This window comes from Pseudonocardia lutea (assembly GCF_042658055.1).
Lineage (GTDB): Bacteria > Actinomycetota > Actinomycetes > Mycobacteriales > Pseudonocardiaceae > Pseudonocardia > Pseudonocardia lutea.
Genome location: NZ_JBHSQK010000006.1, coordinates 57,404 through 103,443 on the forward strand (window position 1 = coordinate 57,404; position 46,040 = coordinate 103,443).

Consider the following 46,040-nt stretch of genomic DNA (forward strand, 5'->3'; position numbering starts at 1 on the left):
GGAGGGGGCGTGGCTGTTCCCGCTGGCCGCTACCCTGCAGAGGTGAGCGTGCCGCCCCGCCCGGAGATCAGGATCTCCGACGCCGACCGGGAACGTGCCGCGGCCCGTCTCCACACGGCGTTGGGCGAGGGCCGGATCACCGTGGCCGAGCTCGAGGAGCGCCTCGCCGTGGTCTACGCGGCGCGCTACGCCTCCGATCTGGTCCCGCCGCTCGCGGACCTCCCCGGCGAACCGCTGGACGTCATGCGGCCCACCGCGCTGTCGACGCCGGTCGGCCCGCCGATGGTGCTGCGGACCGGGATGGGGGCGCTGCGCCGCAGCGGCCGCTGGGTCGTCCCGGCGCGGCTGCGCGTGCACAGCACGATGGGCTCGGTGCTGCTCGACTTCACCGACGCCGAGCTGACCCACCCGGTGATCGAGATCGAGCTGGAGCTGGGGGCGGGATCGGCGCGCCTGCTGGTGCCGGACGAGGCCAGCGCGGACGTCGACGGCCTGGTCGCGGCCATGGGCACGGTCCGCAGCAAGGTCCCGGCGACGGCCCGCCCGGGCGCCCCGCACTTCCGGGTCTACGGCCGCGCGGGCATGGGTTCGGTGACCGTCCGCCGGCGCTACCGCCTGGGCGGCTACAGCTTCTGACCTGCGGCGGAGCAGGCTCAGCGGGCCCGGAAGACCACGGTCCGCAGCATCACGAAGTTGATCGCGGTGGCGGTGCCCTGCGAGATCACCCAGGCGATCGAGGCCTTGAACGCGACCTCGGGCAGCAGGTACAGCGCGAGGGCGTTCACCCCGACCGCGATGCCGAAGGTCGTGGCGTAGAGCAGCACGAACCCGGCCAGCCGACCGCGCCCGCCCGCGGCGTCGCCGAACGTGAACCGCTTGTTCAGCAGGTACGCCGTGGTGGTGCCGCAGACGAAGCTCACCGCGCGGGCGAGCCAGGTGGGCGCGTCGAGCGCCAGCAGCAGGTGGTAGATCCCGAAGTCGACGGCCGCGGACAGCACGCCGACCACGACGAACCGGACGAGCTGGCCGACGAGCCCGTGGCCGGCGGGTGCGGGGGTGGCCTCGGGCTCGATCGCGGTCACGAGTCGAGGGTAGCGACGCGAGCCACGGCCCGTGCTCAGGGGGCGCGGTGGAAGCGCTCGCCACGCCCCTGGTTGAGCAGCCGCAGCCAGTCCCGGAACCCGCGCGGGTCCTTCTTGGTGACGAGGAAGTACCAGGCGAACCGGGGCAGCTCCAGCAGCCCGATCCGGCGCATCCCCGGTTGGCTCATGAGGTAGCCGCGGTTGCGGTAGGTGTAGTACCGCTTGGTGGGGTCCTCCGGGTCCTGCGCGTGCAGGCGCCCGCCGAGCATCGGCTTGAACTCCTCGCCGCCCTGCGGGTGCAGGTAGGTGGCCTGCAGCGCGGTGCCGAACGGCAGGCCGGAGCGCAGCATCCGTCGGTGTGTCTCCACCTCGTCCCCGCGGACGAACAGGCGCAGGTCCGGCACCCCGACGACGTCGAACGTCGACGCCCGGAACAGGGCCCCGTTGAAGAACGAGGCGATGCCGGGCAACAGCTCCCGGTCGCCCCCGGGGTCGGCGGCGAGCAGCGCGGGCCGGGTGCGGTGCCAGGTCAGGCCGCGGCGCAGCGGGAAGGCGAGCCGGTCCGGGTCCGCCTTGTCCGCCACCACCGGCGAGACGGCGGCGAGGCCGCGCCGCTCGGCCAGGTCGAGGAGGGTGGCGAGGGCCGTGTCGTCGCCGGCGTGCCCGTCGTCGTCGCCCAGCCAGACCCAGTCCGCGCCCTTGGCGAGCGCGTGCAGGATGCCGAGCGCGAAGCCGCCGGCGCCCCCGAGGTTGTGCCAGGAGGGCAGCCACGTGGCCGGCAGCCCGCAGGCCTCGACGACCTCGCGCGCGGACCGGTCCGGCCCGTTGTCGACGACGACGAGGTGCGCGACCGGGTGGGTCTGCTTGGCCATCGCGGCCAGGGAGTCGACCAGCAGCTCGCTGCGGTGCCGGGTGACGACGACGGCGACGACGGACCCCGGCGGGAGCGGTCCGCTCACGAGACGACGTCCTCGTGGGGGGTGTCGCGGAGGTGGGCGTCGTGCAGGTGACCGTGTACCGGGTGCTCGGCCAGGACGTCCCGCCCCTTGTAGTGGTGCAGCACCTCGCGCAGCGGGCCGAACTCGCGGATCGTGCCGTGCTCCATCCAGATCGCCGTGTCGCAGAGGTCGGCGAGGAACTCGTCCGAGTGCGAGGCGAACACGAGGATGCCGGAGCGCTCGACCAGCTCGTTCAGCCGGTCGCGGGCCTTGGCGAGGAACTCGGCGTCGACGGCGCCGATGCCCTCGTCGAGCAGCAGGATCTCCGGATCGATGCTGGTCACGACGCCGAGCGCGAGCCGCACGCGCATGCCGGTCGAGTAGGTGCGCAGCGGCATCGACAGGTAGTCGCCGAGCTCGGTGAACTCGGCGATGTCGTCGACCCGGGCCTCCATCTCCTTGCGGGTCATCCCGAGGAAGAGCCCGCGGATGATGATGTTCTCCAGGCCGGAGATCTCCGGGTCCATCCCGACGGCGAGGTCGAAGATCGGCGCCACCTTGCCGCGCACGGCGGCCCGGCCCCGCGTGGGCTCGTAGATGCCCGACATCAGCCGCAGCAGCGTGGACTTGCCGGCGCCGTTGTGCCCGACGAGCGCGACCCGGTCGCCCTTGCGCAGCGCGATCGTGATGTCGCGGAGCGCCTCGATGATCGGCACCTTGGCCTCGGTGCCGATCCGGCCGCCGGCGCGGCCGAGGACGGACTTCTTCAGCGACCGCGTCTTGGCGTCGAAGATGGGGAAGTCGACGCAGGCGGCGTCGAGATCGATGCTCGGCTCGTTCATCTCACACCCAGTACGCCACGCGGGCCCGGTAGTTGCGCATGCAGACCAGGCCGACGGCCCAGCCCGCCACCGTGATCGCCAGGACCACGTACCAGTACCGCCACACGGTCTCCTGGCCCAGCAGCGGCCGGCGCAGGATCTCCAGGAAGTGGAAGACCGGGTTGAGCTCGACGAGCCGGGCGCGCTCCTGCACCGCCGGGTTGTTGCTGAGGAAGTCGACCGACCAGACGATCGGGGTGAGGTAGAAGACCAGCTGGACGACGCTGCCGATGATCGGCGGGATGTCCCGGAACCGGGTGGCCAGGATGCCCGACAGGATGGCGATCCACCCGCCGTTGACCGCCAGCAGTGCGAACGCGGGGATCGCGAGCAGCAGCGACCAGCCCAGCGGGTGCGGGAAGACGATCATCAGGATCGCCCAGATCACCAGGTTGTGCACGAAGAAGAGCGTCTGCCGCCACACCAGCCGGTACACGTGCAGGGACAGCGGCGCCGGGAGGAACTTGATCAGCCCCTCGTTGGCGATGAAGACCTCGCTGCCCTCGAGGATGCAGCCGGACACGAAGTTCCAGATCAGCAGCCCGACGGCCACGTGCGGCAGGAATTCCGCGAGCGGCACCTGGAACAGCAACGAGTAGAGCAGGCCCAGCCCGAGCGCGATGACGCCCATGCTGATGCTGATCCACAGCGGGCCGAGGACGGAACGCCGGTAGCGCTGCTTGATGTCCTGCCAGCCCAGGTGCCCCCACAGGGCCCGCTGCTGCCAGCCCTGGCGCAGGTCGGCGAAGGCGCGCGCCCAACTCCGCGAGCCGGGCGCGTCGGCGATCACCGGACGCGCCCGCCCGGCGGTGCTGTCGTCCACGGTCACGGCCACCCGACGAGCGTACCGACGGGTGCGTGACCGGCCGCGAGCGGTGGCCCACCGCCCGCGACCAGCACGGACACGGGTCTAGAGGTACTGGCCGGTGCCGCGCCCGCCGGACTCCGGGATCTGCCCCGGCACCTGCCCGCCGATCCCCGGCGGGAGCCCGCGGCGCATCTGCTCCAGCTGCGCCCGGGCGGCCATCTGCTGCGCGAACAACGCGGTCTGGATGCCGTGGAACAGGCCCTCCAGCCAGCCCACCAGCTGGGCCTGGGCGATGCGCAGCTCACCCTCGCTCGGGGTGGCGTCGTCCGTGAAGGGCAGCGACAGCCGGTGCAGCTCCTCGCGCAGCTCCGGGGCGAGGCCCTCCTCGAGCTCCTTGATGGAGTTCTCGTGGATCTCGCGGAGGCGGGCCCGCGAGGCCTCGTCGAGCGGCGCGGCGCGGACCTCCTCGAGCAGCTGCTTGATCATCGTGCCGATCCGCATCACCTTGGCCGGCTGCTCGACCATGCTGCCGACGCCGCCCTGCTCGCCGTCCTCGCCGTCGGCCTGGCGGATCTCCGACTGCGGCACGCGGGCCATGCCGACCGGGCGCCCGTCGGGGCCGATCACCATGACCTGCTGCTGACCGTCGTTGTCCTCTGGTGCCGTCATGACCCCATCATGCCCGCCTACTCGGCGACCAGCAGCAGCTTGCCCACCACACCGCCGGCCTCCAGCGTGCGGTGCGCCTCCGCCGCCTGCGACAGGGGGAACCGGGCGTGCACGACCGGCTTCACCCGGCCGTCGCCGATGAGCGGCCAGATCTGCTCGCGCACGCCGCGGACGACCGCGCCCTTGCCGTGCGGGCCCTCGACCGGCCGGCCGCGCAGGCCCATCGCGGACACGCTGCCCCGCTTGGCCAGCAGCGCCCCGATGTTCAGCTCGGCCTTCACCCCGCCCTGCATGCCGATGATCATCAGCCGGCCGTCGGACGCCAGCGCCGCCAGGTTGGCCTTGAGCCCCTTGGCGCCCATGTTGTCGAGGATGACGTCCGCGCCGTGGCCGTCCGTCGCCTTCTTGAGCTCCTCGGGCACGTCGCCGCCGTAGTCGAGCACGATGTCGGCACCGAGCTCGCGGCAGACGTCGAACCGCGCGGGGTTGGCCGTGGCGGCGACCCGGGCCCCGAGCGCCTTCGCGACCTGGATGGCGTGCGTGCCGATGCCGCTGCTGCCGCCCTGCACGAGGAAGGTCTCGCCCTCCGCCAGCGCGGCGTGCGACACGACGTTGGACCACACCGTGCAGGCCACCTCGGGCAGGCTGCCGGCCGTCTCCAGGTCCACCCGCTCGGGCTGCGGCAGGAGCTGGGCGGCCGGCACCACGACCTTCTGGGCGTACCCGCCGCCGGCCAGCAGGGCGCAGACCTCCTCGCCCACCGACCAGCCCGTCACGTCCTCGCCGAGGGCCGCCACCCGGCCGGAGCATTCCAGCCCGAGGATGTCCGACGCCCCGGGCGGCGGTGGGTAGTTCCCCTGACGCTGCAGCAGGTCGGCCCGGTTGACCGCCGTGGCGACGACGTCCAGCAGCACCTCGCCGGGACCCGGCTCCGGGTCCTCGACCTCGGTCCACCGCATGTTCTCCGGGCCGCCCGGCTCGGCCACCGTGATCGCGTACATGGGGACGGACGCTATTCCGTCGTGGCCGCGGACGCAGTCCGGCAGGCTGGTGGGCCATGGTGGACACGGCCCCGCACTGGCCGCAGCGCGACCTCGTCCTGCGCACCCCGCGGCTCGAGCTCCGGCCCGACGACGACGCGGGTCTGGCCGAGCTGGTCGAGGTCGCCTACGCGGGGGTCCACCCGCCGGACCGGATGCCCTTCCTCGTCCCGTGGACGGACGCGGACCCGCGGTACCTGGGCCGCGGCACGCTGCAGCACTTCTGGTCGGAACGGGCGCGGTTCGCCCCGGAGGCCTGGGCGCTGCACTTCCTGGTGCGCCGCGAGGGCCGGGTGATCGGCGTGCAGAGCCTGACCGCGACGCAGTTCGCCGCCCGCCGCGAGGTGGACTCCGGCTCGTGGCTGGGGCTGGCGCACCAGGGCCGCGGCTTCGGCACCGAGATGCGGGCGGCGATCCTCGGGTACGCCTTCGACCACCTCGGGGCCCGGTACGCCCGCTCCGACGCGTTCACCGACAACGCCGCCTCGCTGCGGGTGTCGGAGAAGCTCGGCTACGTGCGCGACGGGATCTCGATCGTCGCGCCGCGCGGCGAGCCGGTGGAGAACGTGCGGCTGCGGGTGACGGCCGACCGATTCGTGCGGCCCGGCTGGGAGCTGGTGGTCGAGGGGCACGGAGCGGAGCTTGCCGGACTGCTCGGCGCGGCCTGAGGAGTTGTCCACAGCCCCCCGATCCTGTGGACGACTCCGCCGCAGGGGCGGCCCGGGCCACCGGGAGCGTCGGTGCCGGGGCCCAGCGTCACGCCCGTGACCACCCACGACCGTGACCCGAACCCCGACCGGACCTCCGGCCCGGTCCCCACCTCCCGTCCCCGTCCGGTCTCCGCCTGGCAGCGCGTCCTCTGCGTGGTGCTGGGCCTGGGCGCCGACCACGTCGACGGGCTGCGCCGGCGGCTCGCGGCCTGCCTCGCGCTGCGCACCTGCGACGGGTCGCTGCGCGAGGTGCGGCGCTGGGCCCGCGCCCACCGCGTCCCGTGGGACCCGCTGGAGGGCGGCCTGCACGCGCTCGGCGCCCGGTGCGACTGCGAGGCGCTGGAGGTGGTCGAGCGGGGATGAGGCGCCGGCTCAGCCGAGGTTGTTGGTGCTGAACGTGTCGCAGCGGGCCGGGTCGCCGGTGCGGTAGCCGGTGGTGAACCACTTCTCCCGCTGCGCCGAGGAGCCGTGCGTGAACTGGCTCCGGTCGACGCGGCCGCCGCCCAGGTTGCTCTGGATGTAGTCGTCGCCGATCCGGGCCGCGGTGTCCAGGGCGGCGGCCACGTCCGCGTCGGTCACGTCCGTGATCAGCGGCCGGCCCGAGGCCGTCGGGGTCGTGGTGGCGTGGTTGCCCCACACCCCGGCGTAGCAGTCGGCCTGCAGCTCCAGCCGCACCGAGCCCGAGGTCGGGCCGCTGTCGCCGGAGCGGACCTGGCGGTTCGTGCCGAGCAGGTTCTGGATGTGGTGGCCGTACTCGTGCGCGATCACGTACGCGCGGGCGAACGGGCCGCCCTGGGCGCCGAACCGCTGCTCGAGCTCCTGGAAGAAGGTGAGGTCGATGTAGACCTCGGAGTCGCCCGGGCAGTAGAAGGGCCCGACGTCCGAGGTCGCGCTGCCGCACCCGCCGGTGCTGACCTGGCCGGAGAAGAAGTTGGTGCGGGGCGCGGTGTAGGTCTGGCCGGAGCGGGCGAACGCGTCCGACCAGTAGCCGTCGAGCGAGTTGACCACCGCGGTCACCTCGCAGTCGAGGTTGGAGTTGGCATCGGCGCCGGTGCGGCAGCTCTCCGCGATCTGGGTGTTGTCCGCCGACCGTCCCGCGGGCAGCGCGGAGAGCCCGCCCGGCAGCGCGAAGCCGCCCGAGCTGCCGCCGCCCCCGCCCAGGGAGGAGAGCACGAAGAAGAGGATCAGGCCGACGATCCCGAGCCCGCCGCCGCCGAGGGCGACCCGGCCGCCGACCCCGCCGCCACCGCCGCCGCCGCCGCGCAGGTCGTCGATGGTCGACGTGTCCAGGTCCGCGTTCTCGTCGAACCGCATCCGTGCTCCTCCTCCGACGCCCGGCGGGTGACCCGCGGACCGACGACGAGATCCCACCACACCGGGCCGGTCGGGTCGACACGACGCGAGCGCCCCCGCCGGCACCGTGCCACAGCACCCGCTGCACACCCGCGCGCGGCGCCGCACCCGCGACCACGGATCACGGGTAGAGCGCTCCGGGGCCCCCAGTAGGGTGCGGAACTGTGTCGGATCACGCGTCGGAAGAGCCGCGGGCGTCCTCCACCCCGTGGCTGGACGAGGGCGAGCAGCGGTTCTGGCGCGCCTGGATCCTCTCCTCCACGCTGCTGGAGAACCGGCTGAACCGCGACCTCCAGGAGGGCCACGGCCTCTCCCACGGCGACTACGGCGTGCTCGTCGTGCTGTCCGAGCAGGAGGGGCACCGGATGCGGATGAGCGCCCTCGCCGAGATGCTCGCGCTGTCGAAGTCGCGGCTGTCGCACCAGATCTCGCGGATGGAGAAGGCCGGGCTGGTCCGGCGGAACGGCGACGTGTCCGACGGCCGCGGGATCTTCGCCTGCCTCACCACGCACGGCTACGAGCGGCTCGTCGCCGCCGCGCCCACGCACGTCACCGGGGTGCGCAAGTACGTCGTCGACCTGCTCGACGCCGAGGAGCGGGCCCAGGCCGCCGTCTTCATGGAGCGCGTCGCCGCCGGCCTGCGCGAGGGCTCGTAGCGCGACCCCGCTCCACGAGCAGCCGCTAGGCTGCCCGACGGAAGCGTGGCAGAGCGGCCGAATGCACTCGCCTTGAAAGCGAGAGACACGAGAGTGTCCGGGGGTTCGAATCCCTCCGCTTCCGCTGGTGGCGGGTGGCGCGTCCGGACCTGGACCACCGTCGGGAGGCACGGCATCGTGGCGAGGTGCCACCGCGCCGTCCTCCCGTCGACCCTGCGTGTGCCTCGTCCTCGGCGGTTCCCGGGGGTGTGTCGCGGGTGCGCACCCGGGCCGCCGTGCTCGCGCTCGCGGTGGCGGTCGCCGTGCTGGTCTCGCCGATGCCGACGCACACCTGGCAGGCGACGGCCGTGACCGCAGTCATCGGCGTGATCGGGGCGGTCCTCGCCGCGCCCGGACGCCTCGGGCGAGCGGGCGGACGTAGGCGGGTCACGCTCCGATCGGCGGCACCGTGGGGCGCGCTGGTCCTCGCCGTGTCGGCGCTGGAGATCGGTGCGCTGCTCGACCGACGTTCGGCGAGCTCGTGTCCGCCATCGCGGCCACGGTCCCCGGCCGGATCGCGCTCTTCGCGTGCTGGTGGTGGGTGGGCCGGCTGGCACTTCCTGGCCAGGAGCAGCGCCCACCTGGCCGCCCCCGTCGTCGATCCGCACTGACCGACCTGCGCTGCCGCGGGGCTCCCGGCCCGGCACCCCGCCACCCGACCCGTCCGCATCCGGTGAGAACGCGAGGTCCCCGCCGCGGGGTCGCGGCGGGGACCGTCGGTGGGTGAAGGAGCGCTCAGTTCGTGGCGGAGCGCTGCGAGCCCTCGAGCTCGGCGAGGTGGCGGTCGATCGCGGACGTGCCGCGGGCCGACAGGGTGGTGCCCAGGATCCGCTCGGCCATCTGCGTCGAGAGCGCGCCCAGGTCGGCGTGCAGCGCCTGCGCGGCGACGGCCCGCTGGGAGGCGATCTCCTCGTCGGCGCGGGCCCGGATGCCCGCGGCCTCCTGCTCGGCCTCGGCCCGCAGCTCGGCCTTGACCTCGGCGCCCTCGGCACGGGCGGCGTCGCGGATGCGCGCGGCCTCGGCGCGGGCCTCGGCGAGCTGCTGCTCGTACTGCTGCTTGAGCTCCAGCGCCTCGGCGCGGGTCTCCTCGGCGCGGGCCAGACCGCCCTCGATCCGCTCCTCGCGCTCGGCGTAGAGCTTCTCGAACTGCGGGAAGACCAGCTTCGCCAGCAGGAAGTAGAGGGCCCCGAAGCAGACCAGCCCCACGATCACCTGGGTGGTGTTCGCCCCGAGCGGCGGCGCGAAGCCGGTCATCACCAACAGCAGCAGCGCGAGCAGCGCGACGGCCACGATGGCCGACACCACCGTCGCCACGGCCGTGTGCCGGCCCGAACCCTGCGATGACATGCGGCCCCCTGAGGTCGTGGATCCGGGTACGACGTTATGTTGCCCGACCGGGTCCGCGCCACTACGAACCGGGTCGGCCTCGCGCCGGGGCGGGCCCCCGCGGTGTGTTCTCCCGCTCACCCGGTGCGCGAGGATGACGGGCGATGCTCCTCGACAGGTCCGGCCGCCGCTACCCGCTCGACGAGCCGCGCTGGCGCGGCGACGACGGCTCCCCGCTGATGGTCGAGCCGCTGCCGGGCATCACCCGGGACCGGGTGGACGCGGCCGTCCGCTCGCAGTGGCGCTACGCCGCGGCCCTGCCGCTCCCGCTGGAGCCGGTGACCCTGGGCGAGGGGGCGACGCCGCTGCTGCCGTTCCGGGTGCAGGACCTGGACCTCGGCCTCAAGCTCGAGTGGTTCAACCCCACGGCGAGCTTCAAGGACCGCGGCAGCTCCGTGATGGTCTCGCTGCTGCGCGCCCAGGGCGTCGGCGCGCTCCTCGAGGACAGCAGCGGCAACGGCGGCTCGTCCGTCGCCGCCTACGCCGCCGCCGCCGGGATCGCGGCCACCATCCTCGCGCCGGAGTCCACGTCGCCCGCCAAGATCCAGCAGAGCCGGGCGCACGGGGCCGCCGTCGACCTGGTCCCGGGCTCCCGCCAGGCGACCGCCGACGAGGCGGTCCGCCGCTCGGCCGAGGTCTTCTACGCCAGCCACAACTGGCACCCCTTCTTCCTGCAGGGCACCAAGCTGCTGGCCTACGAGATATGGGAGGACCTGGACTTCACCGCTCCGGACGCCGTCGTGCTGCCGTGCGGCGCGGGCAGCCTGGTCCTGGGCTGCCACCTGGGCTTCTCCGAGCTGCTCGCCGCCGGCGCGATCGACCGCCGGCCACGGTTGCTGGTCGCGCAGCCGCGGCACTGCAGCCCGCTCGTCGCGGCGTTCGAGGCGGGGGAGGAGGTCGTCGCGCCCGCGGCCTGGCCGCACACGATCGCCGAGGGCACGGCGATCGCCCAGCCGGTGCGGGACCGCGAGGTGCTCGCGGCCGTCCGGGCCTCCGGCGGCGCGATGGTGGCCGTGCCGGAGGGGGAGATCGGGCCGGCGGCCCTCGCCCTCGCCCGCCGCGGCCTCTACGCCGAGCCGACGAGCGCGCAGGTGGTCCCGGCGATCCGCGCGTTCCGGAGCCGGGGCGTGCTGCAGCCCGGCGAGCGGGTGGTCGCCGTGCTGACCGGCTCGGCGCTCAAGGCCGCGGACGCCCTCCGGGAACTGCTTCAGGCGGGTTCGACCGAGCAGGCGGTGCCGTAGGCGCAGACCTCCGACCAGGTGTCGCCCATCTCCGTGGTGTCGAAGCGCATCGCGACCACGGCGTTCGCGCCGTGCGCCTCGGCGGCCCGGGTCAGCCGGTCGATCGCCTCCTGGCGGCTGGACTCGAGGTTCTTCGTCATGCCCTTGAGCTCACCCCCGGCGAGCGACTTGAAGGCCGCCCCGAGCTGCGAGCCGACGTTGCGCGAGCGCACCGTGAGCCCGAAGACCTCGCCGTGGACCTGCGTGATCCGGTGCCCCGGGACGTCGTTCATGGTCGTGATGAGCACGGTTCCCCCCTCGGATCGAGGTGCCACCGTAGCGCCCGCCTCCCCAATCCTGTGTACGCATATTTCCCACCTGGCCCGGCTTCCGTCCGAGGTTCATGCTGATCCGGCACGGCACGAGAGAGGACGGACGGGTGAACGGCACCGAGCGGATGTCCTTCACCGAGCAGCACGAGATCAGGACGGCGGCCGCACGCGCCCGCCGGCTGTTCCCGAACCGGGTGGGGGAGCTGGTCAGCCGCGAGCTGATGGCCTACGCCGACTTCGGCCACCGGTTCACGCGGGACGCCCTGATCCCGGACCTGGCCGCCTGGATCCTCGAGTCGGAGCAGACGGACCACCGCGTCAGGGGGAGCTGACGCGAATCCCGCCGCCCCCGGCGCCCCCACGGGTGCCGGGGGCGACGCACGTCAGGCCACCAGCGGGGGCCTGCGCTCGCCGACCCGCGTGGCCTGCTCGAAGGCGTGCGCGGCGTGCAGCAGCGCCGCCTCGCCGCGGTGGCTCCCCACCAGCTGCAGCCCGACCGGCAGCCCGTCGGGCGTGAAGCCGCCGGGCACGGAGATCGCCGGGTGACCGCAGGCCGAGATCAGGTAGGCCGAGCGCATCCAGTCCAGGTACGAGCCCTGCGTGACACCCGCGATCTCGGTCGGGTACTCCATCTCCACCGGGAACGGGGGAACCTGCGAGACCGGCAGCGCGAGCAGGTCGTAGCTCTCGTAGAACCGCCGCATCCGGTGGAAGAGGGCGGAGTGCAGGAGCTCGGCACGGGCGACGTCGGCGCCGGTCAGCCGCCGTCCCTCCTCGATGTTGCCGACGAGCGTCGGCTTCATCCGGTCGCGGTGCCGGTCCAGCAACGGCCCCATCGACACCGCGAAGACCCAGGCCCGCAGGGTGCGGAACACCTCGTCGGCCCCGCGCAGGTCCGGGTCGGCGCGCTCCACCGTCGCACCCAGCTCCTCGAGCACCCGGACCTGCGGTTCCAGCGCCGCCGTGACGGCCGCGTCGACCGGGATCGACCCGCCCAGGTCCGGGGACCACGCCACCCGCAGCCCGGCCAGGTCCCGGCCCAGCGGCACGTCGAACACCGACCCCTTCTCCTCGATCGCGATCGGGCTGCGCGGGTCCGGCCCGGCCATGACGGACAGCAGGAGCGCGACGTCCGCAACCGTGCGCGCCATCGGCCCCTGCACGTTGAGGGTGGAGTAGGCCAGCTCGACGGGGTGCGACGGCACACGGCCGGGCGCCGGACGCAACCCGACGACGTTGCAGAACGAGGCCGGGTTGCGCAGTGATCCGCCCGTGTCGCTGCCGTCGGCGAGCGGGTGCATGCCCGTGGCCAGCGCGGCGGCGGCGCCCCCGGAGCTCCCACCCGCGCTGCGGCCGAGGTCGTAGGGGTTGCGGGTGACGCCGAAGAGCGGATTGAACGTGTGCGAGCCGGCCGCGAACTCCGGCACGTTGGTCTTGCCCAGCGTGATGGCGCCGGCCGCCCGGATCCGCTCGATCACGAGCTCGTCCTCGGCCGGGACGTGGTCCGCCAGGATCGGCGAGCCCTTCGTGGTGCGGATCCCCGCGGTGGCGTGCGTGTCCTTGTGCGCCATCGGGATGCCGTGCAGCGGCCCGACCGGCTCGCCCGCCGCCAGCCGGTCGTCGGCCACCGCGGCCTCGGCCAGGGCCTTCTCCGCGACCAGCGTGACGACGGCGTTGACCGCCCCGTTGCACGACTCGATCCGGTCGAGGTGGGCCGCGACCAGCTCGCGCGCCGAGATCTCCTTGCGGCGCAGCGCCGCCGCCATGCCGCGGGCGGTCTCGAAGCAGACATCCGTCACGGTCACGGACCGTATCTCCGGCCGCCCGGTTCGCCCGGTCCCACCCCTGCTTCTAGCCCTGGGTCACGGCCGCCTCCACCGACCTCTCGTCCGGGAGCGTGCGGCGCGGCATCACCAGCAGCGCGATCATGGCGATCACGCAGCAGATCACGATGTACCAGGCGATCCCCGTACTGGACCCGGTGTTCTTGAGGATGTACGCGGCGATCAGCGGAGCGGGCCCGCCGGCGATCACCGACGCGAGCTGGTATCCCAGGCCGGCGCCGCTGTAGCGGATGTTGGTGCCGAAGCTCTCGGCGATCAGCGCGGCCTGCGGGCCGTACTGCATGTCGTGGAAGATCAGCGACAGCACGATCGCCAGCAGCACCAGCCCGGCGACCCGGGTGTTCAGCAGGCCGAAGTACGGGAAGGCGAACAGCGCGGTGCACACGATGCCGATGCCGTACATGGTGCGCCGGCCGATCCGGTCCGAGAGCCAGCCGAAGAACGGCACGCTGAACAGCCCGATCGCCGCGGCGACCAGCGTGTCGTTGAGCAGTGAACCCCGGTTCAGCTGCAGCTGCTGGGTGCCGTAGCTGAGCACGAACGTGATGAACAGGTAGAAGGGGGCCTGCTCGGACAGCCGCACGAAGGCCGAGCTGAGGATCTCCCGCCACTGGGTGCGGAAGGCGTCGACGATCGGCAGCTTCACCACGGTCTGCTTCGCCTTGACCGCGGCGAACTCCGGGCTCTCCAGGACCCGGAGCCGGACGTAGAGCCCGACGCCGACGAGCACCACGCTCACCAGGAACGGCACCCGCCAGCCCCAGGTGAGGAAGGCCGGGCCGGTGGTCGCGGACATGAGCTGCACCAGCCCGGTCGAGATCAGCAGGCCGACCGGGACGCCGAGCTGCGGCCAGCTGGCCATGAACCCGCGTTGCTTGGCGTGGCCCCACTCCATGGCGAGCAGCACCGACCCGCCCCACTCGCCGCCGACGGCGACGCCCTGCACGATCCGCAGGATCGTCAGCAGGATGGGCGCGGCGAGACCGATCGCCGCGTACGTCGGCAGCACGCCGATCAGCGCCGTGCCGATCCCCATCAGCAGCAGCGTGATGATCAGGGTGGACTTGCGGCCGATCCGGTCGCCGTAGTGCCCGAAGATCGCCGCGCCGATCGGCCGCGCCGCGAAACCGGCGAACTGGGTCCCGAAGGCCAGCAGGATCCCGACGTAGGGATCCTCACCGGGGAAGAACAGCTTCGGGAAGACGAGCGCGGCCGCCGTCCCGTAGAGGAAGAAGTCGTACCACTCGATCGTCGTGCCGACGGTCGAGGCGAACACCGCCCGCCGTCGCTGCGACCGCTGGATCGCCTCGGCGTCGCGAGGGCCGCTCACCGTACCGGTCATCGTCTGCTCCCCGTCGTCGCGGAATAGACGGGCCGACGGTGACGCGTGGTGCGTGCGGCGTCAAACGGAAGCGTGACAGGAGTCCATTGAGCCCGTTATGTCGGGTCCGTGAGGAAGGCGGCGCCCGCGGCGGCGAGGTGGCCGGGGTCGTCGACGCCGCACAGCTCGCGGGCCGAGTGCATCGACAGCACCGGGATGCCGACGTCGACGGTCCGGATCCCGAGCCGGGTCGCCACGATCGGCCCCACCGTCGTTCCGCAGGGCATGGTGTTCTTGCCGACGAAGAACTGCGTCGGGACGCCCGCGCGCTGGCAGGCGCGGTGCCAGGCGGCGGCACCGGGCGCGTCCGTCGCGTAGCGCTGGTTGGCGTTGACCTTGAGCGTCGGTCCGCCGTTGGGGATGCTCCGGTGGCCCGGGTCGTATCGCTCCAGGTAGTTGGGGTGCGCCGCGTGGGTGACGTCCGCCGAGAGGCAGCGCGACGCCGCGAAGGCCCGCGCCCGGACGTCGAACCCGCCCGCGAGCCGGGTCAGCAGGGTCTCCAGCAGCGGGCCCGCGGCGCCGGTCGCCGTGCCGCTGCCGATCTCCTCGTGGTCGAAGCCGACGAACACCGGGATCACCCCGGTGCTCGACCGGGACGCCGCGAACAGCGCGGCCAGCCCGGCGTGCACCGAGGCCAGGTTGTCCAGGCGAGGGCAGGCCAGCAGCTCACCATCGCGGCCGAGCCGGGCCGGCGGGGTGAGGTCGTGGACCACGAGGTCGTGCGCGGCGATCTGCCGCGGGTCGACCCCGGCCTCGGCGGCGAGGAACTCGAGGAGGTCGCCCTCCCGGACCTCGCCGACGCCCCAGATCGGAAGCAGGTGCTGCTGGGCGTCGAGGGTGAGGCCCTGGTTGACCTGCCGGTCCAGGTGGATCGCCAGCTGCGGCACGCGCAGCAGCGGCCGGTCGACGTTCACCGGCACCACGGTCCCGTCGAACAGCGCGAGCCGGCCGGCCAGCCCCAGGTCGCGGTCCAGCCACGAGTTCCACAGCGCGCCGCCGTAGACCTCCACGGCGACCTGCCGCCAGCCCGCCGCGCCGGTGTCCGGGCGCGGCTTGACCTTCAGCGTGGGCGAGTCCGTGTGCGCGGCGAAGATCCGCAACGGCGAGCCCGGCCGGGCGCCGTCGCCGACGTGCCAGGCCAGCAGGGTGCCGTCCCGCACCAGGTACCGCCCGCCCGGCGAGTCGTCCCACTCCTCGGTCTCGACCTGCTCGGTGAACCCCGACCCGCGCAACCGCCGGACCGCCTCGGCCACCGCGTGGTACGGGGTGGGGGAGGCGGAGACGAAGTCGGCGAGGTCGCGCGCGGCACTGCTGTCCCGGGGGCTCACGTGCGGCATCCTCGCACCGTGACCGACCCCGGATACGACGTGGTGGTGGTCGGTGCGGGCTCGGCCGGGTGCGCGCTGGCCGGCCGGCTGGCCGAGCGCGGCGACCGCTCGGTCTGCCTGGTCGAGGCGGGACCGGCCTCCCGGCTGCCGGACGTCACGAGCGCCGCGTCGCTCGCCGCCACCGCCCCCGGGCACCCGCTGAACTGGGAGTACGCCGCGCGGCTGGTGCGCGGCCGGATGGTCTCGGTGCCCCGCGGGCGGGTGGTGGGCGGCTCCTCGGCGATCAACGGGTCGTACTTCGTGCGCGCGGTGCCGCAGGACTTCGCGGACTGGGCGGTCCCCGGCTGGTCCTACGACGACGTCCTCCCGTACTACCGGCGCTCGGAAGCCGACCTCGACCTCGACGGGCCGGTGCACGGCGCCGCCGGGCCGCTGCGGGTTCGCCGGCCCGCCGGGCACCTGCTCGCCCCGGTCACGCCGGTGTTCCTCGGCGCCTGCGCCACGCTCGGCTATCCCGACGAGCCCGACAAGAACGCCGGCGGACCGCCCGGGGCGGGGCCCGTCCCGTCGAACGCCGCGGAGGGCGTGCGGATCAGCGCCGCGACGGCCTACCTCCCGCCGCCGTGGGGCGCGGCGCCGGAGACGCCCACGCTGACCGTGCGGCCGGAGGTCCGGGCGCTGCGGGTGCTGCTGGCGGGCGACCGCGCCCTCGGCGTCGAGACGACGGCGGGCACGATCCGGGCCGGGGAGGTGGTGCTGGCGGCCGGAGCCGTGGGATCGCCCCACCTGCTGCTGCACAGCGGGGTGGGACCCGAGCCGGTGCTCCGGCAGGTCGGCGTGCCGGTGCGGGTGGAGCTGCCGGTCGGGCAGGGATGGTCCGACCACCCGAGCGTCTACCTGCCCTTCCGGTGGCCCGGGCCGCCGCCGCACCCCGACGCCGTCGCCGGGCAGGCCGCGCTGAACCTGGACTCGGGCTCCGACCCGGCGGGCGACCTGGAGATCCTGCTGTTCGCGCGGCCCTTCAGCGAAGGCCGCGAGGTGCACCTGATGTGCGCGCTGCAGCGCCCCGAGAGCCACGGCGACCTCACCATCACCTCGGCCGACCCGCTCGCGCCGCCGCTGCTGGACTACCGCTACCTGCGCACCGAGGCCGATCGACGACGGCTGCGCGCCGCGATCCGGATCGCCGCGGACCTGCTGCGGGTCGCCGGCCTCGACCGCGCGGTACCCGAGGGTTGGGTGCTCGGCAACGACGTGCGGCTCGACGGCTGGATCCGGGAGGTCCTGACCACCTCCGTGCACCTCTGCGGCAGCGCCGCCCTCGGCCGGGTCGTGGGCCCGGACCTGCGGGTGCACGGGTTCGCCAACCTGCGGGTGGCGGACACCTCGGTGCTCCCGGCGGTCCCTCGGCGCGGCCCCGCCGCCACCGCCGTGATGATCGGCGAGCGGGCGGCGGAGCTGCTGGCCGGGCCAATATGGACAAGTACGTAGTTGCCACCTCGCGCTCCGGGGCGTGAGCCCGGTACGCGTCCCGCCGGCGTGCGGGGCCGACCCCGAGGAGGACACCGGTGTCGGAGACGGGCAGGACGAACATCGTCGTCACGTGGACGGTCGGTCCGGACGAGGTCGCGGAGGGCGACCGGATCTTCACCCAGCCACGCGAAGTGGATGACCGGCCATCCCCGGGAGGGCGAGGAGGCGCCGCTCTCCTACACGATCTCGAAGGGGCCGGAGCTCTCCGACCCGGTGGACCCGAACTCGGCGCCGACCGGGAACACGATCTTCGTGCTCAACGAGGTCCATCAGGGTCCCGCCGGCGTGCCCGAGCACTGGCGGCAGGCGATCGAGAGCTGGGAGGACCCGCCGGCGTTCATGGCGTGGAGCAGGCGGAACACGGTCTCCACCCTGCACGACGGCGTGGTGGTCCAGTCGCTCTGGTGAGCCGCCGGGTGACGCCGGGAGCCGGCCCGCGGACCCACGACACCCTCGAGCACACCCGGACCGGGCCCACCCGCTCCTGGGCGTACTGCCACCCCCGCTCGATTCGGCCACACCCTCTCCGAATAGGACACGCCGCTCCGCGTCGGGCTGCCGCACCCGCTCGCGTCGCTACATCCCTTCGGGTGGGACACACCGGTGCGGGTGGGGTTGCCGCCCCCGCGCGCGTCCGGCACACCCTTCCGAGTGGGACACACCGGTGCGGGTGGGCTGGCGCACCCGCTCGCGTCCGGCACACCCTGCAGGGCCCGGCGTCACAACCGGTCAGAGCGCGATACACCCCGTCGACAGGGTGTGTCGCGGCCGCCGGGGTGTGGCGTGGCCGCCGGGGTGTGGCGTGGCCGCCGAGGCATAGCGTGCTGCGCTCGCCGGGGCATGTCGCGCTGGCCGGGGCATGTCGCGCTGGCCGGGGCATGTCGCGCTGGCCGGGGCATGTCGCGCTGGCCGGGGCAGGTCGCGCTGGCCGGGGTGCCTCGTGCCCGCCCGGGTGTGACGCGCCCGGAGGGATGTGACAGCGGTCGGCGCCTGGCCGCGCCGCGCGACCGCGGACCCGCGGATGCCGGGGTGAGCGCGCCCGTGTCCGCAGGGCCGATCAGCTCGCACACCCCGGTAGGCCTCGCACACCCCGGTAGGCGTGGTACTGCCCGTCGACCGGGTGCGCCGCCGTCGTTGCGGGTGTGCCGGCGGGGCCGAGCGGGTGTGCCGGCCCGGCCCGCCCGAGCCCGACCCTCCGGCGCCGCGGCCCGGGCTAGCGTGGGGGGATGGCGAACCCCTTCCTCGCGCCGAGCGAGCTGCCCTACGGCCTGCCGGACTTCGCGGCGATCACCGACGAGGACTACCTGCCGGCGTTCGAGGCGGGGATGGCGGAGCAGCGGGCCGAGGTCGAGGCGATCCTGGGGTCCGGCCCGCCGACCTTCGCCAACACCATCGAGGCCCTCGAGCTCTCCGGCCGCACGCTCGACCGGGTGTCGCGGGTCTTCTTCAGCCGCGCCGGCGCGCACACCACCCCGCGGATCGAGGAGGTGCGCGCCGCCGTCGCCCCGATGCTCGCCGCGCACGCCGACGCGATCGCCCTGGACCCGCGGCTGTTCGCGCGGATCGCGGAGCTGCACGTCCAGCGCGACGAGCTGGGCCTCGACCCGGAGTCGCGGCGGCTGCTGGAGCGCCACCACCGCGACGCCGTCCGGGCCGGGGCCGAGCTGGACGAGGCCGACAAGGAGCGGCTCAGCGCGATCAACGCCGAGCTGTCCTCGCTGTCCACGACCTTCAGCGCCCGCCTGCTCGCCGGGGCGAACGCGGCGGCGGTGCACGTGCACGACGTCGCGAAGCTGGACGGGCTGTCCCCGGGCGCGATCTCGGCGGCGGCGGCCGCGGCGAAGGACCGCGGGCACGGCAGCGGCTTCCTGATCACGCTGGTGCTGCCGACCGGTCAGCCGGTGCTCGAGTCGCTCACCGACCGGGAGCTGCGGCGCGAGATCTTCGAGGCGTCGATCGGGCGCGGCGCGCAGGGCGACGAGAACGACACCCGGGAGGTCGTGCTGCGGCTCGTGGCGCTGCGCGCGGAGCGCGCCCGGCTCCTGGGCTTCCCGAGCCACGCCGCCTACGTGATCGACGACAACACGGCGGGCTCGGTCGACGCCGTCGCCGCGATGCTGGCCGACCTCGCGCCGGCCGCGATGCGCAACGCCGACGCCGAGGCCGGCGAGCTCGCCGCGGCCGCCGGGCACGCGCTCGAGCCGTGGGACTGGGCGTTCTGCGCCGAGCGGGTGCGCCGGGAGCGCTTCGAGGTCGACGCCGCGCTGCTGCGCCCCTACCTGGAGCTGGAGCGGGTGCTGGTGCACGGGGTGTTCCACGCGGCCGAGGAGCTCTACGGGATCCAGTTCCACGAGCGCCACGACCTGCCGACCTACCACCCCGACGTCCGGTACTGGGAGGTCTTCGACGCGGACGGCACCCCGCTCGGCCTCTACGGCGGCGACTACTACGCCCGCGAGTCCAAGCGCGGCGGCGCGTGGATGAACGCGCTCGTCCCGCAGTCCGGGCTGCTCGGCACGCGGCCCGTCGTGATGAACACGCTCAACATCGCCAAGCCGGCCGAGGGCGAGCCCACGCTGCTGACCATCGACGAGGTCCGTACCCTCTTCCACGAGTTCGGGCACGCCTTGCACGGGCTGTTCTCGGCCGTGCGGTACCCGACCTTCTCCGGGACGTCCGTGCCGCGGGACTTCGTCGAGTTCCCCTCCCAGGTCAACGAGATGTGGCTGGAGCGCCCGGAGATCCTCGGCCGGTACGCCCGCCACCACGGGACCGGCGAACCGCTGCCGCCCGAGCTGCTGGAGAAGCTGCTGGCCAGCCGGGCCTACGGCGAGGGCTACCGGACCACCGAGTACCTGGCGGCCTCGCTGCTGGACCAGGCCTGGCACACGCTCAGCGTCGACGACACCGTCGAGGACGTCCTGGCCTTCGAGGCCGAGGCGCTGCGCAAGGCCGGCATCGCGCACCCGCTCGTGCCGCCGCGCTACCGCAGCACCTACTTCAACCACGTCTTCGCGGGCGGGTACTCGGCCGGCTACTACTCCTACATCTGGTCCGAGGTCCTCGACGCGGACACCGTCGAGTGGTTCGAGGAGAACGGCGGGCTGCGCCGCGAGAACGGCGACCACTTCCGCCGCGAGCTGCTGTCGAAGGGCGGCAGCGTCGACGCGATGGAGGCCTATCGCGCCTTCCGCGGCCGCGACCCCCAGATCCGCCCGCTCCTGGAGCGCCGCAACCTGACCTGATCCCGCGAGTCGGCACTCTCACGCGACCGAACCGCACTTCTCGGGACCTTCCGGGATGTGCGACTCGGTCGCCGAATACCGCCGACTCGCGGGGCGTTGGGAGGTGTGTGCGTCTCTCGCTGCTGGATCGGTCGCGGACGAGGGCCGGGGAGCCGGACTCCGCGGCGCTGCGCCACACCGTCGAGCGGGCGCAGCGGGCCGAGGAGCTCGGCTACCACCGGTTCTGGGTGGCCGAGCACCACGCGGTCCCCGGCATCGCGAGCGGCAGCCCCGCCGTCCTCATGGCCGCGGTGGCCGCCGCGACGTCGCGCATCCGCGTCGGCTCCGGCGGGATCATGCTGCCCAACCACCAGCCGATGGTCGTGGCCGAGCAGGTCGGGGTGCTGGCCGCGCTGCATCCCGGCCGGATCGACGTCGGCGTCGGGCGCTCGCTCGGCTTCACCGCACCGGTCCGGCACGCCCTGCGGACCGACGGCGCCGACACCTTCCGCGAGGACCTCGACGAGCTGCGCGCCTACCTCGACGGCACCGCGCCCGTCACCGCCCGCCCCCGGCTCGACGCGCCGGTCCCGCTGTTCGTGCTGGCCACGGGCAAGGGGCTGGCGGTGGCGGGGGACCTGGGACTGCCGGTCGTCGTGGGTGGGCCGGTGCTCGACGACACCCCGGCCGGGGCGGCGGCGCTCGCGGACTACCGCGACCGCGCGGGGGATCGGGCCTGCATCGTCGTGTCGCTCGACGTGCTCGTGGGCGACCCGGAGCTCGCCCTGCCCGAGGCCTGGGCGCTGGCGGCGGCGCGCAGCACCGGCGAGTTCCCGCCGCTGGAGCCGCCGGACCCGGACCGGCCGCTGTCCACGCGGCAGCGGACCACGATGGAGGGCGCGCCGCGCCGCACGATCGTGGGCGACCAGGAGACCGTCGCCACCCGGCTCGACGCGCTCCTCACCCGCACCGGGGCCGACGAGCTGCTGGTCAGCTCGTCGACCTTCGACCGGGCCGCCCTCGCGGAGTCCGACGCCCGGCTGGCCGCCCTGCTGAGCTGACCGTCCGGGTGCGGCGGCGGTGCAGGAGCAGCATCGCGCCGCCGGCGAGCAGGCCCCAGAACGCCGAGCCCAGACCGAGGAACGACACCCCGGCGGCGGTGACCACGAACGTCACGATCGCCGCCTCCCGGCCCTCGGGTTGCGCGACGGCCGAGGTCACCGCCCCGGCGAGCGCGCCCAGCAGGGCGAGCCCGGCGACCGCCTCCACCAGTACCGGTGGGGAGAGCAGCAGCAACGCGGTGGCCAGCCCGGCGCCCAGGCCCAGCACCGCCAGGCCCAGCCCGGCCGTGACCGAGGCGATCCACCGCCGGTCCGGGTCCGGGTCGGCGTCGGGCCCGGCGGCCAGCGCGGCGCTGATCGCGGCGAGGTTCACCGCGTGCCCGCCGAAGGGGGCGGCGCCGAGCGTCGCCAGCCCGGTCGCGACGAGGATCCCGCGCAGCCGCGGCACGAAGCCGTACTGCGCCATCACGGCCATGCCCGGCACGTTCTGCGAGGCCATCGTGACCAGGAACAGCGGCAGCCCGATCCCGATCAGGGCGGACGGCGTGAAGACCGGCGCGGTCCACTCCAGGCGGGGCGCGAGGTCCACCCCGTCGAGACCCGGCCCCGTGAGCGCGATGCCCGCGATCGCCACGACCAGCGCGGCCGGCACCGCCCACTGCCGGGCGAACCGGGCCACCAGCGCCCAGACGACGATCACCGGCGCGGCCAGGAGCGGCACGTCGTGCAGGGCCCGGACCGGCGCGAGGCAGAGGTCGAGCAGCACCCCGGCCAGCATCGCGGCCGCGATCGGCCCCGGGATCGCCGCGATGAGCCGCCCGAGCGGGCGCACCAGCCCGGCGACGACGATCAGCACCCCGCACAGCAGGAAGGCGCCCACGGCCGCCGGGAAGCCGCCCTCCGGGGCACCGGACGAGATCAGCAGCGCCGCCCCGGGCGTCGACCACGCGATGCTCACCGGCATCCGGGTACGCAGGCCCAGCACGAGCGCGACGATCCCGGAGCCGATTGCGACCGCCAGCAGCCCCGACGCCGCCTGCGCCTCCGACGCGCCCGCCGCCCGGAGCCCGGTGAGCACCACGGTGAACGAGCCGCCGAACCCGACGATCGCCGTGACCACGCCGGCCAGCACCGGTCGAGCGATCGCACGCACCACGCCTCCTCCCGCCCCGTTCCGTTTACGGAACGGCGGCCGGGATGGGACGATAACCCCATGGACGCGACGACGGCAAGCGAGTCCGGACCGGCGGACGCGCACGTCGCTCACGGACCGCCGGACCGGTCCGGGCCCGCGCTCCCCGGTGGCGCCGCCCACGTCGGCCCCCGCGTGCGGGCGCTGCGCACGGAACGGGGGATGTCGCTGTCCGAGCTGGCCCGCCGGGCGTCGGTCGGCAAGGCCACGCTCTCGGGGCTCGAGGCCGGCACCCGCAACCCCACCCTGGACACGTTGCACGCCGTGGCGGCCGCCCTCGGGGTGGCGCTGACCGCCCTGGTGTCCGGCGGCGGCAGCCCGCGGATCCGGGGCGCGGCCGTCGACATGGAACTGCTGCGGGTCTTCGAGGACGGCCCCGCGACCTACGAGCTGTACCGCATGCGGATCCCCGCGGGCGCCGAGCAGACCTCGCCGCCCCACCACCCCGGCGTCACCGAACACGCCACGGTGTTCGCGGGCGAGCTCCGCGCCGGGCGGTCGGACGCGCCCGGCCTCGCCGGGCCCGGCGGGTATCTCGAGTGGGTCGCCGACGCTCCCCACGGGTACGCGGCCGTCGGACCGGAGGACGTGCACGCCTCGCTGCTGATCCGCTACCCCGGGTAGCGTAGTCACACGGAGTGAGACGGGCCCGTCACCGTGGGTGGATCGGGCGTTCAGGACCGCCCGTTCGGCCCAGTCGCACGGCTAACGCGGAGAGAGATCTGCTCGACAGACGGATGACCGACCCGTAGCCGGATGGACCGACCATGAGCCTGCCGCCGAGCTCTGCCCTCACCGACGCGTCGACCGCCCGGATCCACGTGCCACGCCCGGCGCTGCGACCGATGCCGCGCCGCCCGATGCCGCCCCGGCCGGCGCACGGCCCCGCGCACCGCGCCCCGCGTGCGACGCTCCGTGCCACCGGCCCGCGGACCTGGGCCGAGTCCGCCGCCCGGCGCCGACGCCGGCTGCGCCGGGCCCGCTTCGGGCGCGTGCTGCTCGTCCTCGTCGCCCTCGCCTCGCTGGCCGCCGCGGCCGTGATCTGGCAGCTCGCCGACGGCCGGCCGCTGGAGCTGCTCCGCGAGGGGTGGGCGCAGCTCGAGCCGCGCGTTGACGAGGTGGTCCGGCTGGTCCGCGGGCGGTAGGACCGCAGGACCCTCGGCAGCTCAGGAGTAGATGCGCAACCAGTCGACCTGCATCTCCGTCGGGCGGGGGGAGCCGCCGTCCGGGAAGTAGTCGAGCTGGATGGTGGGGTGCATCTTCCCCGGCGGGAGCGTGCCCGGGTCCGTGCTGGAGAACCACTGCTGCCCGTCGAGGTAACCGGTGATCCCGTTCGGCGTCCACTCCACGGCGTAGTTGTGCCACTGGCCGATGTCGATCTTCCGGTTCGCGGACTTCTGCTTGTTGTCCGCCCCGTAGTGCAGGAAGAAGGACACCCCGTTCGACGCGCTGTCGGTCTCGGCGAAGTCGATCTCGCCGCCGCGGGGCCATTCGACGTCGCTCGGCCACAGGAGCAGGACCGGGTGGTACTGGGAGTCCCCGGCCGGGAACTTGGCGCGCATCTCGTACCGGCCGTACTGGCGGCCCTCGTTGTACGCCATGCCGCCGGTGTTGCCGTTCGAGTCGCCGCGGATGGTGAGGACACCGCCGGAGGTGGACACCGCGTCCGGGGTGCGCCGGCCGTTGCCGCCGTGGCCGGCGCCGTCGTAGAGCCCCCACTTGCCCAGGCCGCCGGAGAACTCGTCACCGCCGACCGGGGTCCAGCCGAACCGGCCCGCCGCCGTGGAGCCGTCACCCGCCGACACCGGACCGCGCGCCCGGGCGGTACCGGGCGCCGGATCCGCCGACGCGGCCGGCGGTCGGGTCGTCGTCGTGGCGTGCTCGCGCGCTGCGTCCACCGCCTGGCTCAGCGCGCCGGGGGCCGGGACGGGCGCGACCCCGGTGGAGAGCGGGTCCGGGGCGCCCTGGGCCGTGTCGGACGAGGTCAACGACGCCGCCCGATCCGGCCCGTCGTCCGACGCGGGTCGCAGCAGCAGGGCGACCGCGGCCGCGACCAGGACCGTGGCGACCCCGACCGTGACGGGGGCGAACCGGCGCAGGGTCGAACGCCGGGGGCGCCGGTGGCCGCGGGCCGGGCGGCGGCCGGGGACGTCCCGCTCGACGACCGAGCCGCCGGCGCCGCTCGGGTCGTCGGCGCCGTTCCCGCCCGCGACCTGTGCGGGACCCGCGATGATGTCGGCCGCCGTGACCACCGGCAGCCCGGTCATCGGGCTGATCGGCGGCGGACCGGCGCCCTCGGGGTCGAGCCCGAGCGACGCCGCGTGCGTCAGGAGGGCCGGCTCGCGCGCACCGTAGTGCCCGACGTTCCCGACGTTCCCGACGTCCCCGAGGTCTCCGGGGTCTCCGGGGGTCTCGGGGCCCCCGGTCCCGTGGTGGTCGACGGAGCGCGGCGCCGGGATCGTGGCCGTGGCACCGGCGGCATGCCGCCGACGCGCCGGACGGCCCGGTCGGCCGGCGGGGGAGCCGTGCTCCGCGGAGAGTCGGGCGACCAGCTCGCGGGAGTCGAGCCGGTCCTCCGCGGCGGAGGGTTTCCGTCGCATGATCGAGGACCATATGGAGGAACCGGAGGCGCCTCCCGTGAAGCTGAGAGCCGGGGTTGCCTCGACGCGCCGACAGGTCGTCCGGAGGCGCCGGAGCGTGCCGTTCTCCCCGGGATCCCCACTCGCGCTGCTCCGTTCGGAGCAACCGGGTTCTCAGGGAGAGCCGCTCGTCGGCCTGCCACGCGCGGTTCGGATCGTTGACACATTGTGATCGGGCGGCTTTCAGGCCAAGCTTGTCCGCGATGCTCCCCGCTGCTCCCCCGGGGGGTGCGTCCGTGTTCGTGCCGTCTCAGGCGACGGCTCGAGCGTCCGTGCCCCCGTACGCCCCCGTCCTCGTGGCGCTGCCCCCGACCGCCGCGTCGGCGTCCGTGCTGCGTTCCCTCCGCGCCGAGGGGATGCGTGCCGATCCCGCCGCCGACGGCATCGCCGTCCTCGACGCGATCCGCGCCGCGCCGCCCGCCCTCCTGGTGCTCGACGTCGATCTCCCCGGACCCGAGCACGCCGCCGTCCTCGCGGCGGTCCACGCCGAGTCACCGAGCGTGCCCGTCGTGGTGCTCACCCCGCGTGAGCGGCGCAACGCGGTGATCGCGCAGCTGCGCAGCGACCGGGACGACTACGTGGTGCGCCCCTTCTCCGTCGACGAGCTCTCCGCGCGGATCCGGCTGCGGTTGCGCATGACCGGCGCCGTCGGGCACACGCTGATCCGCCGCGGCGAGCTGGTGGTCGACACCGAGCTCGGCGAGGTGACCGTGGACGGCAATCCCGTGTCGCTGTCGCCGACCGAGTTCTCGCTGCTCACCGCGCTGCTCGCCGAGCCGGGCGCCACCGTGTCGCACGAGGAGCTGGCGACCCAGGTGTGGTCCGAACCGGCCTCGCCGAACCTGGTCCAGGTCTACATCTCGTACCTGCGGCGCAAGATCGGGCCGGAGCGGATCCGCACGATCCGCGGGGCCGGGTACGTGCTCGAGGGCTGAACCGGGCCGAGCGGGGCAGGGCCGGCCACGTGCCCGAGGGCCGACACACGACGGCGCCCGGACCCGGGGTCCCCGGGGCGGGCGCCGTTCGTGGTGTCGCGGTCAGGCGTGGGTACGCGTGCGGCGGCCGACGACGAGCCGGTAGATGCCGAGCAGCACCAGCGACCCGACGAGGGCGATCAGCCAGGTACGCAGGTCGAAGAAGCTGCCCGTGTCGACGCCGAACAGGGCCGAGCTGATCCAGCCGCCCAGCAGGCCGCCCACGATGCCGATGATGCAGGTGACGATGATGCCGCCCGGGTCCTTACCCGGCATGATCGCCTTCGCGAGGGCACCGACGACGAGCCCGACGATGATCCAACCGATGACACCCATGCATATCCTCCTCGCGGTCGCGCCGGGTTCCTCCGGAGCGGTCCGATGTGGTCGAGGAGCGAGTGCCCGGGGGACGCGGGCCGTAAACGGACGGTGACGATATTGATCCGGTCCGGGGCCCGCGGCCGGGCGCTGCGCCGACCGTGGTCATCCGTCCGGGTGTACCCCCTGACCTGCGCGGGAACGGCAGATAACGCTTCGGTCCCGACCGGACTCACGTGAGGCCACGGCCGTCGCGCTGTGCTAGGCAGACGCCTTGGGGGGCGACCGTGAGGGTGGCCCTGCACTCACAGTCGGGAGAGTTCCATGACCATCACCGGCATCATCACCGCGATCGTGTTCGGACTCATCATCGGCGCGCTGGCCCGCCTGCTCGTGCCGGGCAAGCAGAACATCCCGATCTGGCTGACGATCATCATCGGCATCGTCGGCGCCTTCATCGGGACGTTCATCGCCCGGGCGCTGAACCTGCGGACCTCCGGGTGGAACTTCTGGGAGACGATCTTCCAGATCGTCGTGGCCGTGATCCTCGTCGTGATCGTCGCGGGCCTCTACGGGAGGCGCGGCGCCCGGCACTGACCGCGGTCGCCGCGCGACCGCCCCGGGCGCACCCGCGCACCACCGCACCCACGCGACGGGCCCGGACCGACACGGTCCGGGCCCGCCCGCGCGTCCGGGGTCAGTGCACGAGGCGCAGGGTGAGCGGATAGCGGAAGTCCACCCCCTGCGAGGCGCGGACCGTGCCGAGCACCACGCAGGCCACGTAGAACACCCCGTAGAGCGGCAGCAGGACCAGCCCGATCCCGACGAAGACCAGCACGCCGAACACCACCGTCCAGACCAGGGCGTTGATCTGGAAGTTGAGCGACTCGACCGCGTGCCGGCGGACGTAGGCCGAGTCGCCGCCCTTCACCAGCAGCACGATCAACGGCGCGAACAGGCCGAGCGCGAACCAGGCGGACACGAAGCTGAGCACGTGGGCGGCCATGGCCCAGTTGCGCTCGTCGTCGCGCGGCACGAGCGGGGCACCGCCGGACCGGTGGTCGGGGTACTCGTACGGCGAGTGGCTCATACGGCCAGTGAACACCCGCCGCACGGCCCCGACATCGGGGAAATGCCCGGAGAAACCGGGCCGAAGGACCCGGGTCAGAAGCTGCGGGCGGCCTCGAGGAACCGGTCGTCCTCCTCCGGCGTGGTCACCGTGACCCGTACCCCGTCCGGGTGGAAGGGCCGGACCACCACCTTGTGCTCCAGGCAGTGCGCCGCGAAGTCCGCCGTCCGCCCGCCCAGCGCGAGCCACACGAAGTTCGACTGGGTGTGCGGCACCGTGAAGCCGGCGGCGAGCAGCGCCTCGCGCACACGGACCCGCTCCCCGACGGCCTCCTTGCACGCCGCCAGCAGCTCGCCCGCGTGGTCCAGGGCGGCGATCGCCCCGGCCTGGGCCACCGTGCTGACGCTGAACGGCGCGCACACCTTCTTCAGCGCCGTCGCGATCTCCGGCGCCGTGACCGCGTAGCCCACCCGCAGCCCCGCCAGCCGGTACGCCTTGGAGAAGGTCCGCAGCACCACGAGGTTCGGGTACCGGTCGAGCAGGGGCAGCCCGTCGACGGCCTCCGGGTCGGTGACGTACTCGTGGTACGCCTCGTCGAGCGCGACGACGACGTCCGGACCGACCGCGTCCATGAACCGCTCGAACTCGGCCCGGTGCACCACGGTGCCGGTGGGGTTGTTCGGGCTGCACACGAACACGAGCCGGGTGCGCGGGGTGACGGCGGCGGCCATGGCGTCGAGGTCGTGCCGGAAGTCGCCGTCGAGCGGCACGGTGACCGCGCGGGCGTTCCCGATCTGCGTGACGATCGGGTAGGCCTCGAAGGACCGCCAGGCGTAGACGACCTCGTCCGTGGTCTCCCGGCAGGTGATCTGCACGAGCTGCTGGCAGAGGCTGACCGAGCCGCAGCCGACGGCGATCCGGTCCGGCGTCACGTCGAGCTCCGAGGCGAGCCGCTCGCTCAGCGAGACGACGGCCAGGTCGGGGTACCGGTTGCCCGCCGCCGCGGCCTCGGCGATGGCCGCCAGCACCGGTGCCGTCGGTGCGAGCGCGACCTCGTTGCTCGCCAGCTTGATCGCCCCGGGGATCGCCCGGCCCGGGACGTAGGCGGGCAGGGTGTCCAGGTCGGGACGGATCGGCGTCATGTCCGTCACGGTAACCCGCCCCGTCCGCGACCCGTCCCCGAGTCGTGGAAGGCTGTCCGCATGAGCGAGATCCGCACCGAGGCGGTGCCCCTGGTCGACGGCTCCGACCTGCGCCTCACGGTCGCGGAACCCGAGGGCAGGCCGCGCGGGGGCATCGTCGTGCTGCACGAGGCGCGCGGGGTCACCGAGACGGTGCGCCGGCTCGTGGAGGGCATCGCCGGCGACGGCTGGCTGGTCGTCGCCCCGCACCTCTACCACCGGGACGGGACCGACGAGCTCGACGGCGCGGAGGAGCAGGTCGCCGACCAGGTCGCCCGGCTGGACGGGGAGCAGGTCATGGCGGACACCGACACCGCCTTCGGCTGGCTCGCCGACCACGAGGTGCCCCCGGACCGGATGGGCGTGGTCGGCTTCGACCTCGGCGGCAGCGTCGCGCTGCTCGTGGCCGCCCGGCGCACCCTGGGCGCCGCGGTCACCGTGGCCGGCGGCGGGATCGACGAGCCGGTGGGCCCGCTGCCCGCACTGGTCTCGGCCGCGCCCGGCCTGACCTGCCCGTGGCTCGGCATCTACGGGGACCGGGACGACGAGGCGGAGCTGGACCGGCTGCTCGACGCCGCCCGCGAGTCCGAGGTCGCCACGGATCTCGTCACCTACCCGGGCTCCGGCCACCGTTTCGACGACGACCCCGCCACCGCCGCCGACGCCTGGCAGCGGATGCTCAACTGGTTCGACTCCCACCTGCGCTGAACCCGGTACCACCGCCCTGGTCACACGGGGGTGGCCCCGCTCCCACGGCGTCGGCGACGATGGCGCCATGACTCTCGACGCCGACGTCCCCGAGGTCCTCTGGTCCCCGTCCCCGGAGCAGGCCGGCCGCACCGCTATCGCCGAGTTCGCGCGCTGGGTGCGGGAACACGAGGGTGTCGAGCTGGCGTCCGACACGGACTACGCGGAGCTGCACGCCTGGTCGGTGCGCGACCTGGAGGGGTTCTGGGGCGCGGCGGCGGAGTTCCTGGGCGTGATCTTCCGGGACCGGCCGACCGCGGTGCTGGGCTCGCGGGAGATGCCCGGCGCGCAGTGGTTCCCGGGCGCCACGCTGAACTACGCCGAGCACGCCCTCACCCCGGGGCCGGGCCGTGAGGACGCCGACACCGCGGTGGTGTTCGCCCGCGAGGACGGGCTGGAGCGCATCGTCACGCACGCCGAGCTGCGCGAGCAGGTCGCCCGCGCCCGGGCCGGGCTGGTCGCCGCGGGCGTCGGGAAGGGCGACCGGGTGGTGGCGCTGGCCCCGAACTCCGTCGAGACCCTGGTCACCTTCCTCGCGGCGGCGTCGCTGGGCGCGGTGTGGTCCTCGTGCTCGCCTGACTTCGGCGCCCGGGCCGTGGACGACCGGTTCGCGCAGATCGAGCCCGTGGTGCTGCTGGCCGTCGACGGCTACCGCTACAACGGCAAGGCCTTCGACATCCGCACGACCGTCGCGGGGCTGCGGGAGCAGCTGCCGACCGTGCGGCAGACCGTGCTGGTGCCCTACCTCGACCCGGAGGCCACGCTCGAGGGGACGGACGGGTCGGTGGTGTCGTGGGCGGAGTTCACCGCCGAGGCGGGCCCGCTGGAGTTCGAGGCGGTGCCCTTCGACCACCCGCTGTGGGTGCTCTACTCCTCCGGCACGACGGGTCTGCCCAAGGGAATCGTGCACTCGCACGGCGGGATCGTGCTCGAGCACCTCAAGGCCATGCGGCTGCAGAACGACCTGGGGCCGGGGGAGACCTTCTTCTGGTTCACCACCACCGGCTGGATGATGTGGAACTTCCTGGTCGGCGGCCTTCTCGTCGGGTCGACGATCCTGCTGTTCGACGGCAACCCCGGCTACCCGGACCTCGGCGCGCTGTGGGCGCTGGCCGAGAAGCACGGCGTCACGGTCTTCGGCGTGTCCGCGCCCTTCGTCCAGTCCTGCCTGAAGAAGGGGCTGCGGCCGCGGGACTCCTACGACCTGTCCCGGATGCGGGCGCTCGGCTCCACCGGGTCCCCGCTGTCCGTCGAGGGCTTCCGGTGGATCGCCGAGGCCTGCGGCGAGCACATCCAGATCTGCTCGGTCTCCGGCGGCACGGACGTCTGCGCCGCCTTCGTGTGCTCGGCGCCCACGGTGCCGGTGTGGCTGGGTGAGCTGTCGGTGGCCGCGCTCGGGGCCGACGTGCACTCGGTCGACGAGCGTGGCGACGATCTCGTCAGCGCCGATCCGGTCGAGGTGGGCGAGCTCGTCATCACCCAGCCCATGCCGTCCATGCCGGTGATGTTCTGGAACGACCCGGACGGCAGCCGGCTGCGCGAGGCCTACTACGAGATGTACCCGGGGGTCTGGCGGCACGGGGACTGGGTGCGGGCCACCCCGCGCGGCTCGTTCGTGATCTACGGCCGCTCGGACTCCACGCTGAACCGCGGCGGGGTCCGGATGGGCACCGCGGACTTCTACGCCGTCGTCGAGGGCTTCGAGGAGGTCGCGGACTCGCTGGTGATCGACACCACGGCGCTGGGCGCCAAGGAGGAGGGGGCGCTGCTGTGCTTCCTCGTGCTGGCCCCGGGCGCCTCCCTGGAGGAGGTCGAGCCGCGGCTGCGCAAGGCGCTGCGCAGCGAGCTCTCGCCGCGGCACGTCCCGGACCGGTTCGTGGTCGTCGACGCCGTGCCGCGCACCCTGAACGGCAAGAAGTGCGAGGTGCCGGTCAAGAAGATCCTCGCCGGGGTGAGCCCGGACACGGCGGTGAGCAAGGGCGCGCTGCAGAACCCCGACGCGCTGGCGCCCTTCCTCGAGCTGGCCGAGACGTCCCGCTGACCTGCATCGATCACGCGACCCGGGGTGGGGTGCGAACCCCCTCCGGGCCGTGTGTACTCTTGGACCCGCTGGAGGCCGAGAGGCCCCGGGAGGCTTCGCCTAGTCTGGTCTATGGCGCCGCACTGCTAATGCGGTTTGGGGTCACCCCCCATCCCGGGTTCAAATCCCGGAGCCTCCGCTGGCGTGGGTCGACTTCCGGGTCGGACACGGCATGGAGTACAACTGAATGCGGTACCGGCGCCCGTAGCTCAACGGATAGAGCATCTGACTACGGATCAGAAGGTTAGGGGTTCGAATCCCTTCGGGCGCACAGCACAGAATCGGGCCCTGACCAGCAGGTATGGTCAGGGCTCGACTCGTTCCAGGTCGCCGAAGTCGATCACGATCCACGAAAGGTGTGCGTCGAAACGCCTCGGCCGGAGGAGTGCCGGCATGAGAGGGACCTCAGGCGGGGGTGCCGCTCGTAGGCTCGGCCGGTGGCGCTCCGCCTCACAGATCGGTACGACCGTGGACCGTGGAGGGGCGCCCGCCCGTGGCCAGGAAGAACCTGATCATCTCCGCCGAGGCTTCGGGACCGGAGGGGTCGGTGTAGGAGCCGGCCGGGCTGCCCCCGAACCAGGCGTGACCGCCACCGTGGACGGTCCAGGACTCGACGAGGACACGGCCGTCGACGTCGCGGTGGACCGTGCGCGTCGCGGCGTGTCCCGGCCCGGCGACCTCCGTGGCGTCCGAGACCGACCCAGGCACATTTGCGAGCCGGGCGGCAACGATCTTCTCGGCGCTGACCGGGGTGACGACCCTGTCGCGGTCGCCGTGGAAGACAATCAGGGGCACGGTTCCGCCAGACGCCGGCGATCCACCGGACCGCATGGCCGCGAAGGCCGACCCGACGTCTGTGGCCGACCGGTAGCCCAGGCCCGAATGGATACCGACGGCAGCGTAGAGCTCCGGGTAGGTCGCGGCCATCACCGCGGCCATGGCCCCACCCGCGGACAGCCCCGCCACGTAGATGCGCCGCCAGTCGACCGCCAGGTCGGTGGCGACCTGCCGCGTGATGCCGGCGATGATCGACGGCTCCCCGGAGCCCGCCCGCTGGTTCGCGGGAGAGAACCAGTTCCAGTACCGGCCACTGTTGGCCCGCCGCGACTGCTCGGGGTAGGCGACGAGGAAGGTGTGCTCCTCTGCGAGCTCGTTCATCCGGGTCCCGGCCGCGCAGTCCGCGGCGTGCTGTTTCCCGCCGTGGAGCATTACGACGAGGGGTACCGGATCGCTCCGGTAGCCGGTCGGGACGTACAGCTCGTAGGCGCGGGTCCCCGCAGGCTCGGTGTGGCTGAGCCGGCGCATCTCCCTCGAGTGCGCCGCTCCGGGGCGCGCGGTCCTGGACGGGCCGACCTGGGACGCGAGCCCCGGTTTCCAGGAGGAGCCCCCGGCGGGCGGAACGGGGGCGCTCGTGCCGAGGGAGTGCTGCAGCACTGCACACGCCTCCTGCAACCGGCCCCGACGCGTGAGGTGGAGTGCTTCGGACATACCGGCGAGACGATCGTCGACCATGAGGAGACCCCTTCGGAGGACGGGAGCGGCACCCGCGCTCGCGGGGGCCGTCGTGCGGCGCGGGACCGCCGGGGCTGGACGGTCGGGGGGTGCTCAGGGTGGGCGGTCAGGGTGGCGGGAGCTACACGGTCCGGGACCTCAACGCGGCCTTCACCGCCGGTGGCGCCCGGAACGCGCCGAGAACCTCGACCACTGAGATCGTGGCCAGGGCGAGCTCGGGGGTGATGTCGTCGGCGAGGGTGGCGAGGCCGAGGACCCGGATCTCTGTCGTGGAGCCGGCGTCGCGCAGCCGCTCCAGATCACCGCGCCCGAGATGAAGGGTGCCGAGGGTGAGGGTCCGCCGGGACACCGAATCGTCCACCGCCCCGGCCCGGCTCTCGAGCTGCCGGCGGATGGCCGTACGGATGAAGTCCGTGCGGTTGGCATAGAACCCCTCGTCGACGAGGAGGTCGATCTGGCCCAGGTCGACCAGGCCGACGTTCACGGTGACCTTCTCGCTCTTGTCGACCTCGGCCATACCACCTCCCGGACAACGTTCGCCATCCTATGACCATCCCACGGGATGGTCGGTCGTGCAGAAAACGCAAGGCCTGATCCACTTCCGCAACGTCGTCGGTGGCCGGTCCGTGGCAAACCCCTCATAGCCACAGACCGGCCAACCCTCGCAAGAAAGTGAATCTACGACCGGGAGCACAGCCGCCTGTCCCTGCGGTTGGGCTGCCACGCGGAGTTGTGTCCCCGGGCGTGGTGTAGGTCCTCGGCCCGGACGGCGTGGGTGACCTCGAAGTAGGGGGCCATCGTGCGACGGTCAGCGAGACCGGCTCAAAGGTGCTCGCGGAAGGACACGACGCACGATGACCCTGGACCAGTCTGCCCTGCTCGAGGTGCTGGAGACACTCAAGGCCGCCCACGTCGAAGACCGCGTCCGCACGGCGGCGGAGACGATCTACCAGGCGTTGATCGAAGCCGAGCTGACCTCGGTGATCGGCGCCGCCCCGCACGAACGCAGCGACGCGCGCACCGCGCAGCGCAACGGGCACCGCCCGCGCATTCTGACCAGCACGGTGGGGGATCTGGAGCTGCGCATCCCGAAGCTGCGCACCGGCTCGTTCTTCCCCAGCCTGTTGGAGCGGCGCCGGCGGATCGATCAGGCGCTGTTCGCGGTGGTGATGGAGGCCTACCTGCACGGCGTGTCCACTCGCAAGGTCGACGACCTGGTCCGGGCCCTGGGCGCGGACACCGGGATCTCCAAGTCCGAGGTGTCGCGGATCTGCGCCNTCGCAAGGTCGACGACCTGGTCCGGGCCCTGGGCGCGGACACCGGGATCTCCAAGTCCGAGGTGTCGCGGATCTGCGCCGACTGACTCGCCCTGGGTCTGATGGAGGCCCGGGTGGTACGGCGGCAGCCCGGCGCTGTCGGAGGGCCCGTGCACTGCGCTGGCCGAGGACCTCGGTGCGGTCGTCGTGTCCCCCGACTACCGCCTCGCTCCGGAGAACCCGTTCCCCGCCGCGACCGACGACAGCTACGCCGCAGTGACCTGGGCGGCGGACGCCATCACCGAGTACGGCGGCGATCCGCGTCGGATCGCGGTCCTGGGCGAGAGCGCGGGGCGGCACCCTCGCTGCCGTCGCGGCGCAGCGGGCCCGAGACGAGCAGGGTCCAGAGCTCGTCGGGCAGGTGTTGCTCTACCCGCCGATCGACCCCGCTGCGCAGACTGAGTCGAAGGAGCGGTACCGCGAGGGACCGATCCTGACCGGGGCCGCCGCGGACCAGTGCTGGGGCCGCTACGTCCCCGCCGCCGGCGACCGCGAGTCCGCGCTGGCGGTCCCCAGCAAGGCCGAATCGCTGGCCGGGCTGGCACCGGCCTTGGTTCTGACGGTCGAGCTCGACCCGAGCCGGGACGAGGCCGAGGCCTACGGACGTGCCCTCCGGGACGCGGGGGTGCCCACTCAGATCGTCAGGATCCCGGGGCTGATCCACGCCGCGTTGAACATGTCCGGCTGCGTCCCGCGGACCTCGGAACTCACCGACGCGATCGTGGCCTTCCTCGCCCCACGGTTCGCCAGCGCCGCGCGGTCGGTGTCCCAGGCCTGACGGCCTCCGCTATGGGGTGCCGCCGAGCCTCCAGAACGCTCGGCGGCACCGCCATTCCACGCCGTGCGGACGATGCGGGGCGTCCACAGCGGCGACGCCGCGGGCTTCCTCGTCACGGTCACCGACCTCGATGGCCGCGGCGTGGCGGCGGGTGGCCCGGCCAGGGGTGGAGACCCCGTTCCGGCAGGTCCTCGTCGCCTGACATGTCGGCTGGCGTGCGCCACTACGGATCAGAAGGTTAAGGGTTCGAATCCCTTCGGGCGCACAGCACGGAATCGGGCCCTGACCAGCAGGTATGATTAGGGCCCGCCCCGTTCCGGGTCGTCGGAGTGGATCACGATCCACGGTCGCCGGGGCCGATGTGGGTGAGCAACAGCCGGAGGGCGGGGTCGTCGCTGCCGGCGAGGCGGAACACCCGGTCGGCCTCCAGGAGGCGCTCGGGGGCGAGCGGGCCGTCGGTGGCGACCCGGGCGCGGCACCGGGCGGCGACAGGGTGGAGGGCTTCGCGCCCGGTGTTTCAGAGTGATTCCTGCTATCGCTGTGTCCGGTCGGGTGGTCCCTTCGGTTCAGGCTACAGCTGAACAGGTGATGCGGGACTACTCCTCTTGTACGCGCGGTCGGCTCGATGCCACGGTTTCGACAGATCAGGACCGTGGTGGGCGTCGACGGCGGGGTCTAGTCTGATCCACTTTCCGCGGGCGACAGCGACAAATCAGATCAGGGGGGATCATGATGACCGATGAGGCGCAGTCAAACAACGGTGAGACCGCTGAAACCGCGGCCGTTGTGACCGTGGTTAGGCGAGACGAAGTTCAAAGCGCATCGACAGACGAACCGGAGCCGGGGCAAAGGTTAGATACCCATGCGGTTCAAACTGTCGACCTTATGTGGGGTGCCCCTCTCAGGAGTGGCGATTGCAAGCTGTCCGGCCTTGTAGGCGGCACCCTGGACAAGGGTCCAACCCTCAGACTTCGCTCCGACGGGACTGCAGAGTTGTTGTCAAGATTCTTCTCAACCGACGACGGAGATGCTTGGGTCGTCGTGCGTCTTGTTTTGTTGGACCGAAATGGAACGACTCTCTTCACGTTTCCACGCTTCTCGAGCCCCGGGACTGTGACAGACAATCAAGTTATCGACTGGATTGCCCGACTCAGTTTTCCGGCTGTCTTCTTCTCGTCAGTCACCGGAGCAAATATGACGTACAGTTGCTAGACCGACGTTTCATGAGGCGGCGCGATCTCGGGGAACTTGCGCCCGATGGCCTGACCGGCCAAATGCTTCATCTTGCCGAGTGGCCTTCAGTGAAATGCTTCGGTTGATCGTCCACCTGCCCGGCCGTTTCCCGCTCACGGTTGTGCCGCTGACGTTCACCTGTCCCGTTCAGGTCTGTTGTGCAGACCTGGTCAATCCGCCGTGCCGCGTTAATATGTGGGGTAGCCGGATCGCTGAGTCAGTTGCGGTCCAGGGCATGGCGGGACAGTCTGGTCTTGATCCAGAAGACACATGACCGATTCGACGAACCCTTCCGCCTCGAGTTGGCAGGCACACGTCCACTCTGTCCGGCGGATTCCTGCACGAGTTGGTCCAGAACGAAGTCGTCTGGGCTCCTCGTGCCGACGGTCCAGGAGAGGCCAGCAACTGGCGGTCAGTCCTTGACGTTGTTGGTGACGACGACCCTCGCGCCATACTCGATCGCCGGGGCGCGGAAGATTGCTGGACGACGTCGGCCGTTGCTCGCGTCCGCGGGGGAGGTAGAGCTAAGAGCTCGCGGCTGCTACCTCGCAGACGGTAGTCGGCCACCGAGCGACCAATGATCGTGATCCACCGGCTGATCCACGAACTGCTGTGCAGTAACGCCTCGGTTTCCCATATGGCCGCCTTAGGTGCCGGGCTTACCGCTGGTCGCCTGACATGTCGGCAGGCGTGCCCCAACTACGGATCAGAAGGTTAGGGGTTCGAATCCCTTCGGGCGCACCACGAGAGCAGCGAGCCCCGACCGGCGTCCCGGTCGGGGCTCGCTGCATCTCGGGTGTCCGCGGTCTGGACACATTAGGCAAAGCGAACCTAATCTCCCGGTCATGCCGCTGCTGCTCGACCGGTCGCCCGAGGTCGTCGACGCCACCCGCCGCGAGTTCCTCGCCGTGCTGGGGGCCGCCGGGCTGCTGACCGCCTGCTCGTCCGGGCCGTCCGGGGCGCCGGCGCCGACGACCCGCACGGTGACCCACCCGCTCGGCACGACCGAGGTGCCGGTCGCGCCGACCCGGGTGGTGGCCCTCGACCGCCGGGCCGCGCTGCCCCACCTGCTCGCCCTCGGCGTGACGCCCGTGGGCGCGCTGACCTACGAGAGCATCATCGGCACGGCGTTCCCGCCCGTGGTGGCCGATCGGGCACGCGAGGTCGCGGTCCTGCCGACGGGTGGCGGGGCCGACGAACCGAACCTGGAGGCGGTGGCCGCGCTGCGGCCCGATCTCGTGATCGGCTGGACGGACGGGATCTCCGAGCAGTACCCGGCCCTGTCCCGGATCGCCCCGACCGTGCCGGTGGACGTCGACTTCACCGACGCGGCCGTGAGCCTGCGGGCGATCGCGGCCGCCGTCGGCCGGGAGGCCGAGGCCGAGGTGGTGGTGCGGGCCTTCGCGGAGCGGCGCACGGCGCGGTTGGCGGAGATCGGCGGGATCGGCGACGTCTCGGTGGTGCTCGGCGTCGGCGACGGCCAGTTCCGGGTGTACGGGCCGAACGGGTCCTCCGTGGCCCGGTGGCTCGTCGAGAGCGGCGGGCGGATCGTGCCCGAGGCGGCGACCACGACCGGCGAGGCGTACGAGGACATGTACGTCACCGTCAGCCCGGAGAGCCTCGGCCAGGTCACCGGCGACACCCTCGTCGTCATGTTCAACACCGGGGCCGCCGGCGAGGCGGCGCGCGCCGAGCTGGAGAGCTCGCCGTTGTGGGGCACCCTGCCCGCGGTCCGGGCCGGTCGGGTGGTGAGGATCAACTCGCAGGAGTCGGTCGGCTCGTACGGGTTCCAGGGCTACGACGCGGTGCTCGACTCCCTCGTCGACCAGTGGCGGGCCTTCGGCGCGCCGAGGGGCACCTCCTCCTGAGGGCCGTGTGGCCCCTGCCCCGGACGGCCGTTCCGTGGTCGAATGGCGTGAACAGGGGTGAGCAGGGGGGGTGCCCGGCATGGTCACCAGGAAGCCGCCGGCGGAGCGGCAAGGTTGGACCGCGGAGGAGCTGGCCGAGCTGAACCGGCGGGCCCGGGCCCGTCGGCGGGTGCTCGGGCTGCCCGAGACGGCGGGGGCCGCGCTCGACGCCGAGGGCGGGCCGGAGCTCGTCGAGATCGTCGGACCGGAGGCGACCGGTGTCCCGGCCCCGGTGGACGATCCGGTCGTGGAGGTCCCGGAGCAGCGCCGCCCGAGCTGACGCCGCGGGTGCGCCGAGCCGGTGATCGGCCGCCGCCCGGCCAGCGGTCGCGCAGGGCCCCGGGCTTCGTCATCCTCGGGGGCATGGCGGACGACTCGGGCTTCTACAGCATCCGGTTCGGCGCGGACCCGGTGCAGCTCGCCTTCTTCCGGGCCGGGCTGGACCGCTGGCTCCAGGCGCTGGAGTGGCCCGAGGCCGAGCGGGTGGACGCGATCCTGGCCGTGAGCGAGGCCTGCACGAACGCGGTCAAGCACGCCTACGCCGGAGGAGTCCCGGGGGACGTCGAGGTCGTCGGCCGGCTGGTGGCCGGGCCGGCGAGCCGCCAGGTCGTCGTGACCGTGCGCGACGAGGGCATGTGGCGACCGGACCACGGCGAGAAGGGCTACGGCATGAGCGTCATGCGCGGGTGCATGGAGCGGGTCTCGATCCGTCGGGACGACTCGGGCACCACCGTCACGCTCGTCAGCGTCCCCGTGCCGCTGCTCGGCGCCCCGGACGGCTCGGGGCTGGCCGCCGCCGAGTGAGCGATCCGGTCAGGGCGTGCGGAGGGCCCAGACGTCGCAGCCGTCGAACGCGGTGGTGCGGACCTGGTCGGCGTTGTCGCGCAACCAGCCGGCCAGCGGCGCCGTGAGCTGCGCCGGCACGGGGTTGACGAACCACCGGGCGCCCTGGTCCCGCATGCCCGCGAGCCGGGCCGGGTCGTACTGGTCGGCGGCGAGCACCCAGCCGTACCGGTCGGCCCGGTACAGGATCACCGGTTCCTGGTAGTTGTTCGCGACGCCGTCCATCGTCGTGGTGCTGTCCGTGCCGACGACGACGAGGTCGCCGGGCGCGGACACCTCCGCCAGCTGGGTGGCGCACGTGCCGAGGGCGCCGGCGTCGGGGTCGAAGGACTGCCGGAACACGTTGAGCGACTGGGCGCCGAGCGCGAGCACGGCCAGCACCCCCAGCGCCGCGATCGCGCGCGCCCCGGCCCGCCCGCGCAGCAACCGGTGGGCGGCCACGACGCCGATCCCCATCGCGACCGCGGCGTAGGGCAGCGAGTAGACGTGGTACTGGATGCCGAGGTCCGAGCCGCTGTAGCGGCCGACGGCGAAGTAGTAGACGACGAGCGCGACCGCACCCGCGAGCAGGAAGGGTGCGGCCGGCGCCCCGCGCCGGTGCCGCCCCAGCCAGACCGCGCCGAGCAGGGCGAACGGCACCCCGACCACGCCGTAGACGAACAGCACCTCGCTGCGGGCGTTGCCGAGGTAGAAGTCGGCGCCCAGCCACAGGGCGAGGTTGCCGAACTTGTCGTCGCCCCCGGAGATCACGCCGAAGGTGTTGCCGTAGGTCTCGTAGAGGCTCGACGCGTGCCGCAGCCACAGCACGGGCAGGACGAGCGCGCCCAGCCCGGCCAGGTAGACCGAGGGCCGGCGCAGCCGGTCGCGGGCCGTGAGCAGCAGCCACAGCCCCATCACGAGCCCGAGGTGCAGCGAGGTCGGCTTGGCCAGCCCCGCCAGCGAGACCGCCCCGGCCGCGGCCACCAGCCACCCCGGACGGTCCTCCTGCAGCCAGCGGCAGAAGAACAGCAGCGCCAGGACCGTGAAGGCGAGCACCGTGGCCTCGGGCATGAAGGCCGTGCCCCAGCGCATGAACGCCGGGGACACCGCCCAGGCGATCAGCGCCCAGCGCGCGGCCGCCGGCGGGAGGATCCGCTTCGCCAGGCCCCAGAAGGCCGCGGTCGCGACCAGCATGAAGGCCAGCGACACCAGGCGGCCGAGGAACTCGTGCTCGCCGAGGACCGTGTAGAGGATCCCGGTGAGCCACGGCATGATCGGCAGCTCGGACTCGACGTAGCCGGGCCCGTTCCCGCCCCAGTTGATCTGCGGCAGGAACAGGTTCAGGCCGTGCTCGGCGTAGTTGCGGGCCATCGACGCGGTGTCGGACTGGCGCCAGATGTCGCCGGGGTAGGTCAGGGGCCCCAGGGCGCGCACCACCGACAGCGCCGTGACGACGAGGACCACGAGCAGGGCCGCCCGGCCGAGCAGGTCCGGGCGCGGGCGCTCGGCGGCCACGGCCGGTGGGGGGCGGTCGATGTCCAGCTGCACCCGTCACATCGTGCACACGTCACCTGTGGCCGGCCTGAGGACCCCCGTCCCCCGAACGGCCCCCGGCTCTGAGTCGCCGGATGCATCCCGCCGCATAGGATCGGCGTCGACTCGCCACATCGTCTCCCCGCACCGGTGGGTCCCGCAGCGAGGAGGGTCCGGGAATGCCCGTGCTCCGTCCCGAGATCGCCCAGTCCTGGCGGCGCCTCGAGTCCTGCGGCCTGGACCCCGCGGCGCGCATCGACGGCGGCGCGGTCGTCGAGACGGACCCCGGCACCCGGCTGCGCCGCGCCGCGGGCCCGGTGCTCACGGCGCTGGAGGGCCACCTGCACGGCTCCCGCTTCGCCCTCGTCCTCGCCGACCGGGAGACCCGGCTGGTCGACATCCGGTACGGCTCGCCCGAGCTGGAGCCGGTGGTGCAGTCCGTCGGGGTGGTGCCGGGCCGGCTGTTCACCGAGCAGGTCAGCGGCACCAACTCGGTGGCGACCGTCGCCGAGCTGCGCCGGGGGGTCGCCGTCGTCGGCACGGAGCACTACCTGGAGTCGCTGAAGCGGTTCGCCTGCTACGGGGTGCCGATCCGGGACCCGCTGACCGGGCGGCACGCCGGCGTCCTCGACATCACCTGCCTCACGGCCGACGCGAGCCCCCTGCTGCGGCCCTTCCTGCTCGGCGCCGCCCAGCAGATCGCCGACGGGATGCTCGCCGAGGCCCGCGGCTCGCACCGGCGGGTGCTCGCGGCGTTCGAGGCGGCGCGGGTCCGGGCGTCGGGGCCGCTGGTGGCGTTCGGGCCCGACCTGGTGCTCACCAACGACGCCGCGGCGGACCTGCTCCAGCCCGTCGACCACGCCGCGCTGCAGGCGCTGCGGCACGGGCGGCCCGGCGTGGTGCGCACCGAGGTCGAGCTGGCGTCCGGACGGCGGATGGTCGCCCGCGTCGAGCCCGTCGACGGCGGCGGTTTCCTCGTGGAGCTGGAACGGCCGCCGCGCCCGTCCGTGGTGCGCGCGGCGGGACCCGCGCCGGACCGGGACTGGTTCGCCGCGCTGCGGCCGCGGATCCTGCGCTACCGCGCCGAGCAGGCGAACGTGCTGGTGCTCGGCGAGCCGGGCACGGGCCGGACGACGGTCGCGGCCGAGCTGGCCGCCGCGGGCCCGTTCACCGTGCTGGCCGGCGCCCGGGCCACCGTCGCCGACACCGTCGCGCCGCTGACGGAGGTGCCAAACGGGGGCACGCTGCTGGTCGAGGACGCCCACCTGCTCGCGCCGGCCGTGGCGGCGCACCTCGGCCGCGAGGTGGACCGGCGGGGCGTGCGGCTGGTGCTGACCGCCGGGGTCGACGGCCTGCCGGCCGGGGAGACGGCCGCGTTCGGCGCCCGCTGCCCGGTCCGGCTCGAGCTGCCGACGGTGCGCAGCCGGCGCGACCGCGTCCCGGCACTCGCCGGCGCGCTGCTGCGGGAACGCGCCGGCGACGCCGTCCGGTTCACCACCGGCGCCTTGCGGACCCTCGCCGCGCACGACTGGCCGGGCAACCTGCGCGAGCTCGGCACGGTCGTCGGGTACGTCGCCGGTCGGCGGTCGGCGGGCGACCTCACCGAGGCCGACCTGCCGCCGGGCTACCGGGAGGGGCCGCGCGAACCGGTCCCGGGCGCCCTCTGGCAGGCGGAGCGGGACGCGATCGTGCGCTGCCTGGAGAGCTGCGGGGGCAACAAGGTGCACGCCGCCCGCCGGCTCGGGATCAGCCGCACCACGCTCTACCGCCGGATCCGCGAGCTGCGCATCGACCCGGAGGCGCTGCGCGAGCGGCCGGCGTGACGCGCGCGGCGGGACCGGTCGGGTCCGGTCCCGCCGCGGCGGATCGGGTGTCCCGGGACTCAGTGCTCGTGGACGAGCACGCCGCGGACGTTCTTGCCGTTGAGCAGGTCCTCGTAGCCCTCGTTGACCTGCTCGAGGGAGTACGTCTTGGTGATCAGCTCGTCGAGCTTGAGGTCCCCGGACTGGTACAGCCCCAGGATCTTCGGGATGTCGGTGGTCGGGTTGCAGTCGCCGAACAGCGAGCCCTTCACCGTCTTCTTGAACAGCGTCATGATCGAGCCGGGGAGGTTGACGTTCTGCACCGACAGCTTGTTCAGGCCCGTCAGCACGACGGTGCCGCCCTTGCCGATCGCGTCGAACGCGCCGGTCACGATCTCCTCGGTCACGAGGCCCGCGGTCACGACGGCCTTGTCGGCGCCGTTGCCGTTGGTCATCTGGCGGGCGAGGTCGGCCGCCTCCTCGATGGTGTCGACGGCGTGGGTGGCGCCGAGCTCCATGGCCTTCTCCCGCTTGTTCTGCAGCGGGTCGACGGCGATGAGGTTCTTGGCACCGGCGTAGCGGGCACCCTGCACGGCGTTGATGCCGATGCCGCCCACGCCGGAGACGATCACCGTCTCGCCCGGCTTGACGTCCGCGGCGTTGACCGCCGAGCCCCACCCGGTGGGCACGCCGCAGCCGACGAGAACGGCCTTGTCCAGCGGCAGGTCGTCGTCGACCTTGACCACGGAGTTCTGGTGGATGGTCGCGTACTGGGAGAAGGTGCCCAGCATGCACATCGCGCCGTAGTCGCCCTTGGGGCCGGTGAAGGGGAAGCGCTCGCCGGGCAGGTAGCCCTCGAGGATGGTGGCGCCCATGTCGCAGATGGCCTGCTGGCCGGTGGCGCACCAGCGGCAGACGCCGCAGTTCGGGATGAACGAGCACACGACGTGGTCGCCCGCCTTCACGCGGGTGACGCCCGGGCCGACCTCCTCGATGATGCCGGCGCCCTCGTGGCCGAGCACCATCGGCAGGCGGGCCTCGAGGTCGCCGTGGGAGATGTGCACGTCGGAGTGGCACAGACCGGCGTAGGTGTAGCGGATCAGGACCTCGCCGTCCTTCGGGCCGTCGAGCTCCAGCTCCTCGATCTCGATCGGCTTGCCGGTCTCGTAGACGACCGCGGCCTTGGTCTTCATGCGGGGATCGACTCCTTCGTCGTCCTCGGAGGCTGCTCCGGGCAGCCTGCCCCCGCACGCACCGGTCAAACTGTTTCAGCTTTGGACACCTGGCTCCGCCGCGACCTCGTCGGGGGTCCTCGCGGGACGAGGTCGCGGCGGCCGCGGCGTTCCGTCAGTAGGCGCCCGCGACCTGGTGGGTGGTCGCGTTGACCCGGTTCCACAGGTTGACGTGCGCGATCGAGAGGATCAGCGCGCCGAGCTGCGGCTCGTCGAAGTGCGCCGCGGCCTCCTCGAACACCTCGTCCGGCACCGGGTCGGACCGGTCCGCCAGCCGCGTGACGGCCTCGGCGAGGGCCAGCGCCGCCCGCTCCTCGTCGGTGAAGAACGGGGCGTCGCGCCAGCCGGCCACCGTGTCGATCCGCTCGTCGGGCTCGCCGGCCTTGCGCAGGGCCCGGGCGTGCATGTGCACGCACACCCCGCAGCCGTTGATCTGGCTGGCGCGCAGGTGCACCAGCTCCAGGACGGTCTCGGGGATCCCGGTCGCCTTCTCCGCCTCGCCCAGCGCCAGCAGGGCCTGCAGGGCACCCGGGACGACCAGGGCGGGGTTCGTCATCCGTGCGTTCACGTCGGTCTCCTCTCCCCGCCGTCACATCGGCGGGTTCCGGTGGGTCACCCCCTCGACACGCGCCGACGGGAGGATGTGACGGATGGACCCGGTCGAGGAGTTCGAGGAGCACCGGCTGTACCTGCGCCAGGTGGCGTACCGGGTGCTGGGCTCGCTCAGCGACGCCGACGACGCCGTGCAGGAGGCCTGGCTGCGGCTGCACCGCTCCGACCCCGCGCACGTGGAGAACCCGCGGGCCTGGCTGACCACGGTCGTCGCCCGGGTGGCGCTCAACCAGCTGCGAGCCCGGCGGACCCGCCGCGAGGAGCCCTTCCCGGACCACCTGCCGGACCCGATCGTCCGCCGCGACGACGACGCCGACGACCCCGAGTACGGCGCCGAGCTCGCGGACTCGGTCGGGCTCGCGCTGCTCGTCGTGCTGGAGACGCTCTCCCCGGACGAGCGGCTCGCGTTCGTGCTCCACGACATGTTCGGGCTGCCGTTCGAGGAGATCGCCCGGCTCGTGGAGCGGACCCCGGCCGCGGCCCGGCAGCTGGCCAGCCGGGCCCGCCGCCGGGTGCGCGGTGCCGAGCCGGCGTCGTCCGGGAGCCGCGCCGCCCGCCGCGAGGTGGTCGACGCCTTCCTCGCCGCGGCCCGGGAGGGCGACCTGGAGGGCCTGGTCGCGGTCCTGGACCCGGACGTCGTGCTGCGGGCCGACACCGGAACGGGCCTGCGCGCGCTGCGCGGGGCCCGGGCGGTGGCAGGTCAGGCTGCGGCGTACCGCAGCGTCGACCAGGTCCGGCACCGGGTGCTGGTCAACGGCGAGCCGGGCGTGCTCGGCACGATCGACGGCCGGCCGGTCGCGCTGCTGGCGTTCACGATCGTCGACGGGCGGATCACGGAGATCGACATCCTGGCCGATCCCGCGCGCCTCGCCGGGCTGGACCCGGACCTCGTCCGGTGACCGGCGGATGGCGCGGAACCGGACAGGCCGCTACGGTCCGGGCCCCGGGCGGCGCTGCCCCCGGAGGCGATCGGGTACCCCGCGGACACGGTGCTCGAGCGCGAGCTGCGGTCCCGGACTGGGCCGCGGCCGGCCGGGAGGTCTCGTAACCGGTCCAGAGCGGCCGATCCGGCGTTTCGTCACCCGGATGTCACATCCAGCGCTTGACGGAGCGGCGTGGACGCGCAATCGTCAGTGTTCGGACTATCTCGGGAGCCGAGGCCGGAGGAGCCATGGACCAGAACCTGTTCAACGAGATCTGCCTGCAGCAGCTGACCCTGTCGGGGGTGCACGAGGGCGAGACGGTGGCGGTGCTGACCCGCGGGGCCGAGCGGGCCGAGTACGCCGATGCGTTCTTGTGGGCGGTGGGGAAGCTGGGTGCGCAGGGGTTCCATCTGCGGCTGCCCGCCCCGGTCAGCGCGTCGGGGGCGTGGGCGGTCGGGGACTCCGGGCTGGCGGGCAACCGGTTGGCGGTGGAGGCGCTCAAGAGCGTGGACATGGTGGTGGACTGCACGTTCCTGCTGTTCTCCCCGGAGCAGTTCGAGATCCAGGGGGCCGGGACGCGGATCCTGACCGCGGTGGAGCCGCCGGCGCTGCTGGCCCGGCTGATGCCCACCCGCGAGTTGCGGGAGCGGGTGGAGATCGGCGCGGAGTTGTTGGCCAAGGCGCA

48 protein-coding genes, 3 tRNA genes and 2 pseudogenes (1 of these 53 cut by a window edge) are annotated in these 46,040 nt (G+C 73.4%); 31 read left to right on the forward strand and 22 right to left on the reverse strand.

Features of this window, described 5'->3' with window-relative positions:
* Positions 1–46, forward strand: the 3' end of a protein-coding gene (locus ACFQH9_RS02720; protein WP_379563811.1) for a hypothetical protein. Its footprint begins 1,688 nt before the window's first position; 46 of the gene's 1,734 nt are visible here — the last part of the coding sequence; its start codon lies off the left edge, out of view; it ends in the stop codon at positions 44–46.
* Complete coding sequence (locus ACFQH9_RS02725) at positions 43–636, forward strand: DUF1707 domain-containing protein (RefSeq protein WP_379563813.1); 594 nt, start codon at positions 43–45, stop codon at positions 634–636. The genes ACFQH9_RS02720 and ACFQH9_RS02725 overlap by 4 nt, the downstream gene beginning before the upstream one ends.
* 17 nt (positions 637–653) lie before the next feature.
* On the opposite strand, the gene ACFQH9_RS02730 is transcribed toward ACFQH9_RS02725, so the two are convergent.
* The 6 genes from ACFQH9_RS02730 to ACFQH9_RS02755 all read right to left on the reverse strand — a co-directional run bounded on the left by ACFQH9_RS02730 (position 654) and on the right by ACFQH9_RS02755 (position 5,379).
* A complete protein-coding gene (locus tag ACFQH9_RS02730) occupies positions 654–1,082 on the reverse strand; it encodes a GtrA family protein (RefSeq protein WP_379563815.1) in 429 nt (142 codons plus the stop codon).
* 35 nt (positions 1,083–1,117) lie between these two features.
* Positions 1,118–2,041: a galactofuranosyltransferase GlfT1 gene (gene glfT1, locus ACFQH9_RS02735; RefSeq protein ID WP_379563817.1), complete on the reverse strand. Its 924-nt coding sequence runs from the start codon at positions 2,039–2,041 to the stop codon at positions 1,118–1,120.
* Positions 2,038–2,862: a galactan export ABC transporter ATP-binding subunit Wzt/RfbE gene (wzt, locus tag ACFQH9_RS02740; protein WP_379563819.1), complete on the reverse strand. Its 825-nt coding sequence runs from the start codon at positions 2,860–2,862 to the stop codon at positions 2,038–2,040. Before wzt ends, glfT1 begins: the two co-directional genes overlap by 4 nt.
* Before the next feature lies 1 nt (position 2,863).
* Positions 2,864–3,736, reverse strand: coding sequence for a galactan export ABC transporter permease subunit Wzm/RfbD (wzm, locus tag ACFQH9_RS02745; RefSeq protein WP_379563821.1), 873 nt, complete (start codon positions 3,734–3,736; stop codon positions 2,864–2,866).
* Positions 3,737–3,811: 75 nt separating this feature from the next.
* Positions 3,812–4,378 (reverse strand): bacterial proteasome activator family protein, encoded by a 567-nt coding sequence (locus ACFQH9_RS02750; protein ID WP_379563823.1) that lies wholly within the window; start codon positions 4,376–4,378, stop codon positions 3,812–3,814.
* Between the two features lie 17 nt (positions 4,379–4,395).
* Positions 4,396–5,379, reverse strand: a complete 984-nt coding sequence (locus ACFQH9_RS02755; protein WP_379563825.1) for an NAD(P)H-quinone oxidoreductase — start codon at positions 5,377–5,379, stop codon at positions 4,396–4,398.
* Between the two features lie 56 nt (positions 5,380–5,435).
* Here ACFQH9_RS02755 and ACFQH9_RS02760 point away from each other — a divergent pair, with 56 nt between their 5' ends.
* Both ACFQH9_RS02760 and ACFQH9_RS02765 read left to right on the forward strand, forming a co-directional pair.
* Positions 5,436–6,086 (forward strand): GNAT family N-acetyltransferase, encoded by a 651-nt coding sequence (locus ACFQH9_RS02760; RefSeq protein ID WP_379563827.1) that lies wholly within the window; start codon positions 5,436–5,438, stop codon positions 6,084–6,086.
* A 96-nt stretch (positions 6,087–6,182) separates the two neighbouring features.
* Positions 6,183–6,491, forward strand: a complete 309-nt coding sequence (locus ACFQH9_RS02765; RefSeq protein WP_379563829.1) for a DUF2695 domain-containing protein — start codon at positions 6,183–6,185, stop codon at positions 6,489–6,491.
* 9 nt (positions 6,492–6,500) lie between these two features.
* Here the strand turns inward: ACFQH9_RS02765 and ypfJ are convergent, their stop codons facing one another.
* The gene (gene ypfJ, locus ACFQH9_RS02770; RefSeq protein ID WP_379563831.1) at positions 6,501–7,442 is read right to left on the reverse strand and encodes a KPN_02809 family neutral zinc metallopeptidase; all 942 of its coding nucleotides are present in this window, start codon (positions 7,440–7,442) and stop codon (positions 6,501–6,503) included.
* Positions 7,443–7,645: 203 nt separating this feature from the next.
* Between ypfJ and ACFQH9_RS02775 the strand changes: the two genes are divergently transcribed.
* The 3 genes from ACFQH9_RS02775 (at position 7,646) to ACFQH9_RS02785 (ending at position 8,903) form a co-directional block, all read left to right on the forward strand.
* Positions 7,646–8,137, forward strand: coding sequence for a MarR family winged helix-turn-helix transcriptional regulator (locus ACFQH9_RS02775; protein WP_379563833.1), 492 nt, complete (start codon positions 7,646–7,648; stop codon positions 8,135–8,137).
* A gap of 39 nt (positions 8,138–8,176) precedes the next feature.
* Positions 8,177–8,261: transfer RNA gene (locus ACFQH9_RS02780), tRNA-Ser, on the forward strand.
* 396 nt (positions 8,262–8,657) lie between these two features.
* Positions 8,658–8,903, forward strand: coding sequence for a hypothetical protein (locus tag ACFQH9_RS02785; RefSeq protein WP_379563835.1), 246 nt, complete (start codon positions 8,658–8,660; stop codon positions 8,901–8,903).
* An 8-nt stretch (positions 8,904–8,911) separates the two neighbouring features.
* On the opposite strand, the gene atpF is transcribed toward ACFQH9_RS02785, so the two are convergent.
* On the reverse strand, positions 8,912–9,523 hold the full coding sequence (gene atpF, locus ACFQH9_RS02790; RefSeq protein ID WP_379563837.1) for a F0F1 ATP synthase subunit B: 612 nt from the start codon (positions 9,521–9,523) through the stop codon (positions 8,912–8,914).
* 143 nt (positions 9,524–9,666) lie between these two features.
* Here atpF and ACFQH9_RS02795 point away from each other — a divergent pair, with 143 nt between their 5' ends.
* Positions 9,667–10,803 (forward strand): threonine synthase, encoded by a 1,137-nt coding sequence (locus ACFQH9_RS02795; RefSeq protein WP_379563839.1) that lies wholly within the window; start codon positions 9,667–9,669, stop codon positions 10,801–10,803.
* On the opposite strand, the gene ACFQH9_RS02800 is transcribed toward ACFQH9_RS02795, so the two are convergent.
* A complete protein-coding gene (locus ACFQH9_RS02800) occupies positions 10,770–11,090 on the reverse strand; it encodes a YbjQ family protein (RefSeq protein WP_232868178.1) in 321 nt (106 codons plus the stop codon). The genes ACFQH9_RS02795 and ACFQH9_RS02800 overlap by 34 nt on opposite strands.
* 131 nt (positions 11,091–11,221) lie before the next feature.
* Between ACFQH9_RS02800 and ACFQH9_RS02805 the strand changes: the two genes are divergently transcribed.
* The gene (locus ACFQH9_RS02805; protein WP_379563842.1) at positions 11,222–11,446 is read left to right on the forward strand and encodes a hypothetical protein; all 225 of its coding nucleotides are present in this window, start codon (positions 11,222–11,224) and stop codon (positions 11,444–11,446) included.
* Positions 11,447–11,497: 51 nt separating this feature from the next.
* On the opposite strand, the gene ACFQH9_RS02810 is transcribed toward ACFQH9_RS02805, so the two are convergent.
* The 3 genes from ACFQH9_RS02810 to ACFQH9_RS02820 form a co-directional block, all read right to left on the reverse strand.
* Positions 11,498–12,913 carry an amidase gene (locus ACFQH9_RS02810; protein ID WP_379563844.1) on the reverse strand — a complete coding sequence of 472 codons (1,416 nt, stop codon included), beginning with the start codon at positions 12,911–12,913 and terminating at the stop codon, positions 11,498–11,500.
* Positions 12,914–12,965: 52 nt separating this feature from the next.
* Entirely contained in the window at positions 12,966–14,300 is a 1,335-nt protein-coding gene (locus tag ACFQH9_RS02815) for an MFS transporter (RefSeq protein ID WP_379563846.1), read from the reverse strand.
* A 95-nt stretch (positions 14,301–14,395) separates the two neighbouring features.
* Complete coding sequence (locus ACFQH9_RS02820; protein WP_379563848.1) at positions 14,396–15,667, reverse strand: M18 family aminopeptidase; 1,272 nt, start codon at positions 15,665–15,667, stop codon at positions 14,396–14,398.
* An 18-nt stretch (positions 15,668–15,685) separates the two neighbouring features.
* Between ACFQH9_RS02820 and mftG the strand changes: the two genes are divergently transcribed.
* The 4 genes from mftG (at position 15,686) to ACFQH9_RS02840 (ending at position 21,485) form a co-directional block, all read left to right on the forward strand.
* A complete protein-coding gene (mftG, locus tag ACFQH9_RS02825; RefSeq protein ID WP_379563850.1) occupies positions 15,686–17,158 on the forward strand; it encodes a mycofactocin dehydrogenase MftG in 1,473 nt (490 codons plus the stop codon).
* 177 nt (positions 17,159–17,335) lie between these two features.
* Entirely contained in the window at positions 17,336–17,608 is a 273-nt protein-coding gene (locus ACFQH9_RS02830; RefSeq protein ID WP_379563852.1) for a hypothetical protein, read from the forward strand.
* Positions 17,609–18,426: 818 nt separating this feature from the next.
* Positions 18,427–20,445, forward strand: coding sequence for a M3 family metallopeptidase (locus tag ACFQH9_RS02835; protein ID WP_379563854.1), 2,019 nt, complete (start codon positions 18,427–18,429; stop codon positions 20,443–20,445).
* Positions 20,446–20,552: 107 nt separating this feature from the next.
* Positions 20,553–21,485, forward strand: a complete 933-nt coding sequence (locus ACFQH9_RS02840) for an MsnO8 family LLM class oxidoreductase (protein WP_379563856.1) — start codon at positions 20,553–20,555, stop codon at positions 21,483–21,485.
* Here the strand turns inward: ACFQH9_RS02840 and ACFQH9_RS02845 are convergent.
* Positions 21,415–22,638 carry a benzoate/H(+) symporter BenE family transporter gene (locus tag ACFQH9_RS02845; protein WP_379563858.1) on the reverse strand — a complete coding sequence of 408 codons (1,224 nt, stop codon included), beginning with the start codon at positions 22,636–22,638 and terminating at the stop codon, positions 21,415–21,417. The two genes, ACFQH9_RS02840 and ACFQH9_RS02845, sit on opposite strands and share 71 nt — an antisense overlap.
* Positions 22,639–22,698: 60 nt before the next feature.
* Here ACFQH9_RS02845 and ACFQH9_RS02850 point away from each other — a divergent pair, with 60 nt between their 5' ends.
* Both ACFQH9_RS02850 and ACFQH9_RS02855 read left to right on the forward strand, forming a co-directional pair.
* Complete coding sequence (locus ACFQH9_RS02850) at positions 22,699–23,301, forward strand: helix-turn-helix domain-containing protein (protein WP_379563860.1); 603 nt, start codon at positions 22,699–22,701, stop codon at positions 23,299–23,301.
* Positions 23,302–23,444: 143 nt separating this feature from the next.
* Complete coding sequence (locus ACFQH9_RS02855) at positions 23,445–23,822, forward strand: hypothetical protein (protein ID WP_379563862.1); 378 nt, start codon at positions 23,445–23,447, stop codon at positions 23,820–23,822.
* A 21-nt stretch (positions 23,823–23,843) separates the two neighbouring features.
* On the opposite strand, the gene ACFQH9_RS02860 is transcribed toward ACFQH9_RS02855, so the two are convergent.
* The gene (locus tag ACFQH9_RS02860; protein ID WP_379563864.1) at positions 23,844–25,277 is read right to left on the reverse strand and encodes a glycoside hydrolase family 16 protein; all 1,434 of its coding nucleotides are present in this window, start codon (positions 25,275–25,277) and stop codon (positions 23,844–23,846) included.
* 311 nt (positions 25,278–25,588) lie between these two features.
* On the opposite strand from ACFQH9_RS02860, the gene ACFQH9_RS02865 reads away from it, so the two are divergent.
* Positions 25,589–26,251: a response regulator transcription factor gene (locus ACFQH9_RS02865; protein ID WP_379563866.1), complete on the forward strand. Its 663-nt coding sequence runs from the start codon at positions 25,589–25,591 to the stop codon at positions 26,249–26,251.
* Positions 26,252–26,353: 102 nt separating this feature from the next.
* On the opposite strand, the gene ACFQH9_RS02870 is transcribed toward ACFQH9_RS02865, so the two are convergent.
* Entirely contained in the window at positions 26,354–26,626 is a 273-nt protein-coding gene (locus tag ACFQH9_RS02870) for a GlsB/YeaQ/YmgE family stress response membrane protein (protein ID WP_379563868.1), read from the reverse strand.
* 306 nt (positions 26,627–26,932) lie between these two features.
* Here ACFQH9_RS02870 and ACFQH9_RS02875 point away from each other — a divergent pair, with 306 nt between their 5' ends.
* Complete coding sequence (locus tag ACFQH9_RS02875) at positions 26,933–27,205, forward strand: GlsB/YeaQ/YmgE family stress response membrane protein (protein WP_379563870.1); 273 nt, start codon at positions 26,933–26,935, stop codon at positions 27,203–27,205.
* 100 nt (positions 27,206–27,305) lie between these two features.
* Here ACFQH9_RS02875 and ACFQH9_RS02880 read toward each other — a convergent pair whose 3' ends face one another.
* On the reverse strand, positions 27,306–27,698 hold the full coding sequence (locus ACFQH9_RS02880; protein WP_379563872.1) for a DUF4870 domain-containing protein: 393 nt from the start codon (positions 27,696–27,698) through the stop codon (positions 27,306–27,308).
* 74 nt (positions 27,699–27,772) lie between these two features.
* Positions 27,773–28,819, reverse strand: coding sequence for a histidinol-phosphate transaminase (hisC, locus tag ACFQH9_RS02885; protein ID WP_379563874.1), 1,047 nt, complete (start codon positions 28,817–28,819; stop codon positions 27,773–27,775).
* A gap of 60 nt (positions 28,820–28,879) precedes the next feature.
* On the opposite strand from hisC, the gene ACFQH9_RS02890 reads away from it, so the two are divergent.
* From ACFQH9_RS02890 to ACFQH9_RS02905, 4 genes are all read left to right on the forward strand, one after another.
* A complete protein-coding gene (locus ACFQH9_RS02890; protein ID WP_379563876.1) occupies positions 28,880–29,566 on the forward strand; it encodes a dienelactone hydrolase family protein in 687 nt (228 codons plus the stop codon).
* Between the two features lie 67 nt (positions 29,567–29,633).
* The gene (locus ACFQH9_RS02895) at positions 29,634–31,646 is read left to right on the forward strand and encodes an acetoacetate--CoA ligase (RefSeq protein WP_379563878.1); all 2,013 of its coding nucleotides are present in this window, start codon (positions 29,634–29,636) and stop codon (positions 31,644–31,646) included.
* 88 nt (positions 31,647–31,734) lie between these two features.
* A tRNA-Ser gene (locus ACFQH9_RS02900) sits at positions 31,735–31,824 on the forward strand.
* 59 nt (positions 31,825–31,883) lie between these two features.
* Positions 31,884–31,956, forward strand: a tRNA-Arg gene (locus ACFQH9_RS02905).
* Positions 31,957–32,135: 179 nt separating this feature from the next.
* Here ACFQH9_RS02905 and ACFQH9_RS02910 read toward each other — a convergent pair.
* Complete coding sequence (locus ACFQH9_RS02910) at positions 32,136–33,197, reverse strand: extracellular catalytic domain type 1 short-chain-length polyhydroxyalkanoate depolymerase (protein ID WP_379563880.1); 1,062 nt, start codon at positions 33,195–33,197, stop codon at positions 32,136–32,138.
* 121 nt (positions 33,198–33,318) lie between these two features.
* Positions 33,319–33,714 carry a CopG family transcriptional regulator gene (locus ACFQH9_RS02915; RefSeq protein WP_379563882.1) on the reverse strand — a complete coding sequence of 132 codons (396 nt, stop codon included), beginning with the start codon at positions 33,712–33,714 and terminating at the stop codon, positions 33,319–33,321.
* Between the two features lie 337 nt (positions 33,715–34,051).
* Here ACFQH9_RS02915 and ACFQH9_RS02920 point away from each other — a divergent pair.
* The 7 genes and pseudogenes from ACFQH9_RS02920 to ACFQH9_RS02950 all read left to right on the forward strand — a co-directional run.
* Positions 34,052–34,471, forward strand: a pseudogene (locus tag ACFQH9_RS02920) (transposase); the annotation flags it as partial.
* 126 nt (positions 34,472–34,597) lie between these two features.
* A pseudogene (locus ACFQH9_RS02925) lies at positions 34,598–34,801 on the forward strand (alpha/beta hydrolase fold domain-containing protein); the annotation flags it as partial.
* Positions 34,770–35,291: an alpha/beta hydrolase fold domain-containing protein gene (locus ACFQH9_RS02930; RefSeq protein WP_379563906.1), complete on the forward strand. Its 522-nt coding sequence runs from the start codon at positions 34,770–34,772 to the stop codon at positions 35,289–35,291. The pseudogene ACFQH9_RS02925 and the gene ACFQH9_RS02930, both read left to right, overlap by 32 nt.
* 885 nt (positions 35,292–36,176) lie before the next feature.
* Complete coding sequence (locus ACFQH9_RS02935) at positions 36,177–36,503, forward strand: DUF6294 family protein (RefSeq protein WP_379563908.1); 327 nt, start codon at positions 36,177–36,179, stop codon at positions 36,501–36,503.
* 866 nt (positions 36,504–37,369) lie between these two features.
* Entirely contained in the window at positions 37,370–38,392 is a 1,023-nt protein-coding gene (locus ACFQH9_RS02940) for an ABC transporter substrate-binding protein (RefSeq protein ID WP_379563884.1), read from the forward strand.
* A 79-nt stretch (positions 38,393–38,471) separates the two neighbouring features.
* A complete protein-coding gene (locus ACFQH9_RS02945) occupies positions 38,472–38,711 on the forward strand; it encodes a hypothetical protein (protein ID WP_379563886.1) in 240 nt (79 codons plus the stop codon).
* An 83-nt stretch (positions 38,712–38,794) separates the two neighbouring features.
* Positions 38,795–39,235 (forward strand): ATP-binding protein, encoded by a 441-nt coding sequence (locus ACFQH9_RS02950; protein ID WP_379563888.1) that lies wholly within the window; start codon positions 38,795–38,797, stop codon positions 39,233–39,235.
* A 9-nt stretch (positions 39,236–39,244) separates the two neighbouring features.
* Here ACFQH9_RS02950 and ACFQH9_RS02955 read toward each other — a convergent pair whose 3' ends face one another.
* Positions 39,245–40,801, reverse strand: coding sequence for an ArnT family glycosyltransferase (locus ACFQH9_RS02955; protein WP_379563890.1), 1,557 nt, complete (start codon positions 40,799–40,801; stop codon positions 39,245–39,247).
* 164 nt (positions 40,802–40,965) lie between these two features.
* Between ACFQH9_RS02955 and ACFQH9_RS02960 the strand changes: the two genes are divergently transcribed.
* Complete coding sequence (locus ACFQH9_RS02960; RefSeq protein WP_379563892.1) at positions 40,966–42,609, forward strand: sigma-54-dependent Fis family transcriptional regulator; 1,644 nt, start codon at positions 40,966–40,968, stop codon at positions 42,607–42,609.
* Positions 42,610–42,668: 59 nt separating this feature from the next.
* On the opposite strand, the gene ACFQH9_RS02965 is transcribed toward ACFQH9_RS02960, so the two are convergent.
* Entirely contained in the window at positions 42,669–43,781 is a 1,113-nt protein-coding gene (locus ACFQH9_RS02965; protein ID WP_379563894.1) for an NDMA-dependent alcohol dehydrogenase, read from the reverse strand.
* A 154-nt stretch (positions 43,782–43,935) separates the two neighbouring features.
* Positions 43,936–44,388, reverse strand: a complete 453-nt coding sequence (locus tag ACFQH9_RS02970) for a carboxymuconolactone decarboxylase family protein (RefSeq protein WP_379563896.1) — start codon at positions 44,386–44,388, stop codon at positions 43,936–43,938.
* A gap of 82 nt (positions 44,389–44,470) precedes the next feature.
* Between ACFQH9_RS02970 and ACFQH9_RS02975 the strand changes: the two genes are divergently transcribed.
* Both ACFQH9_RS02975 and ACFQH9_RS02980 read left to right on the forward strand, forming a co-directional pair.
* Positions 44,471–45,331: a sigma-70 family RNA polymerase sigma factor gene (locus ACFQH9_RS02975; RefSeq protein WP_379563898.1), complete on the forward strand. Its 861-nt coding sequence runs from the start codon at positions 44,471–44,473 to the stop codon at positions 45,329–45,331.
* 272 nt (positions 45,332–45,603) lie between these two features.
* On the forward strand, positions 45,604–46,040 hold a 437-nt coding region (locus ACFQH9_RS02980), incomplete at its 3' end, for a 2,5-dihydroxypyridine 5,6-dioxygenase NicX family protein (RefSeq protein WP_465269510.1).

Bases quoted from the DNA above. Each gene is read 5' to 3' on its own strand.
- ACFQH9_RS02965 (WP_379563894.1), bottom strand. From the start codon at position 43,781: ATGAAGACCAAGGCCGCGGTCGTCTACGAGACCGGCAAGCCGATCGAG.
- ACFQH9_RS02860 (WP_379563864.1), bottom strand. From the start codon at position 25,277: ATGCGACGGAAACCCTCCGCCGCGGAGGACCGGCTCGACTCCCGCGAG.
- ACFQH9_RS02960 (WP_379563892.1), top strand. From the start codon at position 40,966: ATGCCCGTGCTCCGTCCCGAGATCGCCCAGTCCTGGCGGCGCCTCGAG.
- wzt (WP_379563819.1), bottom strand. From the start codon at position 2,862: ATGAACGAGCCGAGCATCGATCTCGACGCCGCCTGCGTCGACTTCCCC.
- ACFQH9_RS02830 (WP_379563852.1), top strand. From the start codon at position 17,336: ATGACCGGCCATCCCCGGGAGGGCGAGGAGGCGCCGCTCTCCTACACG.
- ACFQH9_RS02835 (WP_379563854.1), top strand. From the start codon at position 18,427: ATGGCGAACCCCTTCCTCGCGCCGAGCGAGCTGCCCTACGGCCTGCCG.
- ACFQH9_RS02850 (WP_379563860.1), top strand. From the start codon at position 22,699: ATGGACGCGACGACGGCAAGCGAGTCCGGACCGGCGGACGCGCACGTC.
- ACFQH9_RS02950 (WP_379563888.1), top strand. From the start codon at position 38,795: ATGGCGGACGACTCGGGCTTCTACAGCATCCGGTTCGGCGCGGACCCG.
- ACFQH9_RS02875 (WP_379563870.1), top strand. From the start codon at position 26,933: ATGACCATCACCGGCATCATCACCGCGATCGTGTTCGGACTCATCATC.
- ACFQH9_RS02880 (WP_379563872.1), bottom strand. From the start codon at position 27,698: ATGAGCCACTCGCCGTACGAGTACCCCGACCACCGGTCCGGCGGTGCC.
- ACFQH9_RS02815 (WP_379563846.1), bottom strand. From the start codon at position 14,300: ATGACCGGTACGGTGAGCGGCCCTCGCGACGCCGAGGCGATCCAGCGG.
- ACFQH9_RS02935 (WP_379563908.1), top strand. From the start codon at position 36,177: ATGTGGGGTGCCCCTCTCAGGAGTGGCGATTGCAAGCTGTCCGGCCTT.
- ACFQH9_RS02760 (WP_379563827.1), top strand. From the start codon at position 5,436: ATGGTGGACACGGCCCCGCACTGGCCGCAGCGCGACCTCGTCCTGCGC.
- ACFQH9_RS02945 (WP_379563886.1), top strand. From the start codon at position 38,472: ATGGTCACCAGGAAGCCGCCGGCGGAGCGGCAAGGTTGGACCGCGGAG.
- ypfJ (WP_379563831.1), bottom strand. From the start codon at position 7,442: ATGCGGTTCGACGAGAACGCGGACCTGGACACGTCGACCATCGACGAC.
- ACFQH9_RS02915 (WP_379563882.1), bottom strand. From the start codon at position 33,714: ATGGCCGAGGTCGACAAGAGCGAGAAGGTCACCGTGAACGTCGGCCTG.
- ACFQH9_RS02890 (WP_379563876.1), top strand. From the start codon at position 28,880: ATGAGCGAGATCCGCACCGAGGCGGTGCCCCTGGTCGACGGCTCCGAC.
- ACFQH9_RS02975 (WP_379563898.1), top strand. From the start codon at position 44,471: ATGGACCCGGTCGAGGAGTTCGAGGAGCACCGGCTGTACCTGCGCCAG.
- ACFQH9_RS02795 (WP_379563839.1), top strand. From the start codon at position 9,667: ATGCTCCTCGACAGGTCCGGCCGCCGCTACCCGCTCGACGAGCCGCGC.
- ACFQH9_RS02855 (WP_379563862.1), top strand. From the start codon at position 23,445: ATGAGCCTGCCGCCGAGCTCTGCCCTCACCGACGCGTCGACCGCCCGG.
- ACFQH9_RS02750 (WP_379563823.1), bottom strand. From the start codon at position 4,378: ATGACGGCACCAGAGGACAACGACGGTCAGCAGCAGGTCATGGTGATC.
- atpF (WP_379563837.1), bottom strand. From the start codon at position 9,523: ATGTCATCGCAGGGTTCGGGCCGGCACACGGCCGTGGCGACGGTGGTG.
- ACFQH9_RS02755 (WP_379563825.1), bottom strand. From the start codon at position 5,379: ATGTACGCGATCACGGTGGCCGAGCCGGGCGGCCCGGAGAACATGCGG.
- hisC (WP_379563874.1), bottom strand. From the start codon at position 28,819: ATGACGCCGATCCGTCCCGACCTGGACACCCTGCCCGCCTACGTCCCG.
- ACFQH9_RS02870 (WP_379563868.1), bottom strand. From the start codon at position 26,626: ATGGGTGTCATCGGTTGGATCATCGTCGGGCTCGTCGTCGGTGCCCTC.
- ACFQH9_RS02910 (WP_379563880.1), bottom strand. From the start codon at position 33,197: ATGGTCGACGATCGTCTCGCCGGTATGTCCGAAGCACTCCACCTCACG.
- ACFQH9_RS02895 (WP_379563878.1), top strand. From the start codon at position 29,634: ATGACTCTCGACGCCGACGTCCCCGAGGTCCTCTGGTCCCCGTCCCCG.
- ACFQH9_RS02940 (WP_379563884.1), top strand. From the start codon at position 37,370: ATGCCGCTGCTGCTCGACCGGTCGCCCGAGGTCGTCGACGCCACCCGC.